The organism is Litorilituus lipolyticus (genome assembly GCF_006439335.1).
Taxonomy (GTDB): domain Bacteria; phylum Pseudomonadota; class Gammaproteobacteria; order Enterobacterales; family Alteromonadaceae; genus Colwellia; species Colwellia lipolytica.
In genome coordinates this window covers 58,027-115,697 of the sequence record NZ_SAWY01000036.1, presented here as the reverse complement: position 1 = coordinate 115,697, position 57,671 = coordinate 58,027, and the positions used below count along the sequence as shown (strand labels likewise).

Genomic DNA, 57,671 nt, shown 5'->3' with positions numbered 1-57,671 from the left:
TAATCGTCAACAACCATAAAACACTGGAAAATATTATTGGCCAAACAACATCTACACCGGGCCATAATAATAGGGGCTTAATACTATCTTTAATGGCCTGAAAGTCGATTGAAGGCACAAAAGGTACTAGCTCTGACAAGATATAAAGTAGCCCAATTGCTATGGGTAAATGCTGTAGTTTTAATGTCGGAAGTTGATTCGGTAACCTCAATATAAAGACAGCATAATAACCAACAACAAAGCCTGCTAAATTAAAGATAACATCAACAATATTTTGATCACGCGTAGGTAATGCAATTTGCAGCAACTGCAAAATTATCGCAAAAAACGCCACTTTCAATAATAACCGACTATTCAATAGTGGTTGGCTTATATAGTTATTCATTAACCCATAAAACAACCCTAAAGGAGCAAATAGCGCTATATTTGCCACGGTATCTCCTAAACTTGTCAACTTAAAGCGCAATATATGATGATAGTTTTGGTTAAACTCTATAAGCGAAAAATCAAAAGGAAAAAGGGAACCGTAGGCTATAAGTAGATAAAGTAAGGTAATGAAAAAGCGCATCATATTTCCATAATAATCGAACGAGTGTTAACATTTCCTTCACACCCTATTATTAAGCTAATATGCCAGTTATAAAGCATATCAACAAGTTTAGAACCTAATAGAAATAATTTAATGACAACTCAAATTCACATTATCAAGAAGAAACTCATGGCTCAGTTTTCAACACCTGATTACTGTTTATGTAGCCATGATCATTTTGTTTTTAGTTATCACTATCAAAGTAAAAAATTACAAAAAATTTGTAAAATCCCTCCTCACAATAATAGTGTACTTGGTCGTTTGAAAGACTATCTCAAGCGTAGCTTTATTGCCAGAGCATTGTCCAACTCTCTTGGTTTAGGTCACGTGGTACAACTTAATAATGGCACTATTATCATTATCTACGACAAAATTTATCGTTATACCGCTCAAAGTAATGCAGGCGTTGCCGAAAGTGTCTACGACATTAAAACCCATAAAATAGCGCCACCTTTACGTAACGGTATTGCTATACATCCTGTTTCCAACAATGTTTATTTTGGTGAATACATTAATGGTATAACCCGAGCTGTTCGCATAATACGTATTAGTGAAAATGGTCAAAAAACCGAGGTTTGTCATACTTTTGAAGTTAATGAAATAAAGCATGTACACGGAATTTACTGGGATAAATACCGAGAACGACTCTGGATTACTACAGGTGATAGTGATAGTGAATCTAGCTTTTATTACACCGATGATGAATTTAAAACGCTACATCGTTTTAATGGGGGCGATCAAAGCTGGCGAGCAGTCTCTTTAGGAATAACGAAAAACCATTTAGTTTGGGGTATGGATGCGGGCAAAGATGCGCCCAAAGAAGCGATAAACCATATCTATAGACTCGATTTAACTTCAGGCGAACGTCAGCAAATAGCCACTATTGGCAACCCTGCCTATCACATGGCACAAACTCAATCAGGTGCTATGGTATTAGGTGTCACTTACGAGCCTGGTAGAAAACAAGACACCTTAGAACAAGCGAGTCTTTATTTCAGCGAAACGGGTGAAACTTGGCATCAATTGCTTACCTTACCTTATCAAGCACAGCACTTAACAGGCAGAAGTCAATACGCCTATATTTTTCCACCATCAGGTATAATTCCTGATGATCAGCTACTATTCACGCCAATTAACATAATGCATTACGACGCAAAAGCATTGTTATTAAAAATAAGTTATTAGCCTTCGTAGTTTTTTGCGCGACTCGGTTTTATCATTTTTACCAGCAGCGGAAAAAAGCTGAACATTCCCACGAAAAAGTTAACTATCAACACAACTAAGGGCTTAAACTTGTGTTTTCGCTGCTCAGTGATAAAACCTATGCTCCATGTACTAAAAGCAACTAATAACAAGATAAAAATGCTGGTGCTTATCGCCTCAGTTTCAAGTTGCCAATTATGTTCAACAGTTTTCATAACAGGCGCATGAATCAAATAAAGTGTAAAAGTATAAGAAGCAAGTAAAACTATGGGCTTTTTGAATTTCACTATCCAAGTTAAGTTCACATAGTTAGCCGCATACAAATGACCTAACACAAAAAAACAAACAACATAGTCACTTAAATATTTTTTAGCGCTACCTAAAGATAATGAAGCAAATGGCCATATCTGTTGACCAAGTTCAATTAAATATTTATCCGTTCCTGTATGTTTAAACACTAGATAGCCAAATATACTACCGAAAAATAATATATTTGCCATCAGCTGGCTTAAAGGCCAGCGTTGGTGGTTTCTATATAGCCAAACGCCCATTAACCACAAAGGAAATAACAGCCATAACTTATAGCCGACAAATAAAAAGAGTATTGAAAAAACAATTACCCGTTTAACACCTGAGTAAAAATATAACGCAGCAAATAACACGTAATACCACACCTCATACCCTAAGGACCAGTATGGCGGTACTGTAAATGGCTGCTCAGATATCGTCCAAACTTCTCCAAGAAAGCTCAAATGAAATGGAATGTATATATAGAGTTTTTCATATTGGTATAAGCCCGTATAATTATCTGGATTAAACTGTATGCCGATTAAATCTACGGCGACTGTTAATAATAAAATAGGTAGGGCTACAGAATAAATACGGGTAGCACGTGCTACAACATACGTCTTCAAGGTATCTTGCTTTTGTTCACAGGTATATGAAATTACATAACCTGAAAGCAAGAAAAACAAAATAACAGCATCTCTGCCATTGTATGGCAACCAACGAATCCAATCACCTGTTGCTATATCAAAATGAATTAAGTGTGCTAACACAACTACCACTGCAGCTATAAACCGACATAAATCCAAATAAATTGATAACTCTTGAGACATTTTAGAATTATTCATAAGTTTTCCTTAACTAATCATAAAAATGATCACTTCCATATCTAGTAAACAATTAATAGATCAAATTAATCTGTTTCTAATGTGTAACTACAGCTTGTACAACTTTCTCAATCTGACTTAGTTTAAGCCCTTGCAATGGCAGCTCAAGCAAACCGGAACAATATGAACCATCGTATACTTTAGAGCCTGTGCCATAAACAAATTTTGTTTTTATGCCTTGTTTTATTAATTGTTCAGCAAGTTGTTTTGGTGGTGTCACTTGGCTTTGAATAATTAAGCGGGTTAGGTATAAATCATCACGATCAACCTGAACCAATAACACACCTTCACAGCTTCTCAATGCTTGAGAATATTGAGCAATAATTTCTTTACTTTGTTGAATTCTAGACGACAAACTTGAAAATTGCGCGAGAGCTATATCTGCCTCCAAATTTGATATTTGCTTTATCTCTGAGTAGTAGTCATTGGGCTTATCCTTAAACAGTTTAGCGTGCAGTCTTTGCAGATAATAATCTAACTTTTTTGCCCAACCTTGCCATTTATAGGCGAATAAAAAGTGCAATAACTGAAATGCTCTTCCTGTATTTTTCGGTAACGTTTGCAAGTTAAACAATGGCAATAATTTTTTATTATTAATAAATAACACTCCGCCTGAGCCTCGAACACCAGTAACAATGGTTTTAGCTTGAGCAAAGCTTAACACGCCTACATCACCAAAAGAACCAAGCGGTTTATTGTTTATCTCTACCCCTGCAACTTGAGCGGCATCGTCAATTAAAAAAACACCTTTAGCCATTAGCATGGCTTCTGCTTGCGCTATATCTGCAGCTTTCGCATACATATGAGGCAAAATCACGGCGAGAGTATTGTTATTGAGGTTCTCTTCAAGCTTTGAAACATCAAGGTTTAAATCTTTTTTTACAGAAACAAAAATGGGCGTTAATCCACAAGACAAAATCACTTTAGGCACACTGTCACAGATATACTCAGGAATTATCACTTCACACTTTGTTGGTACTTTTTGTTGAAATACACCTAAAGCTAATGCCAAACCAGCCCTCGCAGAGTTTAATAGCATGACTGAAGATTCAGGATAAGCTTGTGCTAAATAGTGCTGTAGCTCATCGATTGCTTGCCCTTGACTCACCCTGGCACAAAGTAAGTTTTTAATAATGCCCAGCCATTCTTTTGTTCGCCAAACAGCTGTTTCAGGTTTGATAAACTTCATGATTTCATCGGGGCTAGCTTACGTTTAATTCGCTGATACAAGTTAAACAGATATGGAAAGGGATCACTCAAGCGCTGAATAGCCTTATATGATTGCGCGGGGGTAGGTTCGCTTTTATCAGCCCCATGTGCCAAAGCATTGGCATCCGCCACTTCATCTCGCCAAATAACCGAATGTTGTGCCAATGAAAAGTCGGGAATAGGTTCGTTTTTAGCATAACGATACAATTGCAATAATAGGTTGTGACCAGACAAGGTTGCTATTTCATGCTGATAATCAGTACGAGCGACTGTTGGTTCAATCATATAGTAACCTTTTCGCACATCATCATATTTAAACTCCATGCCGAGTAAACCTTGATATGCTATTTTGTTGGCAAAACTTGCGGTAATATCTGTTAATGCTTGATGGGCTTCTGGTGCATTAGTACAGCTCGCTGTTCCACCTATATTTAAAGGCCATGAGCGTATTTTTCGGCCGCAAAAACTACTGATTAATTCACTATTTTCATTAAAAATCGCTAAACAAAAATAAATATCGCTATCTTTACCGTGTAGCCACTCCTGTAACAGCATATCTGGCATTATTGGTTGTATTTTTTTATACAGCGCTGACACTTGCTCAAGACTTTCAACCTTGTAAGCTTTTTTAAATTGTTTTGAATAACCAGCATCTTGATAAAGAGGCTTAAAAACACAGGGAAAATTCAATTTTTCACCCGTATTAATATCCTCAATGCTTTGTATCGAGATTGCTTGAGGAATTGGCGCATTATACTGTTCAGCTAATGCTTGAAAATGCTGTTTAGCTTGTAATTGTGTTACTAACTGATGTGATGGCATCAATAAATGATAAAGGTGCTTTAATTTTTCTCTATGTAAACTTACTTGTTCAACAGACTTCTCTTCACTAATAAAAAGTATTGGAGGGTTGTCAAATAACTCACCTAGCTGTTTTAGTTCGTCAACAATTGCATCAGTTTTAGTACTACTGACTAGCTTTTTATAGCCAAATCGAGAATGAAAAACTGGCGAATTCTTATCATCAAGCAAAACCAAGCAGTGAGCATAAGGTGCTAAGGATCTTAAAATACCTAACGCATTTGCTGAGCCGCCAAGTATAACAACCTGAATATGCTTCACTTATTCAACCTCCACTCGACTAAACGGCCAACGATTTAATTTTTGCTGTGACACACCTAAATCACTTAGTACCGTTTGCAGCAAAGTAATGCCATCTTTTTGAACGTAAATAATCCAAAAACTATACGATGCTACGCCTAAAGCAACCTTAATCATTAATAACAACACAATGTTCACACCTAGTATGGGAAGCATAAACCACTCGAAGCTAAGCAAAATAAACGCCATGAAAAGACTAGCAAGTAATGGCGATAGCAGTTTTGCAAAATAACTCTTTATGGAAAGTTGAAAATGTTTTTTTGCTAAAAAAAGTAATACGCTCAACAGCAGCGGTGATACTATAGCAACGCCAAACGCCGCACCATTTATACCACTATGTAAAGCACCGAGTAATAAACTCAGAGGGATAACCACAGCACAAAATGAGGTATATTTGGCGGTAATGTTGGCTTTTCCTATAGAAATAAATGCTTGGGTAAGTAATGGATCAATTGATTTAAAAAAGCCACGAATACACATTAGTTGCAAAGGGATAATGGCTGTTAACCACTGCTCGCCAAGCAAAATAGGCACTAATTCATTTGCGGTTAACATCATGCCCGTCAACACGGGAAAACTTACCAAAGAAATGCCTGCGCTCAGTTTTAGCAAGGCATTATTTAGTCCTTGCATATCCTCTTGTAGCTTTGAGAATAGCGGGGAAGCAACTTGTATAATTAAACTAGTGATATGTGAAGTAGGCAAAGTAGCAATAGTTGCTGCCATACTATAGATACCCGTTTGTGCGCCACCCGCAACTCGTCCTAAAATCAATGTTGAGGCATTGGTATATAAATACCAAGTTAAACGGGAGTAAGTTACGGTTAAGCCAAACTTCATTAATGAAGCGGCTTGCCTAATACTGCCTGTGCGGCTAGGTCGCCATTGAGATAACCAAAGAATAGATATCGTCTTAAATAGTTCCCCTGCAAGGAAACCATACACTAAAGACCACGTTTTAAAGCCTGCTAGCGCCAAGGAAAGTGTAACCACACAAACCAAAATAATTGAGAAAAACTCAATACCAGCAATCACCTTAAACTTCATCTCTTTAACCAATAACGCATCAGGAACCGTTTTAATAGCACCAAAGAAAAAGCTTATGGCTAATACTTGAAGAAGTAATTCTATTTGTTCGTTTTCATAAAAGGCTGCTGCATAAGGTGCCGAAATATATGTAATAAAATACAGAATTGAGCAGGTTATCAACGCTATATAGAAAGCCCCTGATAACTGTGCTGAAGAAACCTCTTTACGCTGAATAATGGCACTTCCTAAACCAATTTCATTAAAGAAACCAACAAATCCAGCCACCACCATCGCCATGGCCATCAAGCCATAGTCTTCTGGCGCAAGAATACGCGCTAGTATTAAAGTGTTAGCAAAAGAAACCAGCTTTCCTAAGCTCTTACCCGCACCAAGTACCGCAATACCCTTAATCGTCTTACTACGTAAACTAGACATTCATTATTCCGTTAACGCATCAAAGGCGTTTGCAAGTTGTGCGGTTTTACTTTCACGTGAATAATGACTGATATCTTCATTACAAGCTATGTCATGTTCAATTAACTGTTGTAGACACGTGGTAATTTCTTGTTCATTTTGTGCTGAAAAGCCATAAGATATCTTGTTAATAAGATCTGCTGTTGCCGAGTTTTTCGGCGTAATAGCTAGAATAGGCCGACGAGCCAAAATATAGTCATATATTTTACCCGGTATTTGTCGTTTAAAAATGTCATCTTGTATTAACACGGTTGCTGATGCGCACTTCATTTCGGCAACAGCCTCATCAAAAGAACATGATGGTAAAAACTCAACGATATCATTAATATCTAGCGCCACTAGAACCTTTTCAAAAGTTGATTTTTGACCTGGTCGAAAAGTTAACACAAAGTTTTTATTATTTATCAAAGCTCGCTTCTTCAGTTCAGCTATCGATTTAAATAATGGTAAAGGATCTCGTCCATTCGCATATAGAGACCCACTGTATAATAATTTAAATTTTTCTCTAGATGGCTCTAGGTGATTTGCCTGAATAGCATCATCCCCATAAAAGCCATTCTCAATGGTAATAAACTTGTCAGCAGCTTGCTCCGTATAAAGTTCACGGTAAAAATTAGCTGCTCGCTCAGAGGTAAATACAACTTTATCAGCACTTTCAATAATACGTTTTTCTAACCATTTTTTTAACCAGGCATACTGCTGTGCTTTATTATCATAGCGACACTGAAGAGGATCTCGAAAATCCGCAACCCATTTAATGCCATATTTTTTCTTTAACTTTCTCGCAATTAAATGCGCCGTTAATACAGGGTAAGTTGACCATATAACTGCAGGCTGCTCTTTTTCTATCACGGCAGATGCCTTTTTTACCGCATCAAAATACCAAGGCCAATATCTATCAGGCAAGGTCATCCATTGAAAGTAACGTCCTTTGATGGCAAGACTTTCTGATGCATCGATGCTCTTTGCACGAATGATGTGTTTCGCTACTTCAGGTTCAATAGTCTGAGTCTCATCGCGGCGATCATAAATATTATCACTTGCCGTAATAACATGAGGTTGCCAGCCATATTTTGCAAGAAATTCAGTAAAACGCAGTGTTCTTTGCACGCCGGCACTTCGACATGGTGGCAGTTCAAGAGCTACCATTAGAACCTTATTATTCATCATTATTTATTATTCTATCCTTCTAGTGCTAAGGCTTAACTACACACTTAACACCCAAGCATTAGCAAAAACCACATTCTAGCTTTAATTTATTTTTGCACCAGTTCAGCAGCTTGTAATAATTTATTTGATGGTATAAAACCATAGGCTGCACCATCCTTATCAGGTGTCACATTGACCTCAATTATCACTGGACCATCTTCGCTCATAGCAACATCCAACCCAGCAAATTTTGTATAAGGAAGCTTTCGTAATGTCTCGCATGAACAAGACACTATTTGCTGCCAGTCTGGCAAGGTAACACCATTTAATTGCACCTTATTATCAATATGTTGCTCTAATTCATCGCGAAATGGGTTTGATGTCAGTAAGCCAAGGCCCAAAACACCGCTGATGGGATCAACTGGACACATAATCCCCCCACCATCACCATTGTCAGTTAATGAGCCGCTTCTTCCCATGCGAAAGTAGCCTCCAATAACTTCTATGTTATCGCCCGTTTGCAAAACCCACGTACGTACCGTATTAACACTTGAAGAATTAAAAGCACTATAACCTGATGCTTGTTCTATATAAGACTCTATAAGTAGCCCTTCTGTAGCGATCACATCGTTATAGCTATTAATCACTTCTTCGATACTCAAAGCCTTATCGTCATTGATAGGTTTAATGTGTATTTCATCATTTTCTTCAATAACTAAACCTGCAAGAAAACCTTTACCGCCATAACCTTCAGGAATTTTTATACAAACGGTTTTTCCTAGTTGATGCCTTAAGAGTTGTATTAGTTGTGGCTTGTTGGTCAATGCTGTTCCATCAGCAGAGAAGCCTTTAATTGGCTCTAAAAAACCAAGAAAGTCCGAACTGGGAATATTGGCCATTTTTAAAAAAGATTTCTCGGCTAGTTTGTGCTGGGTTATTTTCCTGTAAGGGACAGGGTTCAATACATCCATTGCTTGGTGATATTGTTTATCACTTATATGCGCGCACTTTTCTTGCCATGACATTTTGTTACTTGCCATGCCCGCTAATAGATAATAATTAGGGCCAAATGAACACTTTTTATATAGGCGTAACATTTCCATCACAATAGAGCTAGCACTGCGATTATGTCGTTTAGCCTCTTTATTTATAATAGCAATCGTTCGTTTAACCCGAGCAAAGCCCGCTAATTGATCTAAACTCATAACCCCTGAACTGTCCTTATTTATTGAGAAACTGTAATAGTTATTTATTATTCAGTAGCTTTCTAAGAAAGCTTGCTAAGCCACATAATTCAGCCTCAAACTCTAGTTGATGCACATCTTCACCATCTAAGAACCGAGGTATTTGCAAATGATTTGTAGTCGGTGTAAGCATACCAGCGACGGTAGTCGTTGCTGTTTTAATCCCACACCCTTTTAACCAAGGAAGTTGTGGCACATAGTTTTCTCCGCTAGGAAAACAAAAGTGTTGAAACTCTCCTTTTACTTTTGCTTGTTGTAGAAACTCAATGTTTTGAGTGATTTCCTCTTTAAAACGCGCTTCATCTTGAGGTGAACAATGCCGATGAGTATGCAACTGTATATCTAGGTATAATTCATGTATTGCCGATAGTTCTTGCACATTTAAAGAGCGGAACATCAGCTGCTCTTTTTCGTATAGGTTTACACTAAGCTTGTCAGCAATTTCCATTAGGATTTTTTGACGGATGTCAAAATCATCATTGGCATCTATAGCGTGACAAAGCTTAGTTACTATATCCGTTATATTGTCTGCTGTTATATCGTAATGGTGAGTCCCTTTGAGTCTGTCATTCTCAACCACTAATGTTTTTCCGATAGAGCGCCACAATAAGTACGCTAAAGCGACATTAATAACAGCCCCCTGCTTTTGTGCATAATAGCTAGTTACATAGAGCATCATTGTCAGTTGATGTTTAGCTAATGTTTCCCCCACCAATTCTTGAGTAGCCGCCCAGCCATCATCCATAGTTAACACAACGGTGCTATCATCAGATTGTTTTTTAATCGCATCGGACAAGGAAATAACTTGATATGGGCTATTTGCTAACCATTGCATTCTTTGAGCAAAGGTTTCAGGACGCATAAAAAGTTTCGGGCGAAACTTATACTCATCTCGATAAGCAAAACCGTGATAGCAAAGCACACAGGTGTTTTTCTTATTTAACTGTCGCGCAATCCAAAAGCCACCAATCGACTTTATGGCAAAAAGCGCAGCTATCTTAATCGCTTTAAGCACGAGCGGGCAAACTCCTTAGTAAAAGACCATAAATTAATAAAGTAGAGCTTGCGATCACCTGGGTATAATAAATCTGCTTTTATTTTTGGGTTGAAAAACAACAATATAAATTCAATAAAAATAAAACACTTCTTTTTAGTGGCGATTTGGCTATCTTTTAATGAAGACAACATATAGCCAAAATCAGCTGGCAATGCATTTCTAACATTAATTGTTTCAGTCAGCCTGATGGCTTTTTCTGGTGCAAGCTTCTCAAAAAAGTAATCTAAATGAATACATGGAAAATGAATACCCGCTAAAATATCTAAGTTTAATGCAGCCCAATATCTAGAATTTAGTTCAATAAAGTCAAAAGACTGGTTTTCTTCACTCCACTTATACTCCACCATGGCTGGACCATTCCAATTGAGGTGCTTTAATCGTGCAATAGCATCTTGGTACATATCTTCTTGCCACCAACTATGCCTAAGTGATGTTAAGCCGCCTGTATGTGGGTTCTCATGAGTGGCTACTGCCATCGATTCAGCTAATAACTTGCCTTCTTGAAAAAGTAAATTTACCGTTGCTTTAACACCTGGGCTGCAGTCTTGCACTATTACTTTGTCATAATGTCTAAAAACCTCAGTAACGGCTTGTTCTGCTTCAAGTTTAGTATGCGCTTTGATTATTTTGGCGTCATCGCCTTGATGAGCATAAAAGCCATCGCCTTTAATAAACAAGGGATACTGCCAACTTTCAATGGCTTGCCAGTCTATTTCATTTTCATGTGATGCAATTTGGGTATTAGAAATATGCTTAGTAAGTTGTTGGCTTTCATCCGTAAAAAAACTACTAAATACATCAACTTTACATAAACAGCGATAAATATCTTCTTCACTACTATCAATAGGGATTAAATGGGCAAATTCTTGAAAATTATCGCGAATAGCAAGGTAGAAAGCTTCACTTGGTATGATGACATGAATGTCATGGTCTTTAATGTACTGACGTAACCAATCAAGATATTGTTGGTCATCATATTTAGGACATTGAACCGCACAACTAGCAAAAGTAGATCGGCAACCCAACGCTGCCACTTTAGCTGAAGCAGCGTACACTTTGTACCCGTGTTGACCCAAAGATCGAATAACTGCTATAGCACCCATAGAGTCAGCTTGGGGCACTAAAACGTTATATTTATTTCGCCAATTTTGTTCAATCGCTACGTTATTCATATTTTGCCATCTTAATATGGTGTTTACTCATGTGATTTACCAAGTCCAACTTGCTAGCTGGTTATTTCTTTCGATAATTAAGCGCCAACCTCAAGGCAAACCTAAGCTCTGTCTCATCCCACGGGGTAAAACGCTTTATCTTATAACCTTCTGATTTCTGATCACTTAATATGCCCCAATCTGTTGAGAATGCAGCCTTAAAGCCTAGTGATTTCACCATTTCAACATGTTGTGCGTTAAAATCTTGCTCATACTTGCCATTGGGATATGCAAAAAACTCAACTTGCTGCTCTATTATGTTTTCAAGTATCTCTTTACTTTGCTTAATTTCTAATAAAGCAACGCTATTACTTTCTTTATTAAGTATAGGATGACTATGAGTATGCGCCCCAATGGTCATTCCACTAGCATGCATTTCTTTAATTTGCTCTGCAGACAAAAACTTATCTATTGTTTTGTTGAATTGAGTTTGCTGTTTAATTGACTCAACAGCGGCTTCTCTTTGTTTAAGAGGCAAGTACTTTGTGCTTTCAACCAGTTGATATCGAACATCGACTCTTTTTTCAAAACTACTTATATCGAATAATTTCCCTTGTAGATAAAGCTCTGTCACTTCATCTGGCGCATTAAAAATGGCTGCATATATTTCTTCATCCCACAAACCACCTTTTATTAAACCTTGAGTACTTATAAAGAACGCGCCAGTGATCCCCTCGTCGAGTAATGTTTTATAAATAAAGTCATAACTATCACGATAACCATCATCAATAGTAATGCAAACAGCTCTGGGGGGTAATTCATTACGGGCTTGTAGTTCAAGAGCTAAAGGTAATGGTAATACCGTGAAGTACTTATTTAGCCATTTGATTTGTTGCTTGAATAAATCCCAGTAAATGCTTTTAGGGTTTTTGGCACTATAAGACTCTCCCACTCTATGATAAGTAAGAATGTTGAGTTTCGTAATTTTGCCATCATAACTCCAATGGCTAGCGCACTTTCGAATTATCCAATTAAACACGATAGTTGCTACCCCTATATTGAGCTTGTGGTTGAACTGAACTGCATAGTCGGTGATCAATCACAAATACTATTGCAAGTAGGGCATAGAACATATCAAAGTAAGCTAAACTGACGCCTGCTCCGCCCACACAATATGCAAGCAAAGATACTTTTAATAAACTACAGAGTGTCACAATACTTTCATCTTGATTGGTACGCCTTACTTGTTTTGCTACCCTGCTCGCCTTTCGGTACGCCGTAAAAATAATCCCTAGATAAATAAGCAGCCCAATATAGCCATGGTCACCTAACACTTGAAAATAAATACTATGAGCAGCTTTAAAAGCAACATGTCCCAAATGAGCGGTATCAACAAGTTCATTAAAGCTACCTGCCGCGTCATAGCTCCACCAAATATAGCTTGTTTGCCCAGCTTTAAAACCACCGCCAGTGAATGGGTTATCATTTGCCATTAATACCGCATGCTTCCATGCCAGCACTCGCCCTAAGAATGAAGAATCTTCTTGAGCTGTTTCGAGGGTATCCATTCTATTAGTCCACGATGACGGTATGTAATTACTAGCGATAACAAGTGAGAAAGACAGTAAAACAGCATATAAAATCTTACGCTTACTTTGCCACCAAAAGTAACCACCCACGACCAATAAAGCGACAGTTCCCCCACGCGAATAAGTACCAATAATCGCGACAACATTTAACACAACCGCACACATCAGCCCTAACTTAATCCAATTAGTTTTATTGATATGCATTAAATAAACTAATAAAGGCAACATCATATTAAAGGCTAAGGCAAGCTCATTTCTATCACTCAATACATGTCCAGATAGTCCGGCAATACGATGCCCACCACCAGAAGCTATATATTTCAAACCTTCCAAACAACCATAAAAGCCAACAGATAGTGCAAGAGCCCATATGAAAACATTAATATGCAATTGATTTCTCAGTACTAAAATACTAAAAATGTATAATAACGTTATTTTTAAAAACTCTATCCATTCTGACCACACTATTGCTGGTATAGACATAGTGGTTATACTGGTCACTAATGTCCAAAGCAGAAACAGCACGATTAAGAAGGTTAGTTTATCTCCCTCTAGTTTCTGTTTATCTTGCCATTTAATATAAGAAAGAAACGCGCATACAACGATGATTAAGTTATAACGAAAGTTACCTGCAAAACCATAGACCCAACCATTGGGAAAATGCATTGCCACCCACAACCACATTGCCGCACCAATAAATGGTCTCTTTAATGAGGCATATAAAAGAAAAGGTAAAATTAGCAGAAAAAATATATCTCTCACTATCGATATTTCCTGCTTCTAGCTTCATTTTTTTGCTCTATTTCCTCAGAGTTTTTATCATCTTCTCTAATAGCCCAGAAACATAGATATACAACAGCACATAAGTTGACCGCCCATAAAATACTCTCCACCTTAGCTCTCCACTTTGCTTATTACATAGCGAAACTTTCCAGATTTTTCAGCTGCTATATTGTCAACAACATCAATCTCGATAGTTACGTTTTCTCCTAAGCGCGCTTTAAATCCTGAAATAATTGACTTGCTCAGCTGTTCCGATAACGCTCCCTTCACGGTAGGTACAAGTTCAATTCTAGTCTTAAACTTCGTTTCTTGTATTATTTTAAATGCTTCTACGCCATCTAACTCTCTGATCACATAAATTAATGCCAGCCCATGCATTAATGTTCCATCTGCAGCGACAACAAAATCTGTTGAGCGCCCTTCAATATCTTTTAACACGGGTAAGCCACGACCACATGGGCATGTTTGACTATCAATAGCAGCGATATCACCGGTTTTATAACGAACAAAAGGAAAATCCCCCGTTGCTAAGTGAGTAACAACTATTTCTCCTTTTTCCCCCTCAGGCATTACTTTTCCTTGCTTATCAATAATCTCTACTATGATATCTTCAGCAGAAATATGCATATTGCCTTCTGGGCATTGATGAGCGATAAAGCCAGCATCTCGACTCCCATAGCCATTTGCCACAGGAGCATTAAAAACCTGCTCAATCATTTCCTTTTGATAAGGATATAAGCGCTCAGAGGTAACAAAAATTACCTTAATATTTAATTGTGAAAGCGCTATTTGATGTTGGTGGGCTGTTTTAGCGATCAAATGAAAAACAGAGGGGTAACCAAAAAGCATGGTTGGGTTTGTTTGTTGAATTTGCTTTATAAAACCAAGTATTTTGCTTTCATCCATATCAAAAGCAGGTATCAAAGTAGAGCGAAACAGTTTATCTCTGAGTACTCTAACTTTATCTTGAGCGCCCAATTCAATTGGAGAACCCCAAGCAACAATCTCTTTATCACCAATATCAACATCCCACCACCTAGTCGCCCGCCACTTTTCAGCCACATCATGACTTACCCTTTCATTACTTAATAAAAAGGTTAACGGATTACCACTTGAGCCACCTGTAGTAAATGGCGTAACTGCGCCTGAGTTAGTAGCACGCATTTGTGCAAAGTTATCTTTAATGGTGTGTTTATCTAGAAAAGGGAGCTTAGCAAGATCTTGTACATTTTCGATCTGTTCAGCGCTAAGGTTATGATCTTGAAATAATTGCTGGTAATACGGAACCTGAACACTAATTTGAGCTATAAACCTTTGTAAACGCTGTTGTTGTTTTACAAGAATTTTATCTTTGCTTAACCATTGGCTTTGTTCAAGGTTTTTGTGAACTGACACAGTCTTATGCCCTTTCAACCACTCATGGAGTGGAAAGAATAACGTTGAAACAATCTTTGTATATAAACCTGCCATGACTCCCTGTCCCTTAAGTTTTTAACGTGTTACTCGCTAAAGTATCATCATAACAAGCTTTTAACGTTAACCAAACATTCGACCAATAAAACTTAGTCACCGTTTGCAAACCATTTGCAATTAAGCTTGATGCTAACTGGCTATCACTTAATACGTTCAAAGCATTTTCAGCCATGGCTTGCTCATCACCTATGGCAACAAGTAAAGCATCATGTTGATCGGTCACTAAATTAGGGATGCCTCCAGCATTAGTTGTTACAACAGGTGTGCCACAAGCTAACGACTCGATAATTGCATTGGGTGTATTATCTACTGTACTGGCATTTATCATTAAGTCTGACGATTGGTATAACCTTGCCATTTCCGTTGGTGTTAACTTCCCCGTAAAGACAACATGATTTTCAAGGTTTAACGACTTAACAAGCTGTTTTAACTCTACTAGTTCTGGCCCTGTACCCGCTATAGATAATTTAGCTTTTGGTAAGTTATTATGAATGAGAGCAAATGCCTGAATAACCGTATCTACGCCATATATTTTCTCTAAATTGCGCGTAACAATAATATGGGGAGATGATGATTTAATTTGACTTTCTTTTTCAAAAAATAACGTTTGATCAAGAACATTTGGCACTATTTCGGCTTGCACTTCAAACTGATTAAATACTTGCTTCAAAAAGCTAGAAGGTACAATCACGTTTTGTACTTTACTTAAGGACAAGTTAACCCAACGCCATTGCTTATCAAAAAACTGTTGGGCATGTCCGCCACGATAATTCACTATTACAGGCTTATTATAGAATCGTGCAACCACTATTGCAGGTGCTGCAAATAAGTGCCAAGACCAACCAGAATTAGCCATGATATGAACAATATCTGTATGTGATAAACGGCTAAAAAGCGTCCAAACATAAGCAACTAAACGAAAAATCGCTCTAACTATTGGGATTTGACCAACAAAATTGGGTTTATAATCTGCATTGGTTCGAATAATCTCTACATCAAGATTTTCACCTCTTAGAAACTCAGCTAACTTTTTCGTTTGGTTTGCCATACCTCCAGCGGGGGGAGCTAACGGCCCAATGACTGTCACTTTACTTAACTTAGACATAAGTTAGTCTTCACTCAACTGTTGATAAAGCGGTTGATATTTTTTAACGCTATTAGGCCAATTGCGAATATCCTCAACATATTCTCGCCCTCGAAGAATCTGGCTTTCACGTAGTTCATCATTAGCTAATAGCTCAGATATTTTATTGCTTAAGTGCTCGACATTGCCAGCCTCAAAAAGAAAGCCATTTTGCTGGTCTGTTATTAATTCATGGTGTCCACCAACATCTGATGCAAGGACTATCTTCCCTTGCGCCATGGCCTCTAGTGGTTTTAATGGCGTTACCAAATCGGTTAAACGCATCGCTTTTCTAGGGTATACTAATAAATCTACTAGACTGTAATATTGGCCAACCTCTTCATGGGGCACGCGTCCTGTAAAGATAACCTTATCTTCTAAACCTAATAGTGACACTTGATGTTTTAAATTCTGCTCTTGTGGACCGCCACCGACTAAAAGCAACCTAACATTAGCGTTGTTTTTTAACACGTCAGGCATTGCTTCAATGAGTAAATCAAGTCCTTCATAGGCATAAAAAGACCCAAGAAAACCCAACACATGGCAACCCATTAAATTCAAAGACTGTTCTAACTGGCTATTTTTTTCTTTAATTACGTCGAACTGCTCAACATTTACCGCGTTGGGAATTACCGTAAACTTGTCTTGTTTAAAGCCACGGGCAATTAAATCATTTTTTAATCCTTCACATATCGTGGTGACCGCATCTGCATGTTTAACGACATGAGTTTCTAATTTTCGAGTAAGTCGATAACGTAAATCACCTTCTTTACAAGTACCATGATCTACCGCAGCATCTTCCCAGAAAGCCCTTATTTCATAAACAACGGGTAAACCAGACTTTCTGCCCGCCTTAAGGGCGGCTAAACCATTTAACGCAGGTGAATGAGCATGAATCACATCTGGTTTTTCTATTTCAATAACCTCTAAAATTCGCTTTACCATAGGGGCAATATTTGCCATTTGACTAAGCACGGGCAATTTCGACATAACGCCTGATGTCGGTGCACTACGATAAAAGGTTAAACCGTCAACTACATCAATACTCGCCTCATCATTACCATGCTTTGGGCTGGTAACATGGCATGTTTTAATACCTAGCGCATGCTGCTGCTTTAAAATTGAGCGACTTCGAAACGTATATCCACTGTGTAATGGTATTGAGTGATCAAATACGTGCAATACTTTCATCAATTACTCCGCTTGCGATTGTTTATAAAAAGAAGCAAACATTAATAATGTCCACAAAGGTGCACTGTATTCTCTTCTTCCAGACTGGTGGTCATCTAACCAGCGTTTTATTGTATCCATATTAAATAAGCCCGTAGCGAGCATTTCATCACTGAGTAAAGCTTGACGAATTTTTTCCCTCAATGGTCCTTTAAACCAATCAGCTAATGGCACACGAAAGCCCATTTTATTACGGTATAACACATCTTCTGGTAAATGAGCTTCCATCGATTTCTTCAATAAGTATTTGCCGCAGCCCTGTTTCAATTTTAACGACGTTGGTACTTGAGCTGTCCACTCAACAAATTTATGATCTAAAAATGGAACTCTTACTTCTAGGCTATGTGCCATACTAGCGCGATCAACTTTCGTTAAAATATCACCAACTAAATACGTTTTAATATCAATGTATTGAATTAATGATAGCGGATCATCGCCATCAAAGTTTTTTTGATGCTCCCGAAATACATCTAATGCTGAATAACCTTTTAGTTGTTGGTTAAGCTGAGGTGAAAATAGTTCTTTTCGTTGTTGGTTATTTAATAATGAAACACCATGAAAATAACCTTCTGCTGTATCCATTGCTAAGGATTGAAATGTAGTTTTTGCTCTTAAAAATTGCGGAGCCCAATCAAGTTTAGGGTATAGCTTACCTAACAGACCAAAAACAGGCTTTCGAATAGCGTAAGGTAAAATTGAGCGAACTTTCTCTTCATTCATCATTAGACTGTAACGACGATAACCTGCTAGTAACTCATCAGCACCATCACCAGATAAGCATACGGTTACCTTCTCACGAGCCAATTGGCATACTCGGTAAGTTGGCATAGCCGAGCTATCTGCATAAGGCTCATCATATAACTGAGCTAATGAGTCAACTAAATCAAAATCATCACTTGCCACGACTCTTTCTTGATGTTCTGTTGCATAACGCTTTGCTACTTGGCGAGCAAAGTCTGTTTCATTATAGTTTTCTACATCAAAACCTATTGAACATGTTGCTACGGCTTTATCAGAAAGATTAGACATCATGGCAACAACGGCACTTGAATCTACACCACCTGACAAAAATGATCCCAAGGGTACATCTGCCATCATATGGCTTTCAACGGCCGCTTTTAACTCTTTCTCCATTTCATCGAGTAGCTGCGCTTCTGTTAATTGGCTTTGCTTTGCATAGCTCACATCCCAATACTGCTTAACTATGGGATGTGTATCACCTACCTTAATCGTTAATATATGCCCAGGAGAAAGCTTAGCAACTTGCTGGTATATAGTATGTGGCTCAGCTACATAACCTAGAGCAAAATATTGCTCTATGGCTTTTGCATCTATTTTCTTATCAAGCGCAGGAACTAAAGAAATACTCTTTAATTCTGAAGCAAAATATAATGTGCCGTTAACAACAGCATAGAAAAGCGGCTTTATCCCTAAGCGATCTCTTGCAATAAAAAGTGTTTGTTCTTTCTTATCCCAAATAGCAAAAGTAAACATGCCTTGCAGCTTATCGACACAACAAGAAGACCATTGCATGTAAGCATGTAAAATAACTTCAGTATCACTATGGCTATTAAAGTGATGCCCTAACTGCTCAAGTTCTGCTCGAACGGCTTTAAAATTATAAATTTCACCATTAAAAATTAACACGAAATTACTATCATCACTTAGCATGGGTTGCTGTCCCGACGATAAATCGATAATTGATAATCGTCTATGACCAAGGGCTACATGCTCATCAAGAAATTCTCCCCCCTCATCAGGACCACGATGAAATTGCGCTTGATTCATTTGTGCTAATAATGTTTGGTTTACTGCTGTGCCTGCTTTTAAATTAATAAAGCCTGTGATACCACACATATTCTAGATTATCCTTTACCTATCAGCGCGTTATACTCATTCAAGTATGCCTGCACCATATTTTTTTCATTGAAGTGATTTAATATACGTTCTCGGCCTTTTTCACCGTGTTTTGCGATTAACTCAGGCTCATCTAAATACTTTTTAATGGCACTAGCCAACGCCTCAGGGTTACTTTTCTCAACTAAGAAGCCTTCAACACCATCAGTAATTACCTCAGGAATACCACCAACTGCCGTCGATACTACAGCAGTTTTTCCTGACATAGCTTCAAGTATCGTCATAGGTATTCCTTCTGCTAGTGAAGATAAAACAAAAATATCTGTCTCTGATATTATTTGCGCAATATCATCTCTCGCACCTAAAAAGTTTACGCTAGTTAATTTATTTGATTGACAAAATTTTTCTAATTCTGCTTTTTGTGTTCCATCGCCAACAACAGAAACTTGTGGCATATCTTGCAGGCCTACTTTCCCTTGCAGGATGACCAGAGCTTTTAATAAATTATAGTGATCTTTTACAGGTGAAATACGTGCCACAATAGCCAACCGAATACTATCACTATCTTTTTTAGCTAAATTAAATTGCTCTGTATCGATACCATTTTGAATTAATAATGCTTTGTTTTGAGGTATACCTACCGTAGATATCAACCACTGAAAAAGATCTTCGCTTACACATATATAGCGCTGAATGAAGTAAGCCATCAGCTTTCTCAAAAAATTATGCTTTTTATTAAGTCCTTGCGGATCAGCGATATCACGACCATGCTCAGCATGTATATGCCCTGGAACACCAGCAAGCCAAGCAATTGGGTGATATTCAATAGTCGATAGATTATAGCTATGTAAAATATGTGGCTGAATCTGTTTTAACAGCTTAAATAACTTAAAATGCACACTAAAATCATTACCTTGTTTTTTGTTTAAACAAAACACTTCAAGGGGAGACTCTTGGTCTTGAGCAAAGTGATTGGCATCTGTTAGTGAAATAATGACGTGTTTATATGGCTCACCAGCTAACTTATTGATGCAATTCAACATAACTCGTTCTAATCCACCAATATCAAGACGATAGATGAGGTGAACAATAACGGGTAATTGATTACTCGGTATGGCCAAAAGCTCCTCCTTGTGCTTGAGCCTTAGTAAAAGCACGTATCAAAAGCGCTTTAGCTACATCATTACTATGAGCATCAGCAACCGATATTGCCCTTATCTCACTGTAATCTGATCGACGAGATAAACTATTCCACGCTTGCATAAGTTTCGCCATACGTTTACTGAAAGTGTAAAAGTCACCAATTTTGTATTGATACAAATAGCTTCTCGCATCGCCATTAATACTACGTAAATGCACCAATTTGGCAGGGTTATTAGCTATTTCGACTTCTTCATTCGCAACTTCTGTCCATTGCTCAGGATTATGAGTCACATTTTGCCACGTTATTAATTCGCCTTTGGTTTGTTTATTAGCGTATTCAGCACGATATATTTCAAGTTTTTGAGTTTTTATATGACTCATTTGCAGAGGATCTTCAAATTTAATCCCCCAAGTAGAAGCAAGCTTTTCTTTGCTAACCGATTGCTTGCTAGGTAGTTCAACCACAGGAATTGCTTTTAGTAATATGTAGCTACCGAACAAAGCTAACAAAGCCACGGCAAGGGGCAAGTATTGCACCTGTCCTTGCTGATTAACGGAAAATTTTTCTTTTGATTGCTCACTATCAGCAAAAAAGCCGCCAATCCAAAACATGATCATAATAACAACGCCAAAGAAGACCCAGCCGTAAACTAAATGATCTGCGCCTGTGGCATATTTCATATCGGAATAATAAGCAATGGCGACTATGCCGTAGGCTCTTATACCATTTGCAAGTATAGGTAAAACAATAGCAAACGAAACAAATAGCCACTGTTTGTAAGGCTTGTTGTAGGTTAAATACGCATATAAAGTGCCTACAGCAACCGAGGCAATTAAATACCTTATGCCTGAACATGCTACAGCAACTTCAAACATGCCTGTAGGTACTTGTATATATAAACCATCCCTAAAAACAGGAATACCATTCATTTTTAAAAATGCGACCGTAAACCATGCGGTAACGTCTTGCAGCCATGGGATCAAACTTTCTCCCATAGGAACGGAGAATAATAGAAATGCTAATGGAAATTTATATCGCCACGCCAGCTTATTACCTATCAATAACCATACTAATGTAATTAATGAAGCAATTGCCGACAATTGACTTAATACACTGATATCCGCAGCATAGGAGAATACACCAAGCGTTAAAGCCCCAATTAAAAAGGGTAATGGCAACCAGCTTTGTTTAAACTGTGCCTGTAACAGTGCCTCTCTATCTCGCCAAAATAACCAAAAAGATATAGGAAAAATAAAGTAACCATGGGCAAACGTATCTGAGCGTGACCAAATTGACTCCATTGCTATTAAGGCATCTTTATATAAACCTAACCACACCAGCAATAAAACACTGGCAACAGCAAAAAAGCGCTTATGGTTTACAGTGATCCCTGCCGTCATGAGCTTACCTCCTGTTCCAGAGAAAAAAGCTTATCTAAAGGCTTAAGCGTTTGCTGCCAAGTAAAGTGCTCAATAACCCATTCTCTATTATAAATAGCTCTTTCATTAGCATTACTTTCCAGTAAATAATCAAGACAAGCTTGAGCAAATTCTTCTTTATCATCAGTGATAACAACACCATCATCACTTTGCGCATTAATACCTTCCATAGCCATAGTTGACACTACAACAGGTCGGTTTAATGACATTGCTTCAAGTACTTTATTTTGAATGCCTCGGGCAATTTGTAAGGGGGCAATAACACAACAGGCTTGTTTGATAAAAGGTCTAATATCATGTACGCGACCTGTTACAACAACACCTTGCAATTTAGCTAGTGCTTGTATTTCTGCACTGGGATTACCGCCAACAATCGCAAACAAAGCATGCGGATTATTATGCAAAATGATTGGCCAAACATAGTTAACAAACCACAAAACGGCATCAACATTTGCCCAATAATCCATAGCACCAGTAAAAACAATATAGGGAGTGTTAGGTAATAATGCTTCATCAGCAAATGCACTGTTGGGCTCAAAGAAATCTATATCAACACCGTTGAGTAATCCATGGACTTTTCCTTGTTGATTTATGGGTTGGCGCTGTAAAAAAAGGGATGCTTCATCAGGAGAAACAAACAAACTATGATCAAATTTAGCGCAAACAGCGTCTTCATACTGAGCAAGTAGTTGATATTCCCGTTCATAAACCCACTTAGCAATTCCTGTTTTCTTCTGTGCGTATTGTCGCCACTTATCGGAATCTACATCAACAAAGTCGATAATGCGTTCACAGCTACTTAACTGTTTAAAATCATCAGACTCTACGTATTGAGCCATTGATGAGGAATAAACAAATAATTTTCGAATAGTATGCTGTGAAATGGTTCTATTAACCCATTGAGACATACGTTTATCAAAATAATAAGGCAACGTAATGGGTTTCCCTGTTAAAAAAGCCCTTAGCCCTTTTAGCTTTGCTAATGTTTTGTGCTGATCTAAATAAAACAGCGAAGCGCAATATTTCTCTAACGTGTTCACATACTGCTTATCAAACGGGTCATCGATGAAACAACCTAGATGTACTTCATATTTTTCATTTAATTTTTTCAAAATATTAAATGAACGAATCTTATCGCCTTTATTAGGAGGAAAAGGAATACGATGACATAAAAATAATAACGGCTCTTTTTGAGTACTATTCGGTTCCATTTTATTACCCTAAATACTTAGACAAATAAGGGCCAATAAACTGGCTGACACTAAGAGGCAGCTTTTGCCACAAACGAATAAAGTATTTGTACTTAGGATTATTTGGACTCAAATTAGGTAGTGAGTCAGCTTTAACTAAATGATAATAATAAAACAATGGTTGTGGTTCCATTCCCCAGTTTTTCTTATATTTATAGGGACCACTGTCATTTTTACTACGACCAAAATCAAACCAAGTACAACCTTTACGGCTTGCATGACATAATACTTGATAGTACATAAAGTCAGCACTTTTCAGTGCGCGAGCATTATCATTGCCACCACCGTAGTACGGTAAAACCTGCTCATTAAAATAAAAACTCATCACTGCGCTTGATAGCTTATTTTCACCATCGGTAATAACCGAAATATCAATTTCACTTGCGAAAACATCCATCAAATTTTCAAAGTAACTCTTACTAAAAACTGGCGTACCAAGGTTTCTATAGCTAATTGATAATAAATGATAAAACTCATCTAAAGACGTTTTATCTTGAGTAATATTGTAATGGAGTTCATTTTTCAATGAGTGCCTGATCACAGCACGTTGCTTTTTACGAATATTTTTTAAAATATCTTCTGGAGTACTCGCTATTTCACAACCAAAAGTACTGTGAGCTTGTTTCAATAATAGTGAGGAATTTTGCTTGGTTTTATATCTTAACTCTAAATAGTCAACATTAAGCTGTTCTGCTAGCTCACACGCTTTTTGCTCTAACCGTTTTAATGCTTCCTCTGTATGAGCAATAGCACCACCATAGACACAGAAAGGCGTAGATATGAGTGCATGACCAAACAAAGCACTTTTAACTTCAACAAGTGGTAAAATGCCACAAATATTTCCATCTTGTTCAGCATACAAATAAAAACAGCGGTGGTTAAAAGATCTTTCAATTACCGTTTTCCAACCACTTAAATGAAAGAAGCTGCCACTATCATGGTTTCTGACAAAGTCATCCCATAGACTGTACTTTTGTGTCGATAAAGTTTTTATTTCACACTGATTATTCAAGTTTCCATTCTCTACTAGTCGTTGTTAAATACTATTAATGCGTTATTTTTTCGCTAGATATATATTTTTCATGGTGTCCCACTGATAATCCACTAGTAGGTTTGTTATCTTTGCTTCCATTTTTGATAAGTTTAAATAGTGCCTTAATTTAGATTTAATTGAGGCTCCTTCAATACGTGGTTGATGAGGATCTATTTCCCACGGATGAAAATAAAAATTATAGGGTTGCTGCTCGCTATTTATGAAATTATCAATACGCTTTTTAGACAACCAATAAGGATAAAGACGAAAATAACCACCGCCACCAATGCCAATGTTTTTATTATTTTTTCTAACAGTAGGAATCGGGATCTCTAAAATCCCTTCTGGGCGTTGATAACTAAATCGAGGCCACTCTGGCACTCCATATAAATCATGTTCTATCGGATAGGTACTTGAGCTGTACTCAAACCCTAATTCAGCTAGCACATCATAGGCCCAAACATTATCATCATTTATTGAAAAGCTTGGTGCTCTATAACCTACAATAGCTTGGCCTGAGGCATCTTCGAGCAATTTTTTACTTAACTCAACATCTTGCTTAAACTGCTCAGCAGTCATTTGGCTTACTCGTTGGTGGGCATAACCATGACTCGCTAATTCATGACCCTGCTCAACGATTGCTTTTACCAATCTAGGGCAATGTTCTGCAACCCAACCTAAGGTAAAAAAAGTTCCTTTAGCATTGTGTTGTTCAAAAAGTTCCAGTAAACGATACACATTTGATTCAACACGTAATTCCAACTGATTCCAGTCTGCTTTGGCTATGGTATTTTCAAAAGCTGAAACATGAAAATAGTCTTCAACATCAACAGTCATCACTTGCTTATTCTGCAATTTTTCAGGCTGATTCATGTTACCTACCTTTACCAAATAACACGATTTCTACCGTTCTGATTAAAATAAGTAGGTCTAATAAAAATCCTCGATGCTTTATGTAATAAAGATCATATTTTAATTTTTCTAGAGAGTCTTTTTCTGTCGCACCATAGGGGTATTTAAGTTGTGCCCACCCTGTTAACCCTGGTTTAACATTATGACGTTCATTGTAATAAGGTAAGTTGGCAATTAAATTATTTACAAACTCAGGACGCTCTGGGCGGGGACCAACAAATCCCATATCACCTCGTAGAACATTATATATTTGCGGTAACTCATCTATGCGATATTTTCGTAAATAATGACCAATTTTAGTAATGCGATTATCATTCTCACACGCCATTTTGGCACCATCTTTTTCAGCATCTAAACGCATACTGCGAAACTTAATAATATCAAATGAGTCACCATCAAGGCCTACTCGCTCTTGCTTATAGAAGACAGGTACCTTGAATCCTTCAGTGTATTTAATACATAGAATTGCCAATAACATAATGGGCCAGGTCAGTATCAATAAAGACACCGCCATGATGGCATTAAAGATCCAATCTAAGGTATTTCGTAAGTGGTTATTAGACGCAAAACCATCAGAATAGATAACCCAACTTGGATAAATTAGGTTAACAGCAATTTGCCCCGTTTCACGCTCAAAAAAATCTAAAATCTCTGTTATTTCAATACCACGGATCTTACAGGCAAATAAATCATCAACCGGTAAGTTATTTCGTCTTTCATCATTAGCCACGACAATTTCATCAATTTCTTGGTCTAAAGCATAATTCACTAATGAGGTTTCAAGTTTAATTCTCGTTTCTGACTTAATACCATCTTCAGAGTCACCATCCATTAGAACAAAGCCATGAATAGAAAAGTCTTGCCTGTCAACATCTCGACGCATTCTTCGCTCAATAATTGCGGCTCGCTCACCTGCTCCAAGTACTAAAATCTTTGCTTTGTTTAACCCAAAAAAATTGACTTTAAAGGTGAAATAACGAAAAAAGCTCACAAGCCCCATACTAAATACAGCAGCTATCGCTAATACTTCAATAGGTAAAACATATGGCCCATAAAAGGGGTTGATAATGGTAGAACAGAAAAAGGCAACGGCAATACTTAACAAGAACCGCCTAAAGACACCACGGAAGTTTTCTCTTAGCTTAGAGTTATATAACCCCAGTGCCAATGAAGATAATTGATTGATTAAAGCGAAGATGACACCGTATAACAACAAGAAACTGTTAGGCATTTCTTGTACGCTTGTCACACTGAACACATTATTAACATATACGGCTAAAAAAAGTGCACATGCAAATAAAACTTGCTCAATTAAGATGAGTGACTTACTTCCTGCTGATAAATCCCTAAACTTAGAACTAGACATACAATGCTAGAACCTCCAGACAATAATCCATAAAATCAACTAGATAGCTTGGCTTTCAACAATACCACTCACCAAAGCAGTGGCAATTCTAACAAAATTGTCACGAATGTTAACGTTAATTTTACACTTGTGAATTTTAAATTTGTTAAAAACACTAAAAATGCAATACAATTATAGACTGAACAAAAAAACTAATTTACGTAATGAAGGTAATTAACCATGGATATACGTTTTACCGAAGTACTCAAAGTGCTCACTTTTACTGCTTGTGCATATTTTCTTTCAGGCTGCAGCTCAAGTAACACTTTGCCAACAGCAACATTACACCCGTCAAACGCAGAAAATATTAATTCATATAAATACCTGATTGGTGCAGGAGATGTACTTAATATATTTGTTTGGCGTAACCCAGAAGTTTCGGGATCTTTTGTTGTCCGCCCAGACGGCATGATAACCACCTCATTGGTTGAAGACATACCTGTTGCAGGAAAAACCCCCACCGAACTTGCTCGTTCAATCGAAAAAATTCTCGCTACCTACCTGCGTGACCCTGTTGTTACAGTGACCGTTAATAACTTTGTTGGCCCATTTAGCGAACAAATCAGAGTCATTGGGGAAGCTGCCCAACCTCAAGCGATAAACTATACCCAATACATGACATTACTTGATGTAATGATCCAAGTTGGTGGCTTAACTGAGTTTGCCGATGGAGATGATGCCGTATTAATTCGTATTGAAAATGGCAAACAAAAACAATATGAGATAGCCATCGATGAATTATTAAAAGAAGGCAATATAAAAGCCAATGTGGATATTTTCCCGGGCGATATCATTATTATTCCAGAAGCATGGTTTTAAGGTTCGCGCATCAAAATAAGCAATGGACAGCCGTATTTAACTTTCTATAAAAATGTAAAGGAGCTATAGACTAGGAATGCAAGAAATACTCGAAGAGATAATCGATTATCTAAAAGGAATTTGGCTTAAACGACGTTATATCATCATAGCAACCTGGCTTATTTGTCCTGTTGGCTGGTATTTCGTTGCAACAATGCCAGATGTATACGAGTCTGAAGCAAGGGTTTATGTAGATACTCAATCACTATTAAGACCTCTTCTAAAAGGCATTACTGTCGAAAATAATCCCAATACACAAATTCGACTAATGATTAAAACATTACTAAGTCGCCCAAACTTAGAGCGAATTTCTCGTATGACAGATTTAGATGTCCAAGCAACAAATTCTGAAGAGTATGAGGCGATTTTAAAGGCCCTGAAAAATCAGCTGAAAATATCTAAAGGCGGTAGAGAAAATATATACACACTATCTATTGAAGACAAAGATCCAAACGTTGCTAAAAATATTGTTCAATCAGCCCTAACTGTATTTATAGAAAATACCTTAGGTGAAACACGAAGTGACTCAGATAGTGCTCAAAAATTCCTAAACGCCCAAATAAAAGATTATGAATTACGTCTATCAGCAGCAGAATCAAGATTAACCAGCTTTAAGCAAAAATACAGTGGTATCTTACCCAATCAATCTGGTGGCTATTACAACAAATTAAATTCTAGTAAAGAGCAACTTAAAGCAATTGAGCTTGAAATATTAGAAAATAAAACAAGGTTGGACTCAGCCAAACAACAACTTTCACAATCAATCTCTGCGACAGCAAGAGCTACCAGTGATAATAAAATAAAAGATAACAACTCAATTCAAACCACGTTTGATGAAAGAATTAACGAACTCGAAGCTCAACTCGACATGTTAAAGCTGCGTTATACCGACAGACACCCTGATGTAAGAGAAGTCACTCGCCGACTCGAACTCCTTAAAAAACAACGTACAAATGAAATTGAAAAGTATTTAGCACAAGATAATAGTAACCCTAATAATTTAAATCGTTTAAATGCAAATCCAGTCATACAAGAAGTTCAAATACAAGTGAATCAATTGGAAAACCATATAGCATCATTGAATGTCAGGGCTGACGATTATCGACAACGTGTTATTGAACTAGAGAGTAAGATTCATACTTTACCTGAAATAGAAGCTGAACTTGTCGCACTTAACCGTGGTTATGAGATAACTAAAAGTAAATATGAAGAACTACTATCAAGAAAAGAAACTGCTCAACTAGCTCAACAAGCCGATGAAACCACTGACAAAATTCAGTTTAGAGTGATAGATCCACCAAGAGCGGCAACAAAGCCTTCAGGTCCACCGCGTTATATTTTCTTCGGTTTGGTAACTGTTCTTGGTGTTGGTGTTGGTGTCGCACTATCTTTAGTTATGAGTCAAATAACCCCTGTAGCGACTTCTACATCCCAATTAACAAAGATAACGGGAGTTCCTATATTTGGTGTAGTTTCCGCTAATGAAAATTTAGGTTTACAAAAGTGGCACAGGAAAAAAACTCTGATATTTATTGGTTCTAACTTGCTATTGCTAGCTTTGCTATGTGTATTTATTAGTTATTTTTTATTTCCTGATATCATACAAGCACCACTTAAAAGGATTTTTTAGGCCATGAGCACTATTGAAAAAGCCCTAGCAAAACAAAAGCGTGTAGCGCAAAAAGCAGCTGAGGTTAATGTTACTGAACCTATCAATATAACTAAAGAAGCTCCTGCTCCTGTTGTAAATATTGATAAAGAAATTATCAATTTAAATGGTAAGAGACTTAACGAACGAGGCTTTATATATAGCCCTGACAGTACTCACCATATCCAGGAAGAGTTTCGCCATATTAAACGTAAGTTACTAAATAATGCTTTTGGTTTAGCTGCTAAAACTTTGCATAACAGCAATTTAATCATGGTGACCAGTTCAAATCCAAATGAAGGTAAAACTTATATCGCTATCAACCTAGCGTTAAGTATTGCCCTTGAACAAGATAAAACAGTTTTACTTGTTGATGCTGATGTATTAAGACCTAGTTTGCATAGAGAGCTAGAGTTTGAAAGTAAAAAAGGTTTATTAGAATACCTATTAGCTGAAGTACCTTCTATTTCAGATATTATTTACAGTACTAATATTGATAATTTAAAACTAATTCCTGCCGGTAAACCACATCACCTAACTAATGAATTACTTGCTAGTGAGCGTATGGAAAAGTTAGCCGTAGAATTAGCCAGTCGATACCCCGATCGTATCGTTATTTTCGATTGCCCACCTATTCTAGGGGTTACTGAAACCCCTGTATTATCAGATTTAGTCGGGCAGGCTGTGGTCGTGGTTGAAGAGTCTAAAACAAAAACAGATGATGTAAAAAGAGCTGTATCGCAACTCAATGAAGACATGGCCGTAGGCCTTGTTATGAATAAGACGATTAGATCTAAAAAGGATGTCTATGGCTATTATGGTTATGGCTACGGTAAAAAACATCAATAAAGTAATGCCTGCTAAAGCATTATTATTTTTCTTGTTAGCACCAGCTTCAGTCATAGCTGGTGAATGGACTTTTGAGCCCAATATAGGCCTAACAGAAACTTATACTGACAACGTTGAATTAACACCTAATAAACAACAATCAAGTCTAGTCAGCCAAATATTTATAGGCCTAGATACTGATTATAATTCAAGGTATTTTGATTTCTCTTTTAGCGGTACAGAAACCTATGCTGCATATAGTCACGACAGTGATGTTAACGATGACTTTCAAGAAGCCAGCTTGAATACCCGCTTACTACTTGGTGATACAGGCTTTCAACTCATAGCCTCATCAGAAATCAATAATATTAGCCAAAATGATGCCGATAATAGTTTGGCTGACTTAGTCTCTGGCGATACCATTCAACAACAAATGCACACTGGAGGCATTCAATACCAAGCTAACAATAGTGACTTTATTGTTGACTCATCGCTAACTTATAATTTGATTGAAACTGAAGATAATATTGGTGAAAGCCAAGGTTATTCATTTGACCTAACTAGTCAAAATGGCTTGTCTGCTCGAACAGTTTTTTGGCAAATTGAAGGGGAGTATGATCAACGTGAAAACAATGAGTTTAGCGGTAAAGCTTATAATATAGAAGGTAAAATAGGCGCCATAACTTCATACAGGTTCAACCCTTTTATCAGAGTTTATGATGAAGATGTTAAGGGAAATGTTCAAGGGGCCAACAACAGTAATATACCTTCTATAGGCCCTGGTATACGCTGGTTACCTTCCAGACATTTATTTATAGATCTTGCCTATAATTTTATTCAAGAAGATACCACGGCAACCGATGATTACATATCAGCGAGTATACATTGGACTCCGTCTGAGAGAACTACATTAAAGGCAGATTACAGCCAACGTTTTTATGGCGACTCATACGGCTTTGATTTTTCACATAGAAATAAAAGGCTTACTAATAGCATTGTCTATGTAGAAACTATTGAAGCTTTTGATCGAAGCACCTTTGAAGAAACTGACTTAGGCATTTTTTATTGTCCAGCCTCTGTCGATTTAACAGAACTATCTCCTTCAGATTGTTATGCTGAAAATTCAGACATTAATCAACCAAACGACTATATTCTCGCTGGTTTTTCAAGTATCAGCCCTGTTGAAAATAATGAGTTTACGTTGAATAAACGGCTCACTTGGACATCTATTTTAACATTAAGAAGAACGACTTTTACTTTCAATGCAGGCACAAGAGAAAGAGAAGCCTTAAGTTCAGGCATTATTGATACGTATTTTGATGTTAGCTTTGACATTAACCGAAAAACCAGTGCTCATAGTGATATCAGCTTTAATGCTCGTTATAGTGAAAATACCTATGATAAAGAAAATACTGAAGGTTCTGAGCAGGATGACAAATATAGAGTTGCATCAGCAACTTATAATCGAACGTTAGCTCATTCTCTTTCTGGTTTTATTTCACTTCAATACGTTGATAGAGAATCAAGTCGTAATGATCGAACTTACCAAGAAGCAAGAGCTTCAATCAATATAACAAAAGATTTTTAACATGTATGAAAGTTACTATGGCTTCAGTGAACGTCCGTTTCAACTTAGCCCTGATCCTCGCTTTTTTTTCGCAACAAGTCATCATCAAAGAGCACTGTCATATTTACAGTACGGTCTTGATCAAGGCGAGGGATTCATCGTCATTACTGGGCCAATAGGTACAGGTAAAACAACTATAGCTCGAAATTTATTAGCGAATATAGCCGATGAGAATATTGTGGCTGCACAGCTTGTCACAACCAAACTTTCACCTGATGAGCTGCTAGAGCTAGTTGCAGCAGAATTTAAGATTAAAACAGATAGCAATAATAAAGCTGACATATTGCAAAGCATTGAACAGTTTTTAGTGCAATTAAATAAACAAGGTAAAAGGGCGCTTTTATTAGTCGATGAAGCACAAAACTTACCTTCTGAAACGGTTGAAGAATTACGCATGTTGTCTAACTTCCAACTAGATAATAAACCGTTGATTCAGAGCTTTTTACTGGGACAAGAAGAGCTGAAAGATATTATTTCAGCCCCAGAAATGGAGCAATTTAGGCAAAGAATTATCGCTTCTGCACACTTAAAGCCACTTAATGTAGAAGAAGTTAAGAATTATATTAACCACCGACTTAAGCAAGCAAATTGTAATAAAGACAAGTTATTTCCAGAAGAAGCATTCCAACTTATTTTCGAAAAAACGCTTGGCGTTCCTAGAAAAATAAATATATTCGTTGATCGCCTATTACTTTTTGGTTTCCTAGAAGAGTTAGACACTATTACTAATGAAGCTATTAACGAAGTAGCTTCAGAAATGTCTGTTGAATTAACGGGTTCTCTAGATGGTAGTGAGCTTGCTAATGAGCAAAGTGCACAGCCGTTAGTGGTTAATTCAACAGAGAACGTAGAAAACATTAAAAATGTCCTTCGAGAAGTAGAAGAAATCCTCGAAACAACAATTCAACAAAAAGTAAAAATGACTCGTTATATTGATAAGTTACTAAAACAAAAAAACCGTCAATTTGCTGAGCTTCAAGTAAAAGACAACGAAAATTAAGTTATTAAAAAGCCCTGATTATTCAGGGCTTTTTAATTCTTCAAGCAAAAGCTTAACTGTTTATTGCAATATCATATTTTTCAATTAATGAGTAAAGAGTAGGGCGTGTAATACCTAATAGCTCAGCAGCTTTTGACATATTGCCTTCAGCAAGGGCATGGGCTTTATGAATTGCTACCGTCTCAGCTTGCTCTCTCACGGTACGTAAATTTAACGACAATTCATACTGAGCATCTTCTTGTTCAAAGAAACCTAAATCAAAGGCCGTCACTTGTGAGCCTGTACTCATGATAACGGAAGACTTCACTTTATTTTGTAATTCACGAATGTTACCCGGCCATCGATGACTCTTTAACGCTTGCATTGCATCATTAGCAAAAGATTTAATATTACGCTTATACTCAATAGCATATTGTTTTAAAAAGAAATTCGCTAATATTAAGACATCTTCTTCACGTTCCCTTAATGGTGGGATATTTAGCGTAATTTCAGTGATACGGTAAAATAAATCTTCTCTAAATGCTTTAGCAGCAACCATATCCTCTAAATTTTGATTGGTAGCGCAAATAACTCGCACATCAACGGGTATTTCTTTTCTTCCACCTAAGCGTTCTATCACTTTCTCTTGTAAAAAGCGTAGTAATTTTGCTTGCAGGTTATAGGGCATATCACCAATTTCATCCAAAAAGAGTGTACCACCTTGAGCACACTCTATTTTACCTAGCGTTGTGCGATGTGCTCCTGTAAAGGCTCCTTTTTCAAAACCAAATAACTCACTTTCTAATAAGTTCTCTGGGATTGAAGCACAATTAATAGCAATAAATGGTTTTTTACTGCGGTTACTCACTTGATGAATAGCTTTAGCAGTAACTTCTTTACCAGTACCACTCTCTCCAAGTAACATGGCAGTAATCTCAGTAGGAGCAATTCGTTGAACCATTACCCGTAACCTATCAATACCTTCACTACTACCAATTATGCCAGTATCAGAGCCCATAACCGCTTTTAATGAGCGATTATCACTCTCTATAGTTGCTAAACTAAATGCTCTTGAGACAATAACGTTAATTACATCAGAATCGACAGGCTTTTGATAAAAGTCATAAGCTCCCATTTCAATAGCTTTTAGTGCATTACTTCTGTCATCGTTTCCTGTAACCACAATGATTTTTGTATGTGGAGCTATCGCGAGTATTTCTTTCAGCGCCTGTAATCCTTCAGTGGCATTTGCGGCATCTGGTGGCAAACCTAAGTCTAAGGTAATAACCTTTGGTTCGTGACGTCTAACTGCTGCAACAGCACTTTCTCTTGTGTCGGCAAAAACAACTTCATAGTCTGCAAAACTCCATTTAAGTTGCTTTTGTACACCTAAGTCGTCATCAACAATAAGTAACTTTTCCATTGGCTTGTGCTTTTCCTTTAATTTATTTTTTTAACTAAGGTTTTGTTCTTTTCTACAAGGGATAAGTATTTCAAAGAGACTTCCCTCTTTTTCAGAGCTACTTACTTTTAAGGTGCCACCAACAGTTTCAATAAACTGCTTTGCTTCATAAACGCCAATTCCCATCCCTGCATTACCTTTAGTGGTGTCAAAAGGCTTAAATAAGCGATGTTTAATAAAATCTTCAGTCATACCACTACCATTATCTTGAATGGCCATATATAAGCTGTCACTTACTTTTGAGCTAGTAATTTTAACCCACCCTTGATCATTTGTCGCTTCTTGCGCATTTTGCAATAAATGATTTAACACTGAGGCAAACGTTTCTCGGTCTATTTTCAGGTCAATATCATGCTCCAGCTCCATTTGTATCGTTGGTTGCTGAATATTACGTTGAGTTACCACTTTTACTATTACGTCATTAACATTGGTTATTTCTTCTGTAGATTCTGCCGCTTGCTTATTACGCAATTGGGTTAGTACTTTATCAAGTCGAGAGGTAGCAGATTCTATTGTTTCAAATACATCATCAATAAACGCAGGATTGTCTCTGTGACGTTTAGCATTACTATTAATTAATCCCAATTGAGCTTGAATATTTTTCAAATCATGAATTAAAAATGCAGACATTCTATGAAATGCTTCAAATTGTTTAGATTCGGCTAAACTTTCATTTGCTTCATTTAATGATAAATAGTTACTCAATTGCTTAGAAAGCGCAAACAGTAAATCCCTATCTTCCCAGTTCAATAAGCCTTGCTCTTGCGGTAAGGCCAAAAGGAAGAAACCATAAAGAGTTCTACCAGTAAAAATTGGCACAATAATGTCAATGTGTTGCGCACGACAAAAGTCAATATCTAAGCTTAGGGTAGGGTAACTCTGTTCAATACTGGCAAACTCCCTCACATCGATTATCCAACCTTGTTGCTGACAAAATTGATCAACGCCTTTAAGCTCTGATAATCGCTCAATATCAATGGCTAAGTCTTGTTGATACATGCACTGATACTTTCCTTCTGATTTTCTTTTAATCAATGCGGCTTTTTTAATGCTTAATGAAGAACAAATAATGTGGGTTGCAGTATGATAATGGTCATCAGGAGTGCCTATTTCTAGCTTTTCTATCGATTTTAACCACTCAATTCGATAGTCATATTTATTCGCAAAAAAGTGCTTTGTTATAAATACCTTTACTTCCCTTCGCAACTTTTCAGTGATCAGTAAAGCAGCTAAAACCGTGCCGCCTAGAATAACAAAAGCAATACTAACCACATCCCCCCATGCACCACCAAAATAATTAATGAGATAACCAGCTACGGCTAGTAGTAACAGGTATAACCCAGAGATAAGTAACATAGAGCTATAAAAAACTACTTCTCTGGAGACGAATACATTTACTGACCAATGCTTAATACGGCGAGTACTGATCAAAATTAATGGCATTGCTATCGTGGCTACAAATCCGCGCGCATACCAATAAGAAAAATCTAATTGATTTACCATGGCCGCTTGAGCAAACAAGACAAAATCAAAAACGGTGATTATGCCTAGTCCTATAATTAATGACCATAGTGCCCACTTCGCCTTAACATCAGCATTGCGATAAAGCTGCTCTAATAACACTAATAGCCATAGGTTCAACAGAAGAAATAAAGAAAATAAATATTTACCACCGTTGTTTGCCGTAATAGCCATCAGCCAACAAGCAAGAGAAAGCAGTATAGAAACTATCAAATATTTTTGAATATTATGATCAGCAAAAAGTTTTCGTACCGTCGAAATATTGTTTTGTGTACATATAATTAAGACAGACCATGTCAACACTTTAAAGGTTTCCATGCCAAGCACTGTCATTAAGGTAAAGCCTTGCTTAGGCTGAAGTGCTGCAGTGAGTGAAGAGGCAAACATAAAAGCACTAGCAAGAAAGAGTAGCTTCCACGTTAAAGTATGATTTCGGGCAGCTAGTAATAGTAGAATAAAAATTAAGTAAGCAAAGGCTGAAATTAAAAAACCTGTCGAGCCAATGACTTCCATTATATCTTTCCTTGAAGTGAGTTTAAGGCATTATACTCAAGCATCATTATTTTGCGAGCTTCTATGAAAACCATTATGGCACTTTCACTGATTTTTTAGTGAACAATTCGGTTAAAATTGGTACCAATAAAAAGCTTGATAAGGCCGATACACATAAGCCAGAAATTAATACAACACCTAAAGGTTGCCATAGTGCACCACCAAATAATGTTAAAGGGACTAGTCCGCCGATGGTTGTTAATGTGGTTAATAAAATAGGTGTAAATCGATGGCTACTCGCCTGCAAAATAGCTGTTTTTTTATCTAGGCCTTGCTGCATATTTTTATTTGCCGTATCAATTAAAATAATCGCATTATTGACAACGATGCCAAATAAACTAATTAAACCGACAAATGCCATCATTGAAAAAGATAAACCGGTGAAATAAAGCCCAATAACAGAGCCAGCCATGGCAAAGGGAATCGATGTGAAAATAATCATAGGCTGAAGTATTGAACCAAATTGCAATACAAGCACCGCAAATATGCCAATAGCCGTTATCAGCATGATTTTTGTTAATCCCGCAAAAGAGTCTTGCCTTGATTCTTCCTCTCCACCTAAAGAAAAATACATGCCTTTTGGTAAACCATATTGTGTTAAATAATCGACTAAAGACTGAGTTATTTCACTAATAGAATAACCTTGCTCCACATCTGCAGATACCTTAGCCATTCGAAGCTTTTGATAGTGGAAAAAATCTGTATCACCTTTTTTTAACTTTATGGTGGCTACATGTGTTAATGGAATGGAATCTCCTAACTGATTAACCAACTCAATCCTTGATAAGCTTTCAACGGTAGGTTTTTCTTTTCGTACTACTATTGAATAGTCCTCACCATTTTCATCATTGTAAGTGCCAACTTGCATACCAGAAAGTAGCGTTTTTACCGTATTATCCAGTAAATTTATATCTAAATGACTACGTGCGGCTTTTTCATAATCAATCTGTAGTGCTAATTCGGTATTAGCTAGACCAATGGGATTGTCAATATTGACAATCCCTTGTGTTACTTTCATCTTATTCGCTAAATCGTTAGCTACTCGCTCAAGATCGTCGAGAGATTCACTCATCAAGCGAATGGCAATGGGTTGGTCTGTCACGGGACCTTGAGTAAATTCCTTCACAGTTATCTTTGCCTGAGGCCACATTGAAAAGCTATCACGCAATGACTGAACTAAATCATTTACTTGCTTAACTTGGTATTCTTTAAGAATAACTAATGCTTGCCCCAAATGCGCCATACCGCGTTTGGGAATCTCATTATAATAAATACGTGGATTTGAATTGCCGACATTTAAAGCGACCTCATCTACTAAAGAGTACGCTTTTAAATGCCTACTTACCTGCTGCATAACATTATCTGTATAGGCGAGCGATGAGTTTGCCGATGCAGCCACATCAACCAAAATCATCGGCTTTTCTGCTTTGGGGAACAAACTAACACCCACCTGCTTAAACAGCGATAACATGGCAGCTAAACAAATAATAGCTACAAGAATTACAACCAATCGAAAACGAATCAATATTGCTAAGGTTTTAGCATAAAAACCTTCAGCAAAAGCATTAACGTAATGTTGTAAGGACTTAATCCTCGATGTTTTACTAACAACATTTTTTTGTTCAGAAAATAAATGACTGGCCAATAAAGGTGTTACCGTTAAAGCTATTAATAATGAAGCCAATAACACTAACACCACAGTAACCGGCATTGAGCGGATGAAATCTCCTGTACTACTCGATAACATCAACATAGGCAAAAATGCTAGCATAGTTGTGACCGTACCACTGGAAACAGCCCAAGCAACGTTACTTGTTCCTTGAATCGCCGCCTGTTTAATATGCTTAGTTTTTGCTTTTTCTCGATGAATACTTTCAGTAACGACAATCGCATTATCAACCAATAAGCCTAACGCGATTATTAAGCCAACAATAGACATTTGCTGCAAACCAAAACCAGCAAAGTCTAACCAACCTATTGCAATGAGAAATGATAAAGGAATGGCGACAATAACCACCATAGATTCTTTTACACCTAGAAAGAGCAGCGCCATAATACCAACAATTGCTAAGCCTTGAAGTAGGTTATTAAAAAAACCATTCACTCTAACTTCAACACTATCACTTTGCTGAAATAACTTAGCAATTTTTATATCTGCCGTTAAATTGTTCTTAAAGTGCTCTATTTCATTATTGATGCTAGTCGTTAAATCAAAGATATTTGTTTTTTCACGTTGCTCAATAGTTATAAAAATAACCGGCTTTTCATCATAATATGCAAGGTAACTCGGCAGTGAGCTAGCAAAGCTAACCTTAGCGATATCTTTAATATGAAGGGTACTAAGGCTTTCACCTTGCTTATGATTTGTTTTTATTACGGTATTCTCAATATCTGCTATTTGAGTAAAATTTCCGCTCGCTTTAACATTAAACCGCCTGCTACTTGCATCAACATAACCTGGCGTAATATTTAATGCGCGACCAGACAGCGTTTTATTAATATCAGTAACAGCGATCCCATAGTGTTTTAAAAGCTGAGTATCAACATCTATAGCAACTATTTGTCTGGGGTAGCCCCAAATATCTGCTTTTCTAACACCAGATAACATTTCAAGACGTTTAGCCAACAATTCTGCATTGAGTTCCATGATTTTATAATCTGTCGGCTCAGTCCATATAGCTAATTGCATTATAGCTACACTGGTTGGTGTTGCTTTCAATACCAATAAATTTTCTACACCGCTGGGTAAATCAGGCTGAACCGTAGAAACAGCCTGCTTTACTTTATTAAATGAAGCTTCAGCATCAGTACCATAAATAAATTCGATTGTGATTCTGACAGAGCCGTTATGAATAATTGACTCAATTTTTTTAATACTTTCTATTTCAGCAATTTCACGCTCAAGGGGATCAACTACTAAGGTTTCAACATCATTGGGTGATGCACCAGGATAAACGACTTCAATTATTGTAATAGGCAAATCAAATTGAGGATCTTCAGAGCGCGGCATATTTACATAGGAAACAATACCAATAAGTAACAACAACAAGGTAACCGTTAAGGTGAACTGCTTGTTTTCAATAGCTATTAAGGGTAGTTTCATAACTATTGCGTCTCTATATCAGCGATAGGTTTTGATGTTAAACCCTGCCACCCCTGTGTAATAACATTTAACGCAGGATCATTAACGTTAGCCGCTAAAAAGATAAAATCATTGGTTAGTTTATCTATATAATAAGATTGCTGAACTTTCTGGTTTTCTTTGATTACTGTTATCAGTGCCTTCCCTTGCTTGTTTACCTTGTTCAATGCCGATATTGGCAAAGCATAAGCTAATTTTTCACTATTATTGGTAATAGTTACTTCAACCAGTTTACCAACGACAATATTATCCTCCCTTTTTGATAAAGGTAGTAACACTTCAACATGAAACATATTGCTTTGTAAGTCTGCCATTGCTGGTAGTTTGCTAAAATACCCCGTCACAACTCCTTGAGTGCCTAAATCAACTTTCACTTGCTGCTTTAACTGAACCATCGATATTTCTGCTGCTGTTAATGCTAGCTTTACAATTAAATTATTCGAGGTGGCAGCCACAGTTAAGGCAATATTTTGTGGCGATTGCAATTCGTCTAGTTCGCTATTTCTACTAAGCACAATTCCATCAAAAGGAGCAATTAGCTGCGCTTTTTCTAAGTTATAATACGCAACTTTATAATCTGCACGCGAGGTTTCAACTAAGGTTTTGGCAATATCTAATTCTTTTTCTGAACTCAACTTCTTTGCTAACAGTGACTTAACTCTAGCGACTTCGCGCTTTGCTTGTAATAGCCTTGCATAGGTTGAGTTTTTCTGTTCATTTAATTCTGTTGTATCTAACGTCGCTAAAATGCTGCCTTGGTTGAAATATTCACCTTCATCAGTATTTATTGCTGTTAAATAACCAGAACTTTTAAAAGAAAGATTAAGTATGCGCTTATACGTTATTATACCGGTTTTAATGACCGTAGTTTCCAACGGTTGAGCTTGAATAAGCTCAACCTGATAATCAGGTTCAACTGCACGGGTACTTAAAGAAATAAAAAAGAGAACAACACTAAAAAAACCGAAAAAGAATCCCTTAAATCGACAATAACCATCTTTCATTTTTTAATGATTTAATAACTTAATTAACAATGTATTAATAACTTTAGGCAGTTTTTTGCATAAAGTACACTTTTTCCTGAGTATAATCAGAGTTATTCATTTATTTACTGATAAAGTCACTGAGACTCTAGACAAGGTAGGTTATTCGCTATAGTATTTGCGCGATTTTGTTAACACTAAATGAGTTAATAAAACCTTCATAAAATCAGATATCCACCCTTAGCTCAGCTGGATAGAGCGCGCCCCTCCGGAAGGAGTGGTCAAAAAATGGAAGTAAAAAAACTCTTTTCATATAAGAGTTAAAAAATATAAAATTAGTTAGTGATTACTACCAAGTAACCACAAAAGATTAACCACCCGTAGCTCAGCTGGATAGAGCGTACGCCTCCGGAGCGTGAGGTCACAGGTTCGACTCCTGTCGGGTGGGCCACCTTTCAAATCAAACCTTGAGACAATTTGGGGACATTCAAATTTAATTACTCAAGGATATTAAAATGTCTCAAACAATTAATGCCAACTTCCTTACTTATTTATCTCTATTTGTGAAGTTTTCATGCAATTCTAGCAAACCCACACAAATTATAGATGTGGATAATATCCTCTGTCATCAACTTACAGAGGGAATATAAATGGCTACTTTTACAAAAAGAGAAAACGGCAAATGGCAGGCTAAAATTAGACGTAAAGGTCAAAAATCAATTTCAAAAACTTTTCTACTAAAATCTTCAGCTCAACAATGGGCAAGAGAAATAGAACTTAATATTGATAAAGGTTCATTTGAGTCAACTGAATCTGCCGAAAATGCAATTTTTCCAGATCTATTACACAAATACTGGGAAGAGGTTGTTCAATACCAAAAGTCCGCTAACGTCACCATTTATATTTTAAATAAATGGATCATTTTGTTTAATGGAAAACGAATGATTGATATGACAACAAGTCGCTTTAAAGAATATAAAGAGCAGCGACTTAAAAAAGTAAAAGGCGATACCATCAGAAAAGAATTACTTTTATTAAAACGCTTCTTTGATTATTCAATGAATGAGTGGCAAATTCACTTACCGAAAGGGAACCCACTTAATCCCATCAGCCTCCCTAAAAAATCTAAATCAAGAGAAAGGCGATTAGAAGAAGGTGAATACAATATTTTGATGGACGAAGCCAAAAAATATGGAGGTCTCATTGCCGACATCATTGATTTTGCGATAGAGACAGGTATGCGCTGTGGTGAAATTGTTAAATTAAGTAGAAAAGAACTTATTGTAAAAAAACGAATTATTAAGATACCTGACACTAAAAATGGAGACGATAGAGTTGTACCTCTATCTTCAAAAGCATTATCCATTTTGATGCGTCAGTCAAAGGATAATGATAATTTTTTTAATATGCGAGTTGACTCCGTAAGCCAAGCTTTCAGGCGAGTAAGGAAACGCGCAGGCCTTATCAATATACGTATGCATGACATGCGGCACGAAGCCACCTCTCGGCTGTTTGAGAAAGATCTACAACTCATGGAAGTCTCTGCCATTACGGGTCATAAAGACCTCGCAATGTTGAAAAAATACACTCATCTTCGAGCTGAAGATTTAGCATTAAAATTAGGGTAACATTATGGAAAACCATACATATGAAATACAAAAACAATTTGCTAGCGCACATGAGGTTGGGCATATAGTCGCAGCACTATCATTAGATTTAAAGATTACCCACGTTACATTAGCACTCGATAATGATGATAATCCGCATATCAAACTTAAAGGCAATATTAGTAAGTCAGGTTTAAATGATAGAGAGGTCGTGGCTTTTTACTTAGCAAGTGAGAAAGCTGTTGAAATATGGTGGATGAAATATGCAAACCAAAACACATCATATGACGTTTATCAAAATATTAAGTGTAACCACTCAGAAAGTGACCGAAATGAAGCCGATAAATTTTTATCACATAAGTGTTATCCAATACCCATGAACAACAGGATATTAGCCGATGCTATACACCTTATTGACAATATATTCATTCATAAAGATTACCTTTTCAAGCCACTTGTAAATCAGTTAGCAGAAAAAGGCTATTTAACAGGAGAACAGATTGAAGAGTTAGATCAAGAGCTTATCATTAAAACTCCAAAACTAGATACGTTTGTTTAATTAAATTGAATAATTATTAACTTAATCTTTCAGGCTTAATTAAAAAGAGCTTAATCAAACTGGTCAGTCGACTAATTTACTTCAATCAATAATACCCTGTAACAAATCCTGTTACAGGGTCATCAATAAACTTCTTATGGGATTACAAGTTATAATAGTCTTTTTTTCTTCAACTCAAATAAGATATTCGTTAATTCTTGATTGTCTTTATATTCCAAAACAATAGGAAACAAGTGAGCTTCTCGTTGCTCAATATCCAATCCTGTACGAGTTAGTTTCAGTAAATGCTGAATATTACAAAGCTTACATTCAACAACTTTTTTACCATCAGTCATACCATAATCTTCTTCTACCGATATAGCCTGCTCAGGTGTTAATTTAGGATGTGGTTTAAAAACAAGCTCAACTGTAGAATTCCATTTATCGTCATTTTCTAGCGCACCATAATTGTAATATTCAATTTCAGCTACCTGATACTGGTTTATTCTGCTTAGAACAAAATCTCTGTATCTATCCTCTCCAACAACAAAAGCTCTAACGTGCCAGCGAAAGCCATTGTGAACCAAAGCTAATGGTTGAATGCTATATGTCGTTTCTTTTTTTCTTAAACCAGAATAGTTAATGCTTAACACCAACTTTCTCGTTATAGCTCTGTTGAGCTGTCCCCATATTTCGATATTAGGTGAGGTTAAAAAGGGCTGAGAAATATATTCAATTTGATGAAAGGGACTCTCTTCACCTTTACTTGCAATGAGGTCTTCTACGTATTTTTGATAAGCAAGAAGTTCGTGAGACTCGGTAGGTAATAATTTAGGTTCAAATACATCGGTAGGTAAAAATCGTTTCAACTTATCACAATATCTAATATTCCCTATACATTCCTCTTCATAGGCTTTTATATCTTTTGTCTGTTGCGCTCTTTTTATACCGAAGAATAAATCAAGATAGTTCTTTCTGAATTGGCCTAATAATAGTAAGCACAACTCTAAAAATTTTAGTCGTTCTTTAATTGTATCTTTCATTTTATCAACTTTGATAGTCACTTATATCCACATTGTAATGACTTTTTAAAGTATATGAAATAAAAAGGTGCTACTTAGTAGCATTATTTTATTGACATAAATAGATTTAATGATTAAAGTAAAAAGGTGCTAGAAAGTAGCACCTTGTAAAAGACGCGCTGATTTATACACAACTTGCGGGCGCATAACTTAAACAGCTAAAAAGTGAGAAAATTATGGAACAAGTATTACTAGAATATTTTTGCAGTGATGATGAATGGACTGAGGAGCAAAGAGAAGAATTACCTGAAGTTATTCTTAGTGGTGACTTTGAATATCCTGAACAGCATTATCTAATGCCTGTATCTGAGAGCGAACTTGATATTGAGCAACTAATAAAGGTAATAAAAGATTGGGAGCAAGCCGTAAACTGCACTGTTGATTGGGCTTTACAAGGGCAAAGTAGCCGAGCAGCTATCCACCTAATTAAGGTATTAACACCATTAAATAAAATGGTTGAGCTAAACCCAGTTAAACATAATGCTACCGCGTTAATTCATGAGCCAAATTTAAAACTACCACGTGACGCACGTAATGATTTTGTCCGTAAACCTACCGTTCTTCATCTTGCGCTGCTTACTATCGCACTTAACCACCACATAGATGATGAAACGTTAGCGCCATTATTTGAAGAAAAGCTGCTTTCTGTTATGCAGTTAGGTTTATCTGGTGGTGGACGTTCACCTGAAGATTTATTGTTGTGGGCAATTCAAATACTTTCGGTAGCAGGTACTTTCACTCTAATTAAAGAGCGTTTTGCTAAAGAAAAATATCTCAATTGGATATATAAACTAACCGAGCACTGTAAAAGTATTAAAGCTCGTAATACTGATGCGCTGCATCCAATGAGTGTTGGCTACGTTAATACTAATGGTAAAAACTTAGCCTCATTTGGTATTGATAATTTAACCAAGAACATGGAGCCAATGGCTCGCCTTAAATTTCATCATGAAAGGTTAACGGGATATGAGAAATCTGTTCAGAGAGAGCTTTTATTACAGTTAATTAGTGAAGAGTACAAATCAAAAATTTTTGATTTGGCGAAGAACTTTGTTAGTGAAAATAAGGAGCAATTACTTGAATCAGCAGAGGAGCATCGCCCTAAGTATCAAGTATTTTCAACTAAACGTAATAAAGTCTATTTGAAGCCGATTCTTGCTAGCAAAATTACTGATTTTGAAAGCCTACTGCCTTCGTTGTTTGAGAAAATTCCAGCAGGTCGTTTTTATAGCATTAAGCAACATATTGAAGAAGCAAAAGCCTTCTTAAAGCATCAGGATTTTATTGGTATGGGTTGTGGCTTTTTCGATTGGCAAAACCTATTTGAAAATGCTCCTAAGCATACAAAAATTTATATTCGCCATGTTGCCATGGAGCAAAACTGTGATTTAGGGATCTATTTGCAATTAGTGGTGAGTTAACTGTAAATGAAGTTAGTTACTACTCTGAAATATCGAGAAAGTAACCATCATCAGCATAAAAGAATAGTTCGCCATCGGTTAGTTGATAATCATCATTAACGTGATTCACATCTTGCCAAAAAGTAGATGTTTGAATTAGCTGTTCTTTTAAATCAAGCAGTTCAGGAGTAGATAAAATATTAGCTACTTCTTCTTTGCTCAATAAAGGAATAAATAGTTGTCCATGATTCTGCTTGTTTGCTAAGTCACTATCGAGCCAGTGTTGTCCTAAATATTTAGTGATAAGGCGAGGAAGCTTTTTAACATCAGGGTGAAGTTTTGCGTCTTGGTAGTTAGTTATTTGCACAACATTTGTTTTGCCTGCAAACCTAACGCTGCAAAGTAAGTCGTTAGAAGTAGCATATTTTAAAGCTAGCTCTTTAAAAGGTGAGGCACAAACTGTTAAACGGCGAGTTGGCATATTGTCTGGGCGTAACCACTCCCAAATATTATCAACCACGTAAGGAACATTGCTTGGTGCACGTTTTGTTGTTTTATGCCGTTTTAGCTCTGCGGAGTACGATGTTTTTGAAAGGCTGCGATAAATTTTGCTTGTCATGGAGGTTTTTGCATTTACGGTTGATTATTTAATAATGCGTTATTTAATAGTCGGTTAGCAAGGTATTTCTGCGATTTTTATGATTGAAAGGGGAAGTGTTATGAGAGATGTTTTAGATTTGAATTCACTAAAACTTATTGAAATTAATATTGATGGCAAGCTTGTATTATCAGCGTTTATTGAGCCTGAGCAACAGTCAAAAATTAGTGAAGCAATAATTAAACTGAAAGATGTGTTACTTGATAGTGAAGTTAATGATCTTAGTCATTACTAACTAGTAAAAGGTAAGGTGAAATTATGGCTTTAATACTTCCTATTTTATTGGTTATAGGCTTCGGTATCGTTTGTGGCGGTGTATTATCCTTATTCCATAAAGATGATGGAAAAAGCAATTGGATCGTATTACCCAAGTCGTATTTATTTGTCGCTTTGTTAGTACTGCTTATTGCGATTTGACTGGCGGTAGGGGATTTCATTTGAAGGAGGTTAAAAGTGCAAGAAGATTCAGGTTTAACACTTTTTATTGGAGTTGCGAATAGCTGTAACGACAAGGTATTAGTTGATGTTCAAGAGTGCTGTCAGAAATTAACCACATTAAATACTAACGGTGGAAGTATGCTTTTAGCAAAAGAAAATACCGCAAATTTTCAGTTTGCAGATTATATAGTAACAGCAGAGTGTAACGATATTTTCATTACCAATAATAACAACGATTTTAAAGTTCGATTGAGTAATGAAAATCAACTAAGTGAATTACTTTACGCACTCACTTCATCATGGTTTTTGGCAAACCTTGTTGGCCATGATTATGCCGATTATGTTTCTTGTTTAAAAGTTAGTAAAAGCTTGCAGCTAGATATTTTTGATATTGATAGTGCTGAGGATTTGAGCGCATTCTTTTCGACCAAGAAAAGTAAACCGCCAATCGCTATAACGTGCAATATTGAAGCCCCTAAAAATAGCCAAACAATAGAATGGTTTAAAAAAATTGGTGCTGTGATTGAGCCTTTTGTTACCAGTGAAATATTTGCTGTTGTAAGCATGTCGTCAAGGCCAAACAATCAAACTAATAGCAAAATTTATTTAACTACCTTTAAATCATAAGGGGTGAAAATGAGTGAGCAGATCGACAGTCTTAATTGTCTTAAAAGAATGGCGGGAAGTTGCATCATCAACAAAGATGATGAGTATGAATATCATCTGCAAGAGTGTATCAATGCAATGAGTAAGAATTTACATAATGATTACCCTTATATGAATTGGTTTGCCGCAGTCGGAGTTTATGAGGTTGAAAATGGATTACCACTGCTTAGTAATCAAATGTATGATGAAATGGTAGATTCTTATGAATGAATTTAAGCAATGGTTTGAGCAAAAACTTCACTCACTTGGCGTGACTAAACTCAAATTAGTTGAGCAAGTAGGTTATGCAAACACCTCAAAAGGGCTAAGAAGGTTAAATCAGTTTTTAGAACAGCCTCACAAAACTCACAATGAGTTTATTAAAGCTATCTGTTTAAAGTTAAATTTAGATATGGCTGAATTATGTGAAAAAATAGCAGAAAGAAGAAAGTATATTGAACCAAATCCTGAGCCATTTATTCAGTTAATTTATCCTCCTCTAGATACTATTAGACCTTTATTTCACCGAGGTTGGTTAAGAGCGTTGCTTCGAGAAACAGTACCTAAAATTATTCAAAGGCTTCCTCTAGATGAGAAGAATAAACAGCTAGAGAATTTGTATAATAAAAAGTTGGCATCATTAGATGATGATTTATCTCGTCAAATTACAGGCTTTACCTATTTTTGTAAAAAAGAATAACGTCCACACGGTCGGTGGCGTGGTGTGGATACACGTTTGATGACACCACCGACACTTTCAGCATTATATGAATTGATAGCTGATTACACATATCTACAGTAGTATAAGACAGAAATTATTTAATGGGTTTAATAGATATTTATCAGTGATTAAAGTTGGAATTATACAAGGCAGTTAATTGCATGAAGAACATAAATAAAGTTATTGAGAATGAGTTTGTTTGGCTCCCTTTAGAAAAACGTAAAAGTAAGTTTGGAGGACCAATGACTCCCCGAAAGGCAGAGTTAAGGAAACCCTTATTATGGCTAACACGTAAGAACGAATCACTCTATTTAGTGAATGGCTCTGATGAACCCTTTGATTCAATTATTATCTCTAGTGGGGGATTCACCTCAAATGATGGCGATGGAGTAACTTCCTATAAAGGTCAGGGGGACGAGTATGAAAATTTACATCCCAATACTGGCATAAAAGTCGATCAATTTGATTCACTTCAGGGCTGCGATTTGATTGTACAAATGCACCTAAGAGTTAAATCACTACGGCTTGGTTGCATTGACATCAGAACAATTTTAGGAAGAAAAAAAATAAAGGAAACTGTCCTAGTTTGGGATACAGGGGAAGGTGGAAAAGATGTTTTTGTAAAGAGTTTGCATCAAGCGCAATGTGCTGATTGATACACAAATTGAAAGGCAACCTAGAAATCATTATTAAGTTAAGTTTTGTAAAATTTATACCCTCTTATTTCTAAATTTGGTATTAAAATATTGTTAAGCTGAGGGATTGTGACAAAAGCCGAATGTCAGGTAATCACCCCATACTTAATTTTGGTAACTGCAATTTCAATGTTGCTTTTTGTTCTATGTTATCTATTAATTTAGTTGCTAATTTTTTCTGTCGATCTTGTGATGAGATTTCACTTACGATATCTAATGAGCTTTGTGATTTGGTTTTTCTAAACTCTTCAATTTCAGCATTGTTAAAAAACCACTGACTATTTTGTTTATGCCTAGATCCTGCAACATAAGTTAGTGACTTATGCATAGATGAATCCCATAAAATAAAAGAGTCTCCGGCAACTGTTGCTCCTTGGGCGCTATAAATTGTTGAAGCATAGCCATGACTTAATTGTAAATTACCGGTTTCGTCTTGATATTGTTCTTCAGAGAAGTAAACAATTTGGTTTGAATCCATTAAAACTTCAAACCTTAGAATTCCCATAATTTCTTTTAAACTTTTAATTATTCCTGTGGTGCCATTAATTACGCCAAGCTTGTAATCATTGCGACTAAACCTAACCGTATCGCCAACTGAAAATTCAAGTTCACATTTGTGATTTGAAACGATACATGAACGCGTGTATTCATCATTCTCTATGGCATTTTTAGATTTTAAGTGCTGTCTTATCAAGGTAGATATTTCATCAACCTTTGACCATCTAGACGCTAATACAATGTATTGTTTATTTTTTGGATTTTCTATGTACTCAACTAAGCAGCTCATTAATTTTTCTTGTGACTCTTGCGCTGAGTTTGAAAAATTTAGTAACTTTTCACGCCCTAATTTAGTAAACGCACTTTTAGCATTGCCATCTCTAAAGTTTGCAACTATTTCTCTACCTAAAGGGGTAGTTTGACGTTGAATTTTCTCTATTCTATAGCAGCCTAATTTTTCAGAAATGTAAGATAAAGAACCTCCCAAATTGATAGAATCTAATTGCTTATCTTCGCCTGTTAAAATTAATTTAATGTTATTTTGATACGCAAACTTTGTAATATCCAGAAGGGCTGTAGTAGATACTTGACCCGCTTCATCAATAATTAGTACGTCAATATTTTTAATACTTTGATCATTATTGAGAATTAAATGCTGAATTTTTGCGATAGTAACGGAGTGTATACCTGTTTCATTCATTAAATTATTTGCTGCTTTTTTTACAACCGTCGCCCCTAATATTTTTTTACCTTTCTTTTTATAAAGAATGTTAATACTTCTCATTACGGTTGATTTACCAGCGCCTGCTGAGCCTTGAACAATACTGAAATCAGCGCTTAAACAAGCATGCTCTAACGCTTTAGTTTGTTCATATGATGCTATGAAGCCCGTTTCATGTTTGAAGAGATCAATAGCGTCAGAAAGCTCTTGAGCAGATGCCGCATGCTCTTGTTTATTAGCCAAGTCAGTCAATATATCTAATAATTCTTTTTCTAAAGTCAAAATTTGCTGTGTGGTGAAATAATCTGAATATTGCCCATTTGAGATCAAAACTAATTCTTCACTTTCAAATTCAGTATTAATAGTACGTTTTAAATCAATAATATTTTTACCACTGAGCATTTCATCAATTAATATTTCATATTCTAATTGTTGGCGAGTAAAGCTTGATTTTGATGCTGTAATTCGTTTAATAGCACTTTCAGGAATATCTGATTTTTCTTTAATTTCTTCTTTTCTATCTTTTATACTGTTAATTTTATTTTTCCATGTGATAAAAAGATCACTTAATTTAATAGCTTGCTTTTTCTTACGGGTGGTAAGCTTTATTAAGTCACCACCTTTTGACGCGCTTGATTTTATATTGTTGTCTTTTAATACTTTGTTAATTTGATTTGCTCTGGTTGAAAACTCAGCTTCTAGATATTTAGGGATTTTAGAGCACCGGAATGATTCTTCGTCTTTTTCTAATTCGTACCCTAAAGCCATTAATTCTTTAGCGAACTGACAGCGGAATATAATCCCTAAAATTTTTTGGTTCATATATATTTTTCTGCTATCGAGTGCCATTAGCTTTCCAGATTTTGATTTTGCACAATTCGGAATTATTGTATGCACATGAAGCTGGGGATCTAACTCTCGCGAAGTGTAATGAACTATTAATGCAGATAATATTGCCTGTGCATCTTCCTTACAAATACCATTTTTTCCTCTTTTAATCCCTGCTAAATATTTTTCTAGGTAGTCAATGGTGTACTTAACCGCTTGAAGTAAAGCTGCTGATATTTCATTTCTGTCTTTTTCATTTGCTGTAGCCCAAAGTAAGCTAATACTTTTAGGAGCAGAAAAGGTTAAGTCCCAGCCAACTCGCTTAATATTTTGATTTGAGTTAAATAACTCTTTACCACATGAAGGGTGTTTTGAATTCAGTAAATTATCAAAGTGAGTAGTATTGACATTTTCTGGTAATTTAAAGTGTTTTTTCAACTTACCATGCCAGATCCCCAAAGACTCTTCAGAAATATAATAATCATCCTGATCAATATTTTTATAATATTCAATGTTGTTAATAGCTGATAGGGTTAGCATTATTTTCCCCCTTCAACTAAACGTCCACTCTTAATATTTAAATTAGATGATTCTGTACCGCATACGGAATGTTCTGAATTTAATAGATTATTAAGATCAGTTACGTTGACGTTTTGAAGCAACTTACATTGCTCTTTTTGATCACCATGCCATATGCCGAGTGATTCTTCAGAAATATAATAATCATCCTGAACAGTATTTTTATAATATTCAGTGTTGTTAATAGCTATCAGAGTTAACATTACTTCCCCCTTTCAGCTATGCGACCACGCTTAATATTTTTCTTTTTAACATCCGAGTCAATATAGGAAGAAGCATGGGCAATTTTATTCGATTTATCGAATGGGAAAATATATTCAAATACGTTTTTATTACCAGATAACTTTGCAAACCCTTTAACACCCTTTTTTGTATTTTTGATATTTACTATTTTATTTCGGGGGACTAAATTTTCAGTAAATCGGTGCCACGAAAAATTAATGGTTCCGTCACTTTGTGTGCTTTGAGTGGGTCTTTCAAAAATAACCTGCCCTAAACTTTCTGATGCTACTTCGGCAGTTTTACCTATTGCGCCACATTGAAAAACCACATGATTTTTAAATAGGTTCAGAATCGTTTCAGTTGTATTTTCACCATAAACTTCTTTTAATTGCGATACGCTTTGAGTACCAGCAATAGTTCGTGTTCCTTTAGATCTTCCTACAGATAACCATGTAGCTAAATAGGAATTCTGAGGGATATTCCCCAGCTCATCTAATATCATCCAATATTGTTGTTTTTGATCATCAGGCTTCGACAATATTAAATTGGTTATATATTGAAGCATTGCCCCCGTTAATTTAGTCATCATTTCAGTGTGGAGAGGATGAGACTGAATAATTAATGAGTTAAACTTTAAATCAGAACTATTTAACCAAGACTTTAAAGATAATTGCTTTGAGTCTTCATTGATCATGTTAGCAAGATCGTGAATCCAACCAATATTTGAAGAAAGGTTTGATATATAACTGCTAATAGTTTCGTTTGAGCCAGTTAAAAATTTATTTGCCGCAGGATGATAGTTTTCAAATTCTTCAATCCATACCTCAATTGGTTTATTAAGCCAATGACTTATAGACTTCCATGATAATTCTTTTTTTTCATAACTAGTGACCAATAGCGCTACAAATATTTCACGTGCGCCTTGTCCCCATGTAGGTTGCTTTTCATCAACATGGATCAACTGTTCTGCTAATTGTCTAAAATGCGCTATATGCGTTAGATCAAGTTCAATTGCCCAATAAAAAGAACGCCGATCCCAAGGGGCAATTAAGTAAGTGCTTTTTCTTTTGAAAAAATATTCGGTATATTCTTTCTTTTCATCAAAAATAATAAGCTTTTTGTTGGGTAGATTTAGTAGCTGTTTAACTAAGTATTTTATTAATGTCGATTTACCACTGCCATGCACACCAAATGTAAATATATTTCCCTCTTCTTGATGTTCATTCAAAGGTAAACAGGGGTGTAACTTTAGCTCATTTGGATCTGCTTTGTTAAAAAGTCCTAGAGATTTAATTGTTGTTTTAAGATTTAACAATTTCACCTCCCATAACTTTTATATCAACAATTTTTGCCGATTTTCGCCACACTAAAAACCAAGATATTAAAGCGCTAAAAATTAAAGATAAGCTAACAGTTGTAACAGCAAATAACTTTAACTTTTCTTTTAATTTAAGATCTTCCAACGTGAAAACATATTCGGTAAACATTACTGAAGAAAAGTTAAAAATAAAGGCTTTTAGCGAAGATAAAAGAAAGTTGATATGAGAACCTAACAAGCCATAATCATCACTCCAAAACAGCTTAATTAATACTATTTCAATTAAAATGAAGAAAAACACGAATGTTAGTGAAATGAGTAGCCAGTTTCTTCTTGCTTGTGAGGGGGGGATATAATTATTCATTTTACAGTCACCCCATCTAGCTCTAAATTTATTGCTCTTGCAGCATCCTTCCTGTCTTCATTTGTTAGGTTGATAGTTGCATTTAACATAATAAACACGTTCTTGGTTATGTTATTCTGAAGCTGTTGAAGCACTATTTTTTGTTGCTCTGTTGCTGTATATGTTTTGCAGGCCAGTCTTACCATTTCAGCAGTAGTAAGATTATTTAACTCGGCATAATATTTAAGATCTTCAGCATCTTTTCTGGGAAATCTTGTTGTAATTACTTGTGTTGTCATTATGTATTCCTTGTATTCAGTAGGTAAAATAAGGCTTATAGCCATTAGTATTTTTAAATTTGTATTCGGTAGTGTATTCACACGAAGCTTTTAGTCTCATATGTTTACTGTTTCTTTTTAATTAAATGAATACCACGAGGATTCTGGGGTCTGTATAACAAATCATTGGCAGCGCTAGATTGGCGCTTGTCTTCAGCTAACTGCTTAGTTAACTCCCGTTGTGCATCTTCCTGTTCTTTCAACCAACAAGCTACAGTTTCAAGTTGCCAGAATCTTCTGGCTCCTATTTTGGTGCTAAAAGGAATGTTAATACCTTGATTCCCTCGGTAGATTTGATTTGAAATATTTTCAGGGGATGTTCGCAGCATTACTGCTAATTCATTCCTATCTATTAATTTCGTGTTTTTCATATGAACCTCATTCGTTATTTGAGGTTATTATTGATTAAATTTGATTTGCTTTGATTTGCAAAAAACTCAGAAAAAGCTCACAACTTATTGGAATGTTAAGTTTTATCAAAAAAGTCACAAATGAAGGCGTTCACATTTTGGGTTAATATAGTACTACTAAATAAAGGAGATTAAGTTGTGGCTAAGAAAACATCATTTTTGAAGATAAAGACATACAGTTGGTACAAATACATGACCCGTGGTGCTGATAAACAGGCTATTGAAAAGGCTGAAATAGCACTACAAGAGCAGTTAGATAAAAAGTGTTCATCAACTAGAGAAGAACAAAATACATTATTGAGTGATATTAAAGAAGCCAAAAAAAACCTCAAAATTAAAAGACGTGATGGTGCTTCTATTGAAGAATTCGGCGTATATCTTCGTAAGAAAGAAAAAGAAGTTCGAGGTGATAAAGCTATATTGATAAAAACAAAAAAAATAATAGATATAGATGAAGAGGAAGATGATGAAGAAAATATCATAATTACCTACAAAGGATATTTTGAGAACAAAACATGGGGGAACTATAGTAGTGCGCGTCAAGACCCTTCAAGAGCAAAGTCTGAAAATGTTCCTATTTTGAAAGAAATGGTTGAGCTGTTTCCTGAGAGCTTGTCTAAATTTGAAGATGGGCCATCACTAATATTCAGAGTGCTTGAAACCGTGAATTTTAGAGGTGCTATACAAGCTTATTTTGAATGTATTTCTTACGTCATTAATGAAAGTGTTAAGGAAGGTAAAATTGATACTAAAATGGCTGAAAGATTATATCGAGATTTAGACGAGTACAATAACCCAGAGGCACAGATGATGAGATCAGCATCTACTCGCTTTCGCCAATTTCAACATATTTTTAATTGCATAAGAACAGAAGATAAACTTGAAGAAAATCCTTTCTTTGGGTCAGAAATTTTCTCATGCTTGAATATTGCCCATTCATATATTGAATCTAAATATTTGGGTAACTATCACGATTTGGCTTGTTGTTGCTTCGTACATAATGATTTAGACGTCATAGAAAAGCATTATGGCATACCAAAGAAATGTTGGTTTGATCTTAAAATATCAGATCCCTTTAAAGTACTAGAAGAATTTGCACATGCGAAGACATACTTTGATAACAATTCTTCATTACAAATATTAGTCGATTAATATTTAGGAACTCCGAGTTGATCTAAAAATTAATGAATTGTCTTACTCGAATGCCGTATCAGTCGAAATGTTAAAAGAATAATGCCAGTAGTGAATCTTTTAGGTTTTGTTGCTTATTGGGGTTACAATATAACGCGCCAATCTTCGAGTCGAGACAGTCATATTCAGTATTACTTTTACCCGGAAATAAAACCACTGATCCAACTGATTTTTTAATCGCATGCGCATAGGTATGCATTTTATCAATATCTTCTTTTTTTACTTTACCCTTATTATGCTTATACTTAGCATCTAAATTAAGGTATGTTTCATCACCATCAATAGTTGTTAAAACAATCGTATAGTCAGGATCATAGTTTTGTGAATAGCTACCTTTACCACCGCTAAAAATCATTTTGAAATAGAGTGTAAAAGTAAAGCCTGAATGATTACCAATCGCTATAGGGAGGGATTTATCAATAACCCAACCAGATTTATCTCTTGTAATCAAATTTTTAATAGATTCAGATGAAACACCAAAATCCCTTAATAAACGAATAAAGCAATAATACTCATAAAGATTCTCTAAAGAGTTTATATCCAAATAGACCAAATTATCACTACTAATCGGCTCAAAGGATTTGCGCATATTTAGATATAAATTAAGTAAGTACTTAAGATGAAAGTTATTGTGTAATTTTAATGATGTAAAATCCAAATGGCCTGAAAATTTAACCTCTTTTAATACACTCTTTCGCAGAAACACATTTACCTTTAATTTGATTTTTTTGAGTTCGGCATACTTGGAATTCAACACATTAAGGTTTTGAGTTAATAACAAGACCTTCTGGGTATCTACAGGTTCTTTAGTTTGTAAATTATCAATTTTTTTATTTAATTCTAAAGCTTCAGATTTGAACCTAGATATACGCCTCTCTAATAAATTAAAACAAAATAATAAGAAGAATTTAATAAAGCGCATTTCTAAAACATCACTCGTCTGTGCTCTAACAACACTAGTAAATGTTGCTGGTGTTGCACGTCCATTATGGGTCACAAAGGAGTTAGCAGATTTCAAATACTGGAAGTCAATATCGGTTAAAACATCACCTTTTCGTAAATTTTTTACTATATTCTTATTGAAAAACCCAAATCGGGGAGCTTCAAATAATATCCGAAGTGAAGTATGAGCTTTTCCATTGTTCCAAGACTTTTGCAAAAGAGAAATAGCAACATCCTCTAAAAAAGTACCATGGGATAGAGCCAAGGTTTCAGATAAACCATTTGAAGATATTAACAATTGCTTTTCAATTGCGGCTATTTCTGATTTTATTTTATTAAAGAAGTCATCACCAAGTTTAGAGGTAACTCTAATATCAATATTTTTTAATCGAAATACCGCGACCTTATTTGTACTCGTCAGAGTCGCAAGATTAGGGGAAAGCCACTCTCCAATAGTGATGAATTCTTCTGGTTTTAATGAAGCAAATTCATCAATAATCTTATATTTTTTATTTTCCTCTATTACAAATTCATTGTTGATAAAGTGGATATCTTGATCGCTTTTAATATCAACTACTCTAAACGTCATAATCACACATTCGCAAAATTAACAAAGCCATTTTGAGTGTAATACTTATACATTCTTTGTAGCTTATCTAATGTTTTTGAGTAGTTATATTGGGTCATATCTGCGGTTAAAATATGATCAGGGTTATTTAAAGCCCCCTCTGTTAGAGCTGCTACAGTATGCAAGATACTTAGTTCAACTCTCTCATCTGCGCCCATTAATTTAGGTATTAATTTTTGACAAAACTGAAGATCTAGCGCTTCTTCAGCTAAGCTTTCATCGCCGCATTCTGCGATATAGTTATTAATATAATGAGTGATTTCAAATATTGACCTATGCCCCATATTTGTTCTGTACTGATTTAACCCATCATTAATTGAATATATCAACTCAATAAGTTCAGGTTTGTTTTGATTAAGTGCTTTTGCACTGTTTATAGTTGGTAATGTTTTTATTTTTGAAAAAATATGATTTAAATTATCAACTTTCAGGGTTCCATCTTGAACAACCTGAGTGTTTAAAATATCTATTGATACATTATTCATCTCTATGGTATTTGCTCTATCTAACACCTTGCTACTAAGTGCGTGTGTTGATTCATCCATGTTAATTGTGCCAATAATATAAAGGTTCAAAGGAATAGGCATCGACTTCACCTCATTGGCATTTTTATATATCTCAAGAGGATGCTGTTCTATTTTTTTAGACTGCTTAAGTAATGATTGAACAATACCTGTTGTTAAATCACTTAAATCATAATTTCTAGTTGTGGCGAGTTGTGCTTGATTAGGGCCTAGATATTGAAAGAATTTGCCTGCCAGCCTTTTTGGGGTAGTCCCACCTGTTACTTTTTGATTAAATTCAGACTTGAAAAGAGTTAGAAATCCCTGATCTTTGGTATGAGGGTATTTTGAATGATCTTTTACCCATTGTTGCATAATAGGGTGGTCCCTTAAAATAGTTCGGTCAAAAGGTTCTGTAAGTATTAAATGACCATTATCTACTAGATCAAAAAAAGCAGTAATTGCTGCTTGGCTGGCCGTCTTTGGCGAAGTATCGCTAACTTCACTTTCCCAATTTTCTAAATCATGATCTACAGCACCAACTAACCTTCTGGATTCCAAACAAGCCAAGAAATCCGAAAAATAATGCTCAACGACGGATAAATTCATTTCATCCAATATTAAAAAATATGGGTTATCTTCGTCAGCCTCGGCCTTTACCATAAAGTTATAAAAGTCTGATGGTACAAATTGATCATTTAGATAATCATAAAATCCCATCAAGTCCGATGGTGACGTCCAATTTGGTCTGACAGGAACAAAACATAAATGTTCATTCAAATCCAAAGCATTTTTATCACAAATAAAATCCGCATATAGTTCTGCTATTTTCGACTTCCCTGTACCTGATGGTCCATAAAGAATAGTAAAAGGCTTTGTTTGTAAACAACAATGAAAGTTATATAAAGTATCGTCTTCAAAATAGAAGTTTTTATCTAAACAGTGTTCTTGAATATTCATCTAAATAATTTCGTATATGCGTTAATTAGTTGCAATTATTATCAAATATATATGTATATTTATCTAGTATTATTTAGGCTTCTAAGTGTACAATAAAGTGAGCGGCATTTAATAAGAAGAGACGTATGAA

Annotated in this window: 51 protein-coding genes, 1 tRNA gene and 1 pseudogene (2 of these 53 only partly in view); 18 read left to right on the top strand and 35 right to left on the bottom strand. The window is 36.0% G+C overall.

Going from position 1 to position 57,671, the window contains the following annotated elements:
* Positions 1–568 carry the 5' portion of a right-handed parallel beta-helix repeat-containing protein gene (locus EPA86_RS14000; protein ID WP_170309666.1) on the bottom strand. Its footprint begins 2,702 nt before the window's first position, so 568 of the gene's 3,270 nt are visible here — the first part of the coding sequence; its start codon is at positions 566–568; its stop codon lies beyond the left edge, outside the window.
* 150 nt (positions 569–718) lie between these two features.
* Here EPA86_RS14000 and EPA86_RS13995 point away from each other — a divergent pair, with 150 nt between their 5' ends.
* Positions 719–1,774 (top strand): hypothetical protein, encoded by a 1,056-nt coding sequence (locus EPA86_RS13995; RefSeq protein WP_140604661.1) that lies wholly within the window; start codon positions 719–721, stop codon positions 1,772–1,774.
* On the opposite strand, the gene EPA86_RS13990 is transcribed toward EPA86_RS13995, so the two are convergent.
* The 20 genes from EPA86_RS13990 to EPA86_RS13895 form a co-directional block, all read right to left on the bottom strand.
* Positions 1,771–2,925 carry an acyltransferase family protein gene (locus EPA86_RS13990; protein ID WP_140604659.1) on the bottom strand — a complete coding sequence of 385 codons (1,155 nt, stop codon included), beginning with the start codon at positions 2,923–2,925 and terminating at the stop codon, positions 1,771–1,773. The two genes, EPA86_RS13995 and EPA86_RS13990, sit on opposite strands and share 4 nt — an antisense overlap.
* A 76-nt stretch (positions 2,926–3,001) precedes the next feature.
* Positions 3,002–4,153 carry a DegT/DnrJ/EryC1/StrS family aminotransferase gene (locus EPA86_RS13985; RefSeq protein WP_140604657.1) on the bottom strand — a complete coding sequence of 384 codons (1,152 nt, stop codon included), beginning with the start codon at positions 4,151–4,153 and terminating at the stop codon, positions 3,002–3,004.
* On the bottom strand, positions 4,150–5,295 hold the full coding sequence (locus EPA86_RS13980) for a carboxylate--amine ligase (RefSeq protein WP_140604655.1): 1,146 nt from the start codon (positions 5,293–5,295) through the stop codon (positions 4,150–4,152). The genes EPA86_RS13985 and EPA86_RS13980 overlap by 4 nt, the downstream gene beginning before the upstream one ends.
* Positions 5,296–6,798, bottom strand: a complete 1,503-nt coding sequence (locus EPA86_RS13975; protein ID WP_140604653.1) for a lipopolysaccharide biosynthesis protein — start codon at positions 6,796–6,798, stop codon at positions 5,296–5,298. It lies immediately after the preceding gene.
* 3 nt (positions 6,799–6,801) lie between these two features.
* Positions 6,802–8,007, bottom strand: coding sequence for a glycosyltransferase (locus EPA86_RS13970; RefSeq protein WP_140604651.1), 1,206 nt, complete (start codon positions 8,005–8,007; stop codon positions 6,802–6,804).
* A gap of 86 nt (positions 8,008–8,093) precedes the next feature.
* Complete coding sequence (locus tag EPA86_RS13965) at positions 8,094–9,191, bottom strand: sugar-transfer associated ATP-grasp domain-containing protein (protein ID WP_140604649.1); 1,098 nt, start codon at positions 9,189–9,191, stop codon at positions 8,094–8,096.
* A gap of 40 nt (positions 9,192–9,231) precedes the next feature.
* Positions 9,232–10,245 (bottom strand): polysaccharide deacetylase family protein, encoded by a 1,014-nt coding sequence (locus EPA86_RS13960; protein WP_140604647.1) that lies wholly within the window; start codon positions 10,243–10,245, stop codon positions 9,232–9,234.
* Complete coding sequence (locus EPA86_RS13955; protein WP_140604645.1) at positions 10,224–11,459, bottom strand: hypothetical protein; 1,236 nt, start codon at positions 11,457–11,459, stop codon at positions 10,224–10,226. Before EPA86_RS13955 ends, EPA86_RS13960 begins: the two co-directional genes overlap by 22 nt.
* A gap of 61 nt (positions 11,460–11,520) precedes the next feature.
* The gene (locus EPA86_RS13950; protein ID WP_170309665.1) at positions 11,521–12,477 is read right to left on the bottom strand and encodes a polysaccharide deacetylase family protein; all 957 of its coding nucleotides are present in this window, start codon (positions 12,475–12,477) and stop codon (positions 11,521–11,523) included.
* Entirely contained in the window at positions 12,470–13,789 is a 1,320-nt protein-coding gene (locus EPA86_RS13945) for a putative O-glycosylation ligase, exosortase A system-associated (RefSeq protein ID WP_140604641.1), read from the bottom strand. Before EPA86_RS13945 ends, EPA86_RS13950 begins: the two co-directional genes overlap by 8 nt.
* A gap of 132 nt (positions 13,790–13,921) precedes the next feature.
* Positions 13,922–15,280 (bottom strand): phenylacetate--CoA ligase family protein, encoded by a 1,359-nt coding sequence (locus EPA86_RS13940; protein ID WP_140604638.1) that lies wholly within the window; start codon positions 15,278–15,280, stop codon positions 13,922–13,924.
* A 13-nt stretch (positions 15,281–15,293) separates the two neighbouring features.
* The gene (locus EPA86_RS13935; protein WP_140604636.1) at positions 15,294–16,388 is read right to left on the bottom strand and encodes a glycosyltransferase family 4 protein; all 1,095 of its coding nucleotides are present in this window, start codon (positions 16,386–16,388) and stop codon (positions 15,294–15,296) included.
* Between the two features lie 3 nt (positions 16,389–16,391).
* Positions 16,392–17,597 carry a TIGR04063 family PEP-CTERM/XrtA system glycosyltransferase gene (locus tag EPA86_RS13930; RefSeq protein WP_140604634.1) on the bottom strand — a complete coding sequence of 402 codons (1,206 nt, stop codon included), beginning with the start codon at positions 17,595–17,597 and terminating at the stop codon, positions 16,392–16,394.
* A gap of 3 nt (positions 17,598–17,600) precedes the next feature.
* Positions 17,601–19,493 carry an XrtA/PEP-CTERM system amidotransferase gene (locus EPA86_RS13925; RefSeq protein ID WP_140604632.1) on the bottom strand — a complete coding sequence of 631 codons (1,893 nt, stop codon included), beginning with the start codon at positions 19,491–19,493 and terminating at the stop codon, positions 17,601–17,603.
* 8 nt (positions 19,494–19,501) lie between these two features.
* Positions 19,502–20,614 (bottom strand): TIGR03088 family PEP-CTERM/XrtA system glycosyltransferase, encoded by a 1,113-nt coding sequence (locus tag EPA86_RS13920; RefSeq protein ID WP_170309664.1) that lies wholly within the window; start codon positions 20,612–20,614, stop codon positions 19,502–19,504.
* Positions 20,598–22,037 carry an exosortase A gene (gene xrtA, locus EPA86_RS13915; RefSeq protein ID WP_140604628.1) on the bottom strand — a complete coding sequence of 480 codons (1,440 nt, stop codon included), beginning with the start codon at positions 22,035–22,037 and terminating at the stop codon, positions 20,598–20,600. The genes EPA86_RS13920 and xrtA overlap by 17 nt, the downstream gene beginning before the upstream one ends.
* Positions 22,034–23,287: a TIGR03087 family PEP-CTERM/XrtA system glycosyltransferase gene (locus EPA86_RS13910; protein WP_140604626.1), complete on the bottom strand. Its 1,254-nt coding sequence runs from the start codon at positions 23,285–23,287 to the stop codon at positions 22,034–22,036. The genes xrtA and EPA86_RS13910 overlap by 4 nt, the downstream gene beginning before the upstream one ends.
* A 4-nt stretch (positions 23,288–23,291) precedes the next feature.
* A complete protein-coding gene (locus tag EPA86_RS13905) occupies positions 23,292–24,338 on the bottom strand; it encodes a FemAB family XrtA/PEP-CTERM system-associated protein (protein ID WP_140604624.1) in 1,047 nt (348 codons plus the stop codon).
* Positions 24,339–24,380: 42 nt separating this feature from the next.
* The gene (locus EPA86_RS13900) at positions 24,381–25,232 is read right to left on the bottom strand and encodes an XrtA system polysaccharide deacetylase (RefSeq protein ID WP_140604622.1); all 852 of its coding nucleotides are present in this window, start codon (positions 25,230–25,232) and stop codon (positions 24,381–24,383) included.
* 1 nt (position 25,233) lies between these two features.
* A complete protein-coding gene (locus tag EPA86_RS13895; protein WP_140604620.1) occupies positions 25,234–26,637 on the bottom strand; it encodes a TIGR03013 family XrtA/PEP-CTERM system glycosyltransferase in 1,404 nt (467 codons plus the stop codon).
* A gap of 219 nt (positions 26,638–26,856) precedes the next feature.
* On the opposite strand from EPA86_RS13895, the gene EPA86_RS13890 reads away from it, so the two are divergent.
* From EPA86_RS13890 to EPA86_RS13870, 5 genes are all read left to right on the top strand, one after another.
* Complete coding sequence (locus tag EPA86_RS13890; protein WP_140604618.1) at positions 26,857–27,495, top strand: XrtA/PEP-CTERM system exopolysaccharide export protein; 639 nt, start codon at positions 26,857–26,859, stop codon at positions 27,493–27,495.
* Between the two features lie 76 nt (positions 27,496–27,571).
* Positions 27,572–29,164: an XrtA system polysaccharide chain length determinant gene (locus EPA86_RS13885; protein WP_140604616.1), complete on the top strand. Its 1,593-nt coding sequence runs from the start codon at positions 27,572–27,574 to the stop codon at positions 29,162–29,164.
* Between the two features lie 3 nt (positions 29,165–29,167).
* The gene (locus EPA86_RS13880) at positions 29,168–30,031 is read left to right on the top strand and encodes an XrtA-associated tyrosine autokinase (RefSeq protein WP_140604614.1); all 864 of its coding nucleotides are present in this window, start codon (positions 29,168–29,170) and stop codon (positions 30,029–30,031) included.
* The gene (locus EPA86_RS13875; protein WP_170309663.1) at positions 29,991–31,598 is read left to right on the top strand and encodes a TIGR03016 family PEP-CTERM system-associated outer membrane protein; all 1,608 of its coding nucleotides are present in this window, start codon (positions 29,991–29,993) and stop codon (positions 31,596–31,598) included. Before EPA86_RS13880 ends, EPA86_RS13875 begins: the two co-directional genes overlap by 41 nt.
* Position 31,599: 1 nt before the next feature.
* Positions 31,600–32,637, top strand: a complete 1,038-nt coding sequence (locus EPA86_RS13870; RefSeq protein WP_140604610.1) for an XrtA/PEP-CTERM system-associated ATPase — start codon at positions 31,600–31,602, stop codon at positions 32,635–32,637.
* A gap of 52 nt (positions 32,638–32,689) precedes the next feature.
* Here EPA86_RS13870 and prsR read toward each other — a convergent pair whose 3' ends face one another.
* From prsR to EPA86_RS13850, 4 genes are all read right to left on the bottom strand, one after another.
* Complete coding sequence (gene prsR, locus EPA86_RS13865) at positions 32,690–34,039, bottom strand: PEP-CTERM-box response regulator transcription factor (protein ID WP_140604608.1); 1,350 nt, start codon at positions 34,037–34,039, stop codon at positions 32,690–32,692.
* Between the two features lie 30 nt (positions 34,040–34,069).
* Positions 34,070–36,112, bottom strand: a complete 2,043-nt coding sequence (prsK, locus tag EPA86_RS13860; RefSeq protein WP_140604606.1) for an XrtA/PEP-CTERM system histidine kinase PrsK — start codon at positions 36,110–36,112, stop codon at positions 34,070–34,072.
* 73 nt (positions 36,113–36,185) lie between these two features.
* Positions 36,186–39,254: an efflux RND transporter permease subunit gene (locus EPA86_RS13855; RefSeq protein ID WP_140604604.1), complete on the bottom strand. Its 3,069-nt coding sequence runs from the start codon at positions 39,252–39,254 to the stop codon at positions 36,186–36,188.
* 2 nt (positions 39,255–39,256) lie between these two features.
* Positions 39,257–40,297, bottom strand: coding sequence for an efflux RND transporter periplasmic adaptor subunit (locus EPA86_RS13850; protein ID WP_140604602.1), 1,041 nt, complete (start codon positions 40,295–40,297; stop codon positions 39,257–39,259).
* 353 nt (positions 40,298–40,650) lie between these two features.
* Between EPA86_RS13850 and EPA86_RS13845 the strand changes: the two genes are divergently transcribed.
* From EPA86_RS13845 to EPA86_RS13835, 3 genes are all read left to right on the top strand, one after another.
* Positions 40,651–40,727 (top strand) — tRNA-Arg (locus EPA86_RS13845).
* 199 nt (positions 40,728–40,926) lie between these two features.
* Complete coding sequence (locus EPA86_RS13840; RefSeq protein ID WP_140604600.1) at positions 40,927–41,904, top strand: site-specific integrase; 978 nt, start codon at positions 40,927–40,929, stop codon at positions 41,902–41,904.
* Between the two features lie 4 nt (positions 41,905–41,908).
* Positions 41,909–42,442: a hypothetical protein gene (locus EPA86_RS13835; protein ID WP_140604598.1), complete on the top strand. Its 534-nt coding sequence runs from the start codon at positions 41,909–41,911 to the stop codon at positions 42,440–42,442.
* 149 nt (positions 42,443–42,591) lie between these two features.
* On the opposite strand, the gene EPA86_RS13830 is transcribed toward EPA86_RS13835, so the two are convergent.
* A complete protein-coding gene (locus EPA86_RS13830; protein WP_140604596.1) occupies positions 42,592–43,464 on the bottom strand; it encodes a WYL domain-containing protein in 873 nt (290 codons plus the stop codon).
* A gap of 215 nt (positions 43,465–43,679) precedes the next feature.
* On the opposite strand from EPA86_RS13830, the gene EPA86_RS13825 reads away from it, so the two are divergent.
* The gene (locus EPA86_RS13825; protein WP_140604594.1) at positions 43,680–44,924 is read left to right on the top strand and encodes a hypothetical protein; all 1,245 of its coding nucleotides are present in this window, start codon (positions 43,680–43,682) and stop codon (positions 44,922–44,924) included.
* 19 nt (positions 44,925–44,943) lie between these two features.
* Here EPA86_RS13825 and EPA86_RS13820 read toward each other — a convergent pair whose 3' ends face one another.
* Entirely contained in the window at positions 44,944–45,522 is a 579-nt protein-coding gene (locus EPA86_RS13820) for a hypothetical protein (protein WP_140604592.1), read from the bottom strand.
* A gap of 100 nt (positions 45,523–45,622) precedes the next feature.
* Here EPA86_RS13820 and EPA86_RS18240 point away from each other — a divergent pair, with 100 nt between their 5' ends.
* From EPA86_RS18240 to EPA86_RS13800, 6 genes are all read left to right on the top strand, one after another.
* Positions 45,623–45,796 (top strand): hypothetical protein, encoded by a 174-nt coding sequence (locus EPA86_RS18240; protein ID WP_170309662.1) that lies wholly within the window; start codon positions 45,623–45,625, stop codon positions 45,794–45,796.
* Between the two features lie 23 nt (positions 45,797–45,819).
* The gene (locus EPA86_RS18235) at positions 45,820–45,978 is read left to right on the top strand and encodes a hypothetical protein (protein WP_170309661.1); all 159 of its coding nucleotides are present in this window, start codon (positions 45,820–45,822) and stop codon (positions 45,976–45,978) included.
* A gap of 36 nt (positions 45,979–46,014) precedes the next feature.
* Positions 46,015–46,626 (top strand): hypothetical protein, encoded by a 612-nt coding sequence (locus EPA86_RS13815; protein WP_140604590.1) that lies wholly within the window; start codon positions 46,015–46,017, stop codon positions 46,624–46,626.
* A gap of 9 nt (positions 46,627–46,635) precedes the next feature.
* Positions 46,636–46,875: a hypothetical protein gene (locus EPA86_RS13810; RefSeq protein WP_140604588.1), complete on the top strand. Its 240-nt coding sequence runs from the start codon at positions 46,636–46,638 to the stop codon at positions 46,873–46,875.
* Complete coding sequence (locus tag EPA86_RS13805; protein WP_140604586.1) at positions 46,868–47,344, top strand: hypothetical protein; 477 nt, start codon at positions 46,868–46,870, stop codon at positions 47,342–47,344. Before EPA86_RS13810 ends, EPA86_RS13805 begins: the two co-directional genes overlap by 8 nt.
* 182 nt (positions 47,345–47,526) lie before the next feature.
* Positions 47,527–48,021, top strand: coding sequence for a hypothetical protein (locus EPA86_RS13800; protein ID WP_140604584.1), 495 nt, complete (start codon positions 47,527–47,529; stop codon positions 48,019–48,021).
* Positions 48,022–48,154: 133 nt separating this feature from the next.
* On the opposite strand, the gene mobF is transcribed toward EPA86_RS13800, so the two are convergent.
* The 6 genes from mobF to EPA86_RS13770 all read right to left on the bottom strand — a co-directional run bounded on the left by mobF (position 48,155) and on the right by EPA86_RS13770 (position 53,278).
* Positions 48,155–50,647, bottom strand: a complete 2,493-nt coding sequence (mobF, locus tag EPA86_RS13795; RefSeq protein WP_140604581.1) for a MobF family relaxase — start codon at positions 50,645–50,647, stop codon at positions 48,155–48,157.
* The gene (locus EPA86_RS13790; RefSeq protein WP_140604579.1) at positions 50,647–50,889 is read right to left on the bottom strand and encodes a hypothetical protein; all 243 of its coding nucleotides are present in this window, start codon (positions 50,887–50,889) and stop codon (positions 50,647–50,649) included. Before EPA86_RS13790 ends, mobF begins: the two co-directional genes overlap by 1 nt.
* Entirely contained in the window at positions 50,889–52,223 is a 1,335-nt protein-coding gene (locus tag EPA86_RS13785; protein ID WP_170309660.1) for a type IV secretion system DNA-binding domain-containing protein, read from the bottom strand. The genes EPA86_RS13790 and EPA86_RS13785 overlap by 1 nt, the downstream gene beginning before the upstream one ends.
* Positions 52,210–52,590, bottom strand: a complete 381-nt coding sequence (locus EPA86_RS13780; protein WP_140604575.1) for a hypothetical protein — start codon at positions 52,588–52,590, stop codon at positions 52,210–52,212. The genes EPA86_RS13785 and EPA86_RS13780 overlap by 14 nt, the downstream gene beginning before the upstream one ends.
* Positions 52,587–52,868: a hypothetical protein gene (locus EPA86_RS13775; RefSeq protein ID WP_140604573.1), complete on the bottom strand. Its 282-nt coding sequence runs from the start codon at positions 52,866–52,868 to the stop codon at positions 52,587–52,589. Before EPA86_RS13775 ends, EPA86_RS13780 begins: the two co-directional genes overlap by 4 nt.
* A gap of 104 nt (positions 52,869–52,972) precedes the next feature.
* Positions 52,973–53,278, bottom strand: coding sequence for a hypothetical protein (locus EPA86_RS13770; protein ID WP_140604571.1), 306 nt, complete (start codon positions 53,276–53,278; stop codon positions 52,973–52,975).
* A gap of 177 nt (positions 53,279–53,455) precedes the next feature.
* Between EPA86_RS13770 and EPA86_RS13765 the strand changes: the two genes are divergently transcribed.
* Positions 53,456–54,469, top strand: coding sequence for a hypothetical protein (locus EPA86_RS13765; RefSeq protein ID WP_140604568.1), 1,014 nt, complete (start codon positions 53,456–53,458; stop codon positions 54,467–54,469).
* 70 nt (positions 54,470–54,539) lie between these two features.
* Here EPA86_RS13765 and EPA86_RS13760 read toward each other — a convergent pair whose 3' ends face one another.
* Both EPA86_RS13760 and EPA86_RS13755 read right to left on the bottom strand, forming a co-directional pair.
* A complete protein-coding gene (locus EPA86_RS13760; protein WP_140604566.1) occupies positions 54,540–56,039 on the bottom strand; it encodes a nuclease domain-containing protein in 1,500 nt (499 codons plus the stop codon).
* Between the two features lie 2 nt (positions 56,040–56,041).
* Positions 56,042–57,541 (bottom strand): McrB family protein, encoded by a 1,500-nt coding sequence (locus EPA86_RS13755; protein WP_140604564.1) that lies wholly within the window; start codon positions 57,539–57,541, stop codon positions 56,042–56,044.
* A 119-nt stretch (positions 57,542–57,660) separates the two neighbouring features.
* Here EPA86_RS13755 and EPA86_RS18475 point away from each other — a divergent pair.
* Positions 57,661–57,671, top strand: a pseudogene (locus tag EPA86_RS18475) (DNA methyltransferase) (its annotated part continues 634 nt past the right edge of the window); the annotation flags it as partial.

Coding starts and splice junctions, on each gene's coding strand:
- EPA86_RS13995 (WP_140604661.1), top strand. CDS start 719: ATGGCTCAGTTTTCAACACCTGATTACTGTTTATGTAGCCATGATCAT.
- EPA86_RS13990 (WP_140604659.1), bottom strand. CDS start 2,925: ATGAATAATTCTAAAATGTCTCAAGAGTTATCAATTTATTTGGATTTA.
- EPA86_RS13985 (WP_140604657.1), bottom strand. CDS start 4,153: ATGAAGTTTATCAAACCTGAAACAGCTGTTTGGCGAACAAAAGAATGG.
- EPA86_RS13975 (WP_140604653.1), bottom strand. CDS start 6,798: ATGTCTAGTTTACGTAGTAAGACGATTAAGGGTATTGCGGTACTTGGT.
- EPA86_RS13970 (WP_140604651.1), bottom strand. CDS start 8,007: ATGATGAATAATAAGGTTCTAATGGTAGCTCTTGAACTGCCACCATGT.
- EPA86_RS13965 (WP_140604649.1), bottom strand. CDS start 9,191: ATGAGTTTAGATCAATTAGCGGGCTTTGCTCGGGTTAAACGAACGATT.
- EPA86_RS13955 (WP_140604645.1), bottom strand. CDS start 11,459: ATGAATAACGTAGCGATTGAACAAAATTGGCGAAATAAATATAACGTT.
- EPA86_RS13940 (WP_140604638.1), bottom strand. CDS start 15,280: ATGGCAGGTTTATATACAAAGATTGTTTCAACGTTATTCTTTCCACTC.
- EPA86_RS13935 (WP_140604636.1), bottom strand. CDS start 16,388: ATGTCTAAGTTAAGTAAAGTGACAGTCATTGGGCCGTTAGCTCCCCCC.
- EPA86_RS13930 (WP_140604634.1), bottom strand. CDS start 17,597: ATGAAAGTATTGCACGTATTTGATCACTCAATACCATTACACAGTGGA.
- EPA86_RS13925 (WP_140604632.1), bottom strand. CDS start 19,493: ATGTGTGGTATCACAGGCTTTATTAATTTAAAAGCAGGCACAGCAGTA.
- xrtA (WP_140604628.1), bottom strand. CDS start 22,037: ATGACGGCAGGGATCACTGTAAACCATAAGCGCTTTTTTGCTGTTGCC.
- EPA86_RS13910 (WP_140604626.1), bottom strand. CDS start 23,287: ATGGAACCGAATAGTACTCAAAAAGAGCCGTTATTATTTTTATGTCAT.
- EPA86_RS13900 (WP_140604622.1), bottom strand. CDS start 25,232: ATGAATCAGCCTGAAAAATTGCAGAATAAGCAAGTGATGACTGTTGAT.
- EPA86_RS13895 (WP_140604620.1), bottom strand. CDS start 26,637: ATGTCTAGTTCTAAGTTTAGGGATTTATCAGCAGGAAGTAAGTCACTC.
- EPA86_RS13890 (WP_140604618.1), top strand. CDS start 26,857: ATGGATATACGTTTTACCGAAGTACTCAAAGTGCTCACTTTTACTGCT.
- EPA86_RS13885 (WP_140604616.1), top strand. CDS start 27,572: ATGCAAGAAATACTCGAAGAGATAATCGATTATCTAAAAGGAATTTGG.
- EPA86_RS13880 (WP_140604614.1), top strand. CDS start 29,168: ATGAGCACTATTGAAAAAGCCCTAGCAAAACAAAAGCGTGTAGCGCAA.
- EPA86_RS13875 (WP_170309663.1), top strand. CDS start 29,991: ATGGCTATTATGGTTATGGCTACGGTAAAAAACATCAATAAAGTAATG.
- EPA86_RS13870 (WP_140604610.1), top strand. CDS start 31,600: ATGTATGAAAGTTACTATGGCTTCAGTGAACGTCCGTTTCAACTTAGC.
- prsR (WP_140604608.1), bottom strand. CDS start 34,039: ATGGAAAAGTTACTTATTGTTGATGACGACTTAGGTGTACAAAAGCAA.
- prsK (WP_140604606.1), bottom strand. CDS start 36,112: ATGGAAGTCATTGGCTCGACAGGTTTTTTAATTTCAGCCTTTGCTTAC.
- EPA86_RS13855 (WP_140604604.1), bottom strand. CDS start 39,254: ATGAAACTACCCTTAATAGCTATTGAAAACAAGCAGTTCACCTTAACG.
- EPA86_RS13850 (WP_140604602.1), bottom strand. CDS start 40,297: ATGAAAGATGGTTATTGTCGATTTAAGGGATTCTTTTTCGGTTTTTTT.
- EPA86_RS13840 (WP_140604600.1), top strand. CDS start 40,927: ATGGCTACTTTTACAAAAAGAGAAAACGGCAAATGGCAGGCTAAAATT.
- EPA86_RS13835 (WP_140604598.1), top strand. CDS start 41,909: ATGGAAAACCATACATATGAAATACAAAAACAATTTGCTAGCGCACAT.
- EPA86_RS13830 (WP_140604596.1), bottom strand. CDS start 43,464: ATGAAAGATACAATTAAAGAACGACTAAAATTTTTAGAGTTGTGCTTA.
- EPA86_RS13825 (WP_140604594.1), top strand. CDS start 43,680: ATGGAACAAGTATTACTAGAATATTTTTGCAGTGATGATGAATGGACT.
- EPA86_RS13820 (WP_140604592.1), bottom strand. CDS start 45,522: ATGACAAGCAAAATTTATCGCAGCCTTTCAAAAACATCGTACTCCGCA.
- EPA86_RS18240 (WP_170309662.1), top strand. CDS start 45,623: ATGAGAGATGTTTTAGATTTGAATTCACTAAAACTTATTGAAATTAAT.
- EPA86_RS18235 (WP_170309661.1), top strand. CDS start 45,820: ATGGCTTTAATACTTCCTATTTTATTGGTTATAGGCTTCGGTATCGTT.
- EPA86_RS13810 (WP_140604588.1), top strand. CDS start 46,636: ATGAGTGAGCAGATCGACAGTCTTAATTGTCTTAAAAGAATGGCGGGA.
- EPA86_RS13805 (WP_140604586.1), top strand. CDS start 46,868: ATGAATGAATTTAAGCAATGGTTTGAGCAAAAACTTCACTCACTTGGC.
- EPA86_RS13800 (WP_140604584.1), top strand. CDS start 47,527: ATGAAGAACATAAATAAAGTTATTGAGAATGAGTTTGTTTGGCTCCCT.
- mobF (WP_140604581.1), bottom strand. CDS start 50,647: ATGCTAACCCTATCAGCTATTAACAACATTGAATATTATAAAAATATT.
- EPA86_RS13790 (WP_140604579.1), bottom strand. CDS start 50,889: ATGTTAACTCTGATAGCTATTAACAACACTGAATATTATAAAAATACT.
- EPA86_RS13780 (WP_140604575.1), bottom strand. CDS start 52,590: ATGAATAATTATATCCCCCCCTCACAAGCAAGAAGAAACTGGCTACTC.
- EPA86_RS13775 (WP_140604573.1), bottom strand. CDS start 52,868: ATGACAACACAAGTAATTACAACAAGATTTCCCAGAAAAGATGCTGAA.
- EPA86_RS13770 (WP_140604571.1), bottom strand. CDS start 53,278: ATGAAAAACACGAAATTAATAGATAGGAATGAATTAGCAGTAATGCTG.
- EPA86_RS13760 (WP_140604566.1), bottom strand. CDS start 56,039: ATGACGTTTAGAGTAGTTGATATTAAAAGCGATCAAGATATCCACTTT.
- EPA86_RS13755 (WP_140604564.1), bottom strand. CDS start 57,541: ATGAATATTCAAGAACACTGTTTAGATAAAAACTTCTATTTTGAAGAC.